This window comes from Bacillus sp. FJAT-42315 (assembly GCF_002797375.1).
GTDB lineage: Bacteria > Bacillota > Bacilli > Bacillales > Domibacillaceae > Bacillus_CE.
In genome coordinates this window covers 1,531,002-1,575,906 of record NZ_KZ454941.1, presented here as the reverse complement: position 1 = coordinate 1,575,906, position 44,905 = coordinate 1,531,002, and the positions used below count along the sequence as shown (strand labels likewise).

Annotated in this window: 52 protein-coding genes, 3 pseudogenes and 2 riboswitches (1 of these 57 running past the window's edge); of the genes and pseudogenes, 9 read left to right on the top strand and 46 right to left on the bottom strand. The window is 40.3% G+C overall.

The window, feature by feature from the left end:
• From CEF22_RS07600 to CEF22_RS07520, 17 genes are all read right to left on the bottom strand, one after another.
• The coding region (locus tag CEF22_RS07600) for a transcription antitermination factor NusB (RefSeq protein ID WP_332849164.1) at positions 1-209 on the bottom strand (209 nt) is incomplete at its 3' end.
• Positions 210-348: 139 nt separating this feature from the next.
• The gene (locus CEF22_RS07595) at positions 349-1,407 is read right to left on the bottom strand and encodes a YdcF family protein (RefSeq protein ID WP_100402377.1); all 1,059 of its coding nucleotides are present in this window, start codon (positions 1,405-1,407) and stop codon (positions 349-351) included.
• Between the two features lie 105 nt (positions 1,408-1,512).
• A complete protein-coding gene (locus CEF22_RS07590) occupies positions 1,513-1,932 on the bottom strand; it encodes an Asp23/Gls24 family envelope stress response protein (protein WP_095478277.1) in 420 nt (139 codons plus the stop codon).
• 26 nt (positions 1,933-1,958) lie between these two features.
• Positions 1,959-3,311, bottom strand: a complete 1,353-nt coding sequence (accC, locus tag CEF22_RS07585; protein WP_100402376.1) for an acetyl-CoA carboxylase biotin carboxylase subunit — start codon at positions 3,309-3,311, stop codon at positions 1,959-1,961.
• A 12-nt stretch (positions 3,312-3,323) separates the two neighbouring features.
• A complete protein-coding gene (gene accB / locus CEF22_RS07580) occupies positions 3,324-3,821 on the bottom strand; it encodes an acetyl-CoA carboxylase biotin carboxyl carrier protein (protein WP_100402375.1) in 498 nt (165 codons plus the stop codon).
• A gap of 328 nt (positions 3,822-4,149) precedes the next feature.
• Entirely contained in the window at positions 4,150-4,716 is a 567-nt protein-coding gene (locus CEF22_RS07575) for a SpoIIIAH-like family protein (RefSeq protein WP_100402374.1), read from the bottom strand.
• Position 4,717: 1 nt separating this feature from the next.
• Positions 4,718-5,368: a stage III sporulation protein AG gene (gene spoIIIAG / locus CEF22_RS07570; protein WP_232726081.1), complete on the bottom strand. Its 651-nt coding sequence runs from the start codon at positions 5,366-5,368 to the stop codon at positions 4,718-4,720.
• The gene (gene spoIIIAF / locus CEF22_RS07565; RefSeq protein ID WP_100402373.1) at positions 5,361-5,972 is read right to left on the bottom strand and encodes a stage III sporulation protein AF; all 612 of its coding nucleotides are present in this window, start codon (positions 5,970-5,972) and stop codon (positions 5,361-5,363) included. The genes spoIIIAG and spoIIIAF overlap by 8 nt, the downstream gene beginning before the upstream one ends.
• Positions 5,973-5,989: 17 nt before the next feature.
• Entirely contained in the window at positions 5,990-7,174 is a 1,185-nt protein-coding gene (gene spoIIIAE, locus CEF22_RS07560) for a stage III sporulation protein AE (RefSeq protein ID WP_100402372.1), read from the bottom strand.
• 30 nt (positions 7,175-7,204) lie between these two features.
• Positions 7,205-7,585: a stage III sporulation protein AD gene (gene spoIIIAD / locus CEF22_RS07555; protein ID WP_232726186.1), complete on the bottom strand. Its 381-nt coding sequence runs from the start codon at positions 7,583-7,585 to the stop codon at positions 7,205-7,207.
• A 24-nt stretch (positions 7,586-7,609) separates the two neighbouring features.
• The gene (gene spoIIIAC / locus CEF22_RS07550; protein WP_100402371.1) at positions 7,610-7,813 is read right to left on the bottom strand and encodes a stage III sporulation protein AC; all 204 of its coding nucleotides are present in this window, start codon (positions 7,811-7,813) and stop codon (positions 7,610-7,612) included.
• Between the two features lie 19 nt (positions 7,814-7,832).
• On the bottom strand, positions 7,833-8,345 hold the full coding sequence (gene spoIIIAB / locus CEF22_RS07545; RefSeq protein WP_100402370.1) for a stage III sporulation protein SpoIIIAB: 513 nt from the start codon (positions 8,343-8,345) through the stop codon (positions 7,833-7,835).
• Positions 8,342-9,262 (bottom strand): stage III sporulation protein AA, encoded by a 921-nt coding sequence (gene spoIIIAA, locus CEF22_RS07540; protein WP_100403942.1) that lies wholly within the window; start codon positions 9,260-9,262, stop codon positions 8,342-8,344. The genes spoIIIAB and spoIIIAA overlap by 4 nt, the downstream gene beginning before the upstream one ends.
• Positions 9,263-9,477: 215 nt before the next feature.
• Entirely contained in the window at positions 9,478-10,035 is a 558-nt protein-coding gene (gene efp / locus CEF22_RS07535) for an elongation factor P (RefSeq protein ID WP_095478293.1), read from the bottom strand.
• Positions 10,036-10,056: 21 nt separating this feature from the next.
• Positions 10,057-11,118 (bottom strand): M24 family metallopeptidase, encoded by a 1,062-nt coding sequence (locus CEF22_RS07530; RefSeq protein ID WP_100402369.1) that lies wholly within the window; start codon positions 11,116-11,118, stop codon positions 10,057-10,059.
• The gene (gene aroQ, locus CEF22_RS07525; protein WP_100402368.1) at positions 11,115-11,564 is read right to left on the bottom strand and encodes a type II 3-dehydroquinate dehydratase; all 450 of its coding nucleotides are present in this window, start codon (positions 11,562-11,564) and stop codon (positions 11,115-11,117) included. Before aroQ ends, CEF22_RS07530 begins: the two co-directional genes overlap by 4 nt.
• A gap of 65 nt (positions 11,565-11,629) precedes the next feature.
• The gene (locus tag CEF22_RS07520; RefSeq protein WP_100402367.1) at positions 11,630-12,130 is read right to left on the bottom strand and encodes a YqhR family membrane protein; all 501 of its coding nucleotides are present in this window, start codon (positions 12,128-12,130) and stop codon (positions 11,630-11,632) included.
• 132 nt (positions 12,131-12,262) lie between these two features.
• Between CEF22_RS07520 and CEF22_RS07515 the strand changes: the two genes are divergently transcribed.
• Both CEF22_RS07515 and CEF22_RS07510 read left to right on the top strand, forming a co-directional pair.
• The gene (locus tag CEF22_RS07515; protein ID WP_100402366.1) at positions 12,263-13,204 is read left to right on the top strand and encodes a DUF1385 domain-containing protein; all 942 of its coding nucleotides are present in this window, start codon (positions 12,263-12,265) and stop codon (positions 13,202-13,204) included.
• 34 nt (positions 13,205-13,238) lie between these two features.
• Positions 13,239-13,598 carry an SA1362 family protein gene (locus CEF22_RS07510; protein ID WP_100402365.1) on the top strand — a complete coding sequence of 120 codons (360 nt, stop codon included), beginning with the start codon at positions 13,239-13,241 and terminating at the stop codon, positions 13,596-13,598.
• Positions 13,599-13,608: 10 nt separating this feature from the next.
• Here CEF22_RS07510 and CEF22_RS07505 read toward each other — a convergent pair whose 3' ends face one another.
• The 5 genes and pseudogenes from CEF22_RS07505 to CEF22_RS07485 all read right to left on the bottom strand — a co-directional run bounded on the left by CEF22_RS07505 (position 13,609) and on the right by CEF22_RS07485 (position 19,237).
• Positions 13,609-14,475: a patatin-like phospholipase family protein gene (locus CEF22_RS07505; RefSeq protein ID WP_100402364.1), complete on the bottom strand. Its 867-nt coding sequence runs from the start codon at positions 14,473-14,475 to the stop codon at positions 13,609-13,611.
• Between the two features lie 297 nt (positions 14,476-14,772).
• A pseudogene (locus CEF22_RS07500) lies at positions 14,773-15,891 on the bottom strand (ribonucleoside-diphosphate reductase); the annotation flags it as partial.
• A 351-nt stretch (positions 15,892-16,242) separates the two neighbouring features.
• A pseudogene (locus CEF22_RS07495) lies at positions 16,243-16,866 on the bottom strand (ribonucleoside-diphosphate reductase); the annotation flags it as partial.
• Between the two features lie 419 nt (positions 16,867-17,285).
• Positions 17,286-18,104, bottom strand: a pseudogene (locus CEF22_RS07490) (ribonucleotide reductase N-terminal alpha domain-containing protein); the annotation flags it as partial.
• A 296-nt stretch (positions 18,105-18,400) separates the two neighbouring features.
• Entirely contained in the window at positions 18,401-19,237 is an 837-nt protein-coding gene (locus tag CEF22_RS07485; RefSeq protein WP_100402361.1) for a lipoate--protein ligase family protein, read from the bottom strand.
• Positions 19,238-19,463: 226 nt separating this feature from the next.
• On the opposite strand from CEF22_RS07485, the gene CEF22_RS07480 reads away from it, so the two are divergent.
• The gene (locus CEF22_RS07480) at positions 19,464-19,787 is read left to right on the top strand and encodes a rhodanese-like domain-containing protein (protein ID WP_442857399.1); all 324 of its coding nucleotides are present in this window, start codon (positions 19,464-19,466) and stop codon (positions 19,785-19,787) included.
• 34 nt (positions 19,788-19,821) lie between these two features.
• On the opposite strand, the gene gcvPB is transcribed toward CEF22_RS07480, so the two are convergent.
• From gcvPB to gcvT, 3 genes are read right to left on the bottom strand one after another with little or no spacing between them, the layout of a single operon-like run.
• A complete protein-coding gene (gene gcvPB, locus CEF22_RS07475; RefSeq protein ID WP_100402360.1) occupies positions 19,822-21,294 on the bottom strand; it encodes an aminomethyl-transferring glycine dehydrogenase subunit GcvPB in 1,473 nt (490 codons plus the stop codon).
• Positions 21,287-22,633 carry an aminomethyl-transferring glycine dehydrogenase subunit GcvPA gene (gcvPA, locus tag CEF22_RS07470; protein WP_100403940.1) on the bottom strand — a complete coding sequence of 449 codons (1,347 nt, stop codon included), beginning with the start codon at positions 22,631-22,633 and terminating at the stop codon, positions 21,287-21,289. The genes gcvPB and gcvPA overlap by 8 nt, the downstream gene beginning before the upstream one ends.
• Before the next feature lie 24 nt (positions 22,634-22,657).
• Positions 22,658-23,761, bottom strand: a complete 1,104-nt coding sequence (gene gcvT, locus CEF22_RS07465) for a glycine cleavage system aminomethyltransferase GcvT (protein ID WP_100402359.1) — start codon at positions 23,759-23,761, stop codon at positions 22,658-22,660.
• A 108-nt stretch (positions 23,762-23,869) separates the two neighbouring features.
• Positions 23,870-23,951: riboswitch (glycine riboswitch) on the bottom strand.
• A 3-nt stretch (positions 23,952-23,954) separates the two neighbouring features.
• Positions 23,955-24,045: riboswitch (glycine riboswitch) on the bottom strand.
• Between the two features lie 157 nt (positions 24,046-24,202).
• Here gcvT and CEF22_RS07460 point away from each other — a divergent pair.
• On the top strand, positions 24,203-25,903 hold the full coding sequence (locus CEF22_RS07460) for a DEAD/DEAH box helicase (RefSeq protein ID WP_100402358.1): 1,701 nt from the start codon (positions 24,203-24,205) through the stop codon (positions 25,901-25,903).
• Complete coding sequence (locus CEF22_RS07455; protein WP_100402357.1) at positions 25,872-26,660, top strand: YqhG family protein; 789 nt, start codon at positions 25,872-25,874, stop codon at positions 26,658-26,660. The genes CEF22_RS07460 and CEF22_RS07455 overlap by 32 nt, the downstream gene beginning before the upstream one ends.
• Here CEF22_RS07455 and CEF22_RS07450 read toward each other — a convergent pair whose 3' ends face one another.
• The 10 genes from CEF22_RS07450 to CEF22_RS07405 form a co-directional block, all read right to left on the bottom strand.
• Positions 26,661-26,840 (bottom strand): YqzE family protein, encoded by a 180-nt coding sequence (locus CEF22_RS07450; protein WP_095479524.1) that lies wholly within the window; start codon positions 26,838-26,840, stop codon positions 26,661-26,663. It lies immediately after the preceding gene.
• Between the two features lie 17 nt (positions 26,841-26,857).
• Complete coding sequence (locus tag CEF22_RS07445; protein ID WP_100402356.1) at positions 26,858-27,388, bottom strand: shikimate kinase; 531 nt, start codon at positions 27,386-27,388, stop codon at positions 26,858-26,860.
• Positions 27,389-27,436: 48 nt separating this feature from the next.
• Positions 27,437-27,817 carry a hypothetical protein gene (locus CEF22_RS07440; protein ID WP_100402355.1) on the bottom strand — a complete coding sequence of 127 codons (381 nt, stop codon included), beginning with the start codon at positions 27,815-27,817 and terminating at the stop codon, positions 27,437-27,439.
• A complete protein-coding gene (gene comGF / locus CEF22_RS07435) occupies positions 27,814-28,272 on the bottom strand; it encodes a competence type IV pilus minor pilin ComGF (RefSeq protein WP_198508040.1) in 459 nt (152 codons plus the stop codon). Before comGF ends, CEF22_RS07440 begins: the two co-directional genes overlap by 4 nt.
• Positions 28,232-28,534, bottom strand: a complete 303-nt coding sequence (locus tag CEF22_RS07430; RefSeq protein ID WP_100402353.1) for a hypothetical protein — start codon at positions 28,532-28,534, stop codon at positions 28,232-28,234. The genes comGF and CEF22_RS07430 overlap by 41 nt, the downstream gene beginning before the upstream one ends.
• On the bottom strand, positions 28,518-28,979 hold the full coding sequence (comGD, locus tag CEF22_RS07425; RefSeq protein ID WP_100402352.1) for a competence type IV pilus minor pilin ComGD: 462 nt from the start codon (positions 28,977-28,979) through the stop codon (positions 28,518-28,520). Before comGD ends, CEF22_RS07430 begins: the two co-directional genes overlap by 17 nt.
• Positions 28,969-29,286: a competence type IV pilus major pilin ComGC gene (comGC, locus tag CEF22_RS07420; RefSeq protein WP_100402351.1), complete on the bottom strand. Its 318-nt coding sequence runs from the start codon at positions 29,284-29,286 to the stop codon at positions 28,969-28,971. The genes comGD and comGC overlap by 11 nt, the downstream gene beginning before the upstream one ends.
• A gap of 15 nt (positions 29,287-29,301) precedes the next feature.
• A complete protein-coding gene (comGB, locus tag CEF22_RS07415) occupies positions 29,302-30,369 on the bottom strand; it encodes a competence type IV pilus assembly protein ComGB (protein WP_100402350.1) in 1,068 nt (355 codons plus the stop codon).
• Positions 30,308-31,381 carry a competence type IV pilus ATPase ComGA gene (gene comGA / locus CEF22_RS07410; protein WP_100402349.1) on the bottom strand — a complete coding sequence of 358 codons (1,074 nt, stop codon included), beginning with the start codon at positions 31,379-31,381 and terminating at the stop codon, positions 30,308-30,310. Before comGA ends, comGB begins: the two co-directional genes overlap by 62 nt.
• A gap of 123 nt (positions 31,382-31,504) precedes the next feature.
• Positions 31,505-31,888 carry a Spx/MgsR family RNA polymerase-binding regulatory protein gene (locus tag CEF22_RS07405; protein WP_095479516.1) on the bottom strand — a complete coding sequence of 128 codons (384 nt, stop codon included), beginning with the start codon at positions 31,886-31,888 and terminating at the stop codon, positions 31,505-31,507.
• A 206-nt stretch (positions 31,889-32,094) separates the two neighbouring features.
• Here CEF22_RS07405 and CEF22_RS07400 point away from each other — a divergent pair, with 206 nt between their 5' ends.
• A complete protein-coding gene (locus CEF22_RS07400; RefSeq protein ID WP_100402348.1) occupies positions 32,095-32,784 on the top strand; it encodes a helix-turn-helix transcriptional regulator in 690 nt (229 codons plus the stop codon).
• Between the two features lie 82 nt (positions 32,785-32,866).
• Complete coding sequence (locus CEF22_RS07395; protein ID WP_094834092.1) at positions 32,867-33,109, top strand: DUF2626 domain-containing protein; 243 nt, start codon at positions 32,867-32,869, stop codon at positions 33,107-33,109.
• 46 nt (positions 33,110-33,155) lie between these two features.
• On the opposite strand, the gene CEF22_RS07390 is transcribed toward CEF22_RS07395, so the two are convergent.
• Positions 33,156-33,788: an MBL fold metallo-hydrolase gene (locus CEF22_RS07390; RefSeq protein ID WP_100402347.1), complete on the bottom strand. Its 633-nt coding sequence runs from the start codon at positions 33,786-33,788 to the stop codon at positions 33,156-33,158.
• Positions 33,789-33,976: 188 nt separating this feature from the next.
• Here CEF22_RS07390 and CEF22_RS07385 point away from each other — a divergent pair, with 188 nt between their 5' ends.
• A complete protein-coding gene (locus CEF22_RS07385; RefSeq protein ID WP_095479513.1) occupies positions 33,977-34,153 on the top strand; it encodes a DUF2759 domain-containing protein in 177 nt (58 codons plus the stop codon).
• Between the two features lie 105 nt (positions 34,154-34,258).
• Here CEF22_RS07385 and CEF22_RS07380 read toward each other — a convergent pair whose 3' ends face one another.
• The 10 genes from CEF22_RS07380 to CEF22_RS07335 all read right to left on the bottom strand — a co-directional run bounded on the left by CEF22_RS07380 (position 34,259) and on the right by CEF22_RS07335 (position 44,533).
• Positions 34,259-35,143: a M14 family metallopeptidase gene (locus tag CEF22_RS07380; protein ID WP_100402346.1), complete on the bottom strand. Its 885-nt coding sequence runs from the start codon at positions 35,141-35,143 to the stop codon at positions 34,259-34,261.
• A gap of 113 nt (positions 35,144-35,256) precedes the next feature.
• Positions 35,257-37,131, bottom strand: coding sequence for an LTA synthase family protein (locus CEF22_RS07375; protein ID WP_100402345.1), 1,875 nt, complete (start codon positions 37,129-37,131; stop codon positions 35,257-35,259).
• 221 nt (positions 37,132-37,352) lie between these two features.
• A complete protein-coding gene (locus tag CEF22_RS07370; RefSeq protein WP_100402344.1) occupies positions 37,353-38,315 on the bottom strand; it encodes an ROK family glucokinase in 963 nt (320 codons plus the stop codon).
• A gap of 5 nt (positions 38,316-38,320) precedes the next feature.
• Positions 38,321-38,530: a YqgQ family protein gene (locus tag CEF22_RS07365; RefSeq protein WP_094834086.1), complete on the bottom strand. Its 210-nt coding sequence runs from the start codon at positions 38,528-38,530 to the stop codon at positions 38,321-38,323.
• Positions 38,531-38,566: 36 nt separating this feature from the next.
• Positions 38,567-39,664 (bottom strand): rhomboid family intramembrane serine protease, encoded by a 1,098-nt coding sequence (locus CEF22_RS07360; RefSeq protein ID WP_157843193.1) that lies wholly within the window; start codon positions 39,662-39,664, stop codon positions 38,567-38,569.
• Between the two features lie 162 nt (positions 39,665-39,826).
• A complete protein-coding gene (locus CEF22_RS07355) occupies positions 39,827-40,396 on the bottom strand; it encodes a 5-formyltetrahydrofolate cyclo-ligase (RefSeq protein WP_198508039.1) in 570 nt (189 codons plus the stop codon).
• 60 nt (positions 40,397-40,456) lie between these two features.
• A complete protein-coding gene (gene rpmG, locus CEF22_RS07350; RefSeq protein ID WP_094834085.1) occupies positions 40,457-40,606 on the bottom strand; it encodes a 50S ribosomal protein L33 in 150 nt (49 codons plus the stop codon).
• Between the two features lie 93 nt (positions 40,607-40,699).
• Complete coding sequence (locus CEF22_RS07345; protein ID WP_100402342.1) at positions 40,700-41,557, bottom strand: nucleotidyltransferase family protein; 858 nt, start codon at positions 41,555-41,557, stop codon at positions 40,700-40,702.
• Positions 41,554-43,866 carry a glycosyltransferase gene (locus tag CEF22_RS07340; RefSeq protein ID WP_198508038.1) on the bottom strand — a complete coding sequence of 771 codons (2,313 nt, stop codon included), beginning with the start codon at positions 43,864-43,866 and terminating at the stop codon, positions 41,554-41,556. Before CEF22_RS07340 ends, CEF22_RS07345 begins: the two co-directional genes overlap by 4 nt.
• Positions 43,859-44,533 carry a DUF4912 domain-containing protein gene (locus tag CEF22_RS07335; protein ID WP_157843192.1) on the bottom strand — a complete coding sequence of 225 codons (675 nt, stop codon included), beginning with the start codon at positions 44,531-44,533 and terminating at the stop codon, positions 43,859-43,861. Before CEF22_RS07335 ends, CEF22_RS07340 begins: the two co-directional genes overlap by 8 nt.
• Positions 44,534-44,686: 153 nt before the next feature.
• Here CEF22_RS07335 and CEF22_RS07330 point away from each other — a divergent pair, with 153 nt between their 5' ends.
• Positions 44,687-44,905 carry the 5' portion of a hypothetical protein gene (locus CEF22_RS07330; RefSeq protein WP_100402339.1) on the top strand. It continues 147 nt past the right edge of the window, so the window shows 219 of its 366 coding nt (coding positions 1-219); it begins with the start codon at positions 44,687-44,689; the stop codon falls past the right edge of the window.

Below are 44,905 nucleotides of genomic sequence, written 5' to 3'. Positions count from 1 at the left end.
CGATCAAATGACCAATTCTCAAGATTATCCTTAACGACTTGGTCAATCTCTTCTAAGTGAGAAGTCGTACCCATCACACTGTTTTGTAAATATTCATCAACTGGAGCGCCCTCTAATACATTTTGGATCGCTTCTTCTGGGGTTGCTCCACTCATATCGATTTGATAAAGTGCCTGCAGGCTTTTTTCACGTGCTGTACGTCTTTTCATTCATTTAAACTCCTTTTGCTTTTTCATCATAAAATGATAATAGCATAAAATAAAAAAAATACACACGCTCTTGCGAAAAAGGATGTGTTTTATTTAAAAAGCTTTGCCGAAATCAACGCACCGCTTTAACATAATCTATTTAAAACGAAAATATCCCATTGTTGTCCAAGTGCTGACTAAACCAAAATAGCCCAGTCATCATCAGAAAGACAAACATAATAAACAAAATATGTTTCCACTTGTGCATAACTAATATGCCAATATATTCACGTATGAGTGCATTGATCCAAAAATATCCTATCGTTTTCGAGCCTAATCCAATTGAACGAAGCCCGACCTTACGCGCCCACATTCCCGCGCGCAGCACATGATAATTATTCGTGACAAAAATGGCCGAATAACCTGCTGGTGAGCATTCATCCATTATCTGTTTAGAAAACAACATATTTTCGTATGTATTGACTGATTCACGTTCAACAAGCGTATCCTCTGGTCTTACACCTTTCGACAGCGCGTATTGCTGCATTGCTTCCCCCTCTGGCAACAACTCGTCAGCACCTTGTCCACCCGAAAAGATTAGCTTAGCTTGTTTTCCGCTTTTTTCAAATTGTTTTTGTTGAAATTCAATTCCTTTTTCAATTCGGCTTGCGAGTAAAGGAGACACTTTATATCCATCGATCAATCCACTTCCAAGCACAATGATATAGTCCTGCTTTTTCCTCGGCGGAATTAGACGATACGTCCAGTTTGATACTAGAAGTACCATAAATCCAATAAGAAAATAAAACAAACCAAAATAGAGCATCGATAGTATGAGCGATAACCAGTCTGGAAGCTGTTCTATATTACTAACAAACGGTAAGATGACCGCCCCAATTAAGACAAGCCCTAATAAAGCTGACAGATAATTGGCGAACTTCCTCCCCTCACGACGCCATAATTTTCGCGCCGACCGAAACAATAACAGTGACGCGATCAGCAAATGTAGTGGTAACAGCAAGACAAGAACCACGATGAGAATGGCTAAAACCACTAATGTCACCTGTTCATTTTGTTTAAACAGTAATTGCGCCAGTCCCACTGCTGAAAAAAAAGCCAAACCCAAAAACCACAAGCCATTCCAAATAGAGCTCCTGTTCCACCAGTACGAAGCCACCCACAATAATCCAAAAAACATAATAATTGCAACTATAATCATGATGTCACAACCTTATAAATAGTTATCTCCAAACAATAAAAAAAGCTAACCCGTTAGGTAAGGCTTCATACGCCTTACCCGTTTTGCTTAGGTCAGCCTTTCATTTTACGCTTCCGGCACTAAATCGCCTTCAGTGTTTTTTGTTTCAAATTGAATACCGACAACATGAATATTCACTTCATCCACTTGAAGTGCCGTCATATTTAATAACGCTTGTCGAATATTATCTTGAATCTTTTGAGCGACAGCAGGAATCGATACCCCAAATGCGATCACACAATACACATCAACTTTAATACCGTCTTCTGTCAAGTCGACACGAACGCCTTTGCCGTGGTTTTTCTTACCGAGGCGCTCAACGACACCTGATGCAAAGCTACCGCGCATTTTTTCAACGCCATCGACTTCAGATGCAGCGATTCCTGCAATGACTTCAATTACTTCAGGAGCAATTTCAATCCGGCCCATACCGTTATCTCCATTGCTCATTTCTAAAACTTGATTTCCTTGGCTATTTTCTGCCATCAATCAACACCCCCGTGTTAAATTGTTTATGACTTCATCACTTCGTACATTTCAAGGAATTTCGTGTTGAATTCTCCTTCAACGAACTTTTCATGATCAAGCAACTGTAAATGGAAAGGAATAGTTGTGTGAACTCCTTCGATGACAAACTCGCTTAATGCACGCTTCATTCGAGCAATCGCTTCTTCACGAGTCGATCCAAACGTGATAAGTTTAGCGATCATGGAATCATAAAATGGTGGAATCATATAGCCTGGATAAGCGGCAGAATCTACCCGAACCCCAAAACCACCAGGTGGCATATAGACTGTAATGCGACCAGGAGACGGCATAAAGTTCTTTTCTGGGTTCTCTGCATTAATTCGGCATTCAATCGACCAACCATTGAACTCTACCTCTTGTTGTGTAAGAGTCAATTCCTCACCAGATGCTACGCGAATCTGCTCTTTAATCAAATCCACACCTGTTACCATTTCTGTTACAGGATGTTCTACTTGAATTCTTGTGTTCATTTCCATGAAATAAAACTGTTTATGATTATAATCATAAATAAATTCTACCGTTCCTGCACCTGTATAATCAACCGCTTTCGCTGCTTTCACTGCTGCATTTCCCATTTCTTCACGAATTTTGGCATCAAGAGCCGGTGAAGGGGTTTCTTCAAGCAATTTTTGCATGCGTCGTTGAATGGTACAATCACGCTCACCTAAGTGAATCACATTTCCATGCGTATCTGCAAGTACTTGAATTTCAACATGGCGAAAATCTTCAATAAATTTTTCCAAATAGACACCTGGATTACCAAATGCTGTAGCTGCTTCTTGCTGGGTCATGTTAATGCCTTTGACTAACTCTTCTTCATCGCGAGCTACACGAATCCCTTTTCCGCCACCGCCAGCTGTAGCTTTAATAATGACCGGATATCCAATTCCCTCGGCAATCGACATTCCTTCTTCGATCGATGGAATAATGCCATCAGAGCCCGGTACGATTGGCACACCCGCTTTTTCCATCGTATCACGTGCTACATCTTTCGTTCCCATTTGAGTAATGGCTTCTGGAGATGGACCGACAAAGATAATATTGCACTCGCGACAAAGCTCCGCGAAGTCTGCATTTTCTGCTAAAAATCCATAACCCGGATGGATCGCATCACAATTCGTCAATTTAGCCACACTAATAATATTCGTGAAATTTAAATAACTGTCTTTAGAAGCAGTAGGTCCAATACAGAAAGCTTCATCTGCTAATTGTACATGGAGAGCTTCTTTATCTGCTTCGGAATAGACAGCCACCGTTTCCACATCTAGCTCTTTGCAGGCACGAATAATACGCACAGCAATTTCCCCACGATTGGCGATCAATAACTTTTTAATCATTCCGATCTCTCCTTATAAAGGCTTTACTGAAAATAACGGTTGACCGTACTCAACTAATTGCCCATCTTTCACAAGAATCTCGACAATCTCGCCTTCCACTTCCGCTTCGATTTCATTAAACAATTTCATTGCTTCCACGATACAAACAACGGTTTCACTAGACACTTTTGATCCCGGCTTCACGTATGCCTCCGCATCTGGAGATGGGGATTGATAGAACGTTCCCACCATCGGAGACGTGATTTTATGTAAATTTTCCGTGCTTTCCACTGCTTTTGGCGCTTCTGGCGCTGGTACTTCTTGAACAGCAGGCTTTACTTCCGGTTGTTGTGCTTGTACCGGAGCAGCTTCTACTTTCGGCGCTTCCTGTGGTACGTCTTTCACTACAGAGTATGTCACGCCTGCGTTCTTTTTCATTTTGACTTTACTACCATCTGATTCAAATACAAACTCTTCAATATTGGATTGATCGACAAGTTTAATCAATTCTCTTATTTCCTGTACTTTCATCTCTGACACCCCTTGAAAAATTATGACTAGATAATAACATCTTACGATAACATCTAGTAAGAATTCAACTTTTAATTAAGAAAGAGAATTCTTACTAGATATTTTATCGTTTTTCCATTAAATATGATATGATAAATGAAAATTTTTAAAATATTTTTTCAATTATATCTATCAGTCTATAAATAAAAAAAAGAGCGACCTTAAACATAAAAGGAACCCTCTTACAGAAACCACCTCTAGCTCTTAATCAACTAAATATACCTAGATGTTGTAGTCCCTATATAAAATGCGCCTTTTTTAAGATAGCTCCCAACTTTTCATTTTTATGTTATTTCACTGTTTGAAATTCCACTGCAACCGGTTGCTTTCCTAGCTCGTCCCGTGCCAGGCGAATGATTTCATTAGCTGCGGCAGCGGAATGTTTTTCGGCTTTGACGGTGATTTTAATATTCGTTCCATCTGCACGAACGAGAGCATCTTTATATCCTTTTGATTTAATGAGTGTCTCTAACACACTTTCTTTCGTTGCCAGCTCTGTTAATTTTTCCATTTCTTCATAGGCTTGATTTTTATCTTCAACGGAAAGGTCCGATGAAGCTACTTTCGTTGTCAAATCCTCTTTCATCTTATTTCTTTGGTCCTCCATTTCTAATCGAAGAAGGTCAAACGCCTCATCTCCTGCCGCTTCTGTCACAACTTCGACTTGTTGGTCATTCGCTACTCCATTTGTTTCTTGAGGCATTTGTTCAGCTGACTCATTGATCTCTTCTGCTTGATTTTTCGTTGAGGCGACGTCAGGTGAAAGCTGCTCTGGAGAAGTAATGTAGTAGACAGATAATACGACAACTAGACTAATCATTGTTAACAACCAAACGGTTTGTTTTTTCAATAACATTTTAAGCTTCCTCCTTTGGTTTTTTCGGCATGACGGCTACGCGATGGCTCGGCACATGCAGCACCCTTGTGACCGATTCAATTACCCATTTTTTCACTTGAATATTTTCTACTCCCTCCGCTACGACTAGCACTCCACGTATTTCCGGCTTCTTCATTTCTAATATGACCGGAGCATCTCCATGTTCTTCTTTCATCATCACTAATTCCTCTTCTCTCGTTTGATCAATGACCGTCCGCTCTCCACCCTTCTTATCAATTTCTTTCGTTTCTTGTGATTTGACAGCTGTGTTTTTTTCTAGCACTTTTTGTTCACTGGCTTCTATATTGACTACAACTGTCACATTACTGACACCAGCCATTTCCTCAAGCGCAGATTGTAGTTTTTTTTCATATTCTTGCTCGTAGTCGCTTGTTGAGGGTTGAATCGGCGAATTCTTTTGTCCGGATGCTTCTTCACTATTAGCTTGATGATCTTGATTGATCACAGGTATGTCTCCTCTTTCCTTCAAATCACTGAACAGCATCATGCCCATGCCTAGGATAGCTACAATCACCATCCATTTTGCCTTATTTGCCGTTTTCTCCTCTCCGCTTTTTTTAGATGGAATTAAGGACTGTAGCCGTTCTAGCAAATTTTTTCGATCACTCAAGGCTGTCCCCCTCCTCTACCATATGAATATTCAATTGCTCGGTCGGAATATTCCACTTTTTCGAGAGAAAATCGATGAGTGATTGGTCTTCCTTCCGATCCATTTGTAGTGTAGAAGACGAATCAATCACAACTTCATCTACTGTCGTGGTAGATCCCTTCTCATCTACAGGGGCGATATACACATCTACTTGTGCAATGTCTTCAGGGGCATATTCTCCCCAGTCGTGAACCTCAATATTTAAATCTATTATTTTCCTTTGAAATTGATTCTTTAATTCGTGTTCCACTTGAGTACGTAATTGCTGTTCCGCATTTTTCAATATATAAAGTTGCTTTGTAGACTCTAAACGATCTTGTTTGACCGTCAGTTCCTGTTCTAACTTTTCGTCTTTTGTTTGCTGGGCAACCCAGTCATACAGCTCTTGCTCCATATCGATAGAAAACAACGTCCACATCGGACGCAACATCACTAACAATAACAGTAAGCCCATCACAACCCTCGCGTACTTCTGAAATGAAGAAGTCGGTAATAGCATGTCCACCACAGCAGCAAGGAGAATAAAAGCTAATACTTTACTTAACCAGTCTGTTATATAAGCCATTCTTCTCGGTCCCTTCCTTAACGAATCATCATGGATAAATTGCTTGCAGATACGAGAATGACAATCGATAAAAAGAACATGAAGGAGACAATTACGAGAGCGGCTAGTACATAGGTCATGTTTTTGCTAATGATGTCGAGACAATCGACGACCATTTTGTCTCCAAGTGGCTGTAGCATCGCCGCTGAGATTTTATAGATCATAATTAGTACAAAGATCTTTATAGCTGGAAAAACAATAATTAGCAACAGCATCCCTGCTCCCGCAAGACCGAGCGTGTTTTTCAATAATAAGGAGGCACTCATCACCGTATCCGCTGCTTCTGTAAACATCCTGCCCACGACAGGAATAAAGTTGCCAGCAAGAAATTTTGCGGCTCGAATCGCTAGTCCATCAGACACAGCGGCTGCCGTTCCCTGAATGGAAACAACCGCTAAATAAATCGCCATAAACACGCTGAGCAACCCAATACTAAAGCGGCGAAGTAGATCAGCAAGCTTAGTCGCTTGATAATATTCAGAAAAAAGACTCACTAAGCTAATAAGCGTGGCAAAAAACAGCAGAGGTAAAACGACTTTTTGAATCAATATCGCGCTAATATTCATTAAAAAAAGTAAAAACGGGTGAAACAGCGTAGCTGAAACCACTCCCCCAGTTGTCGCTAATAAAGCGAGCAAAATCGGGACAAGCGCGAGTAAAAATTGAATCATTCCATCGACCGCTTCGATGGCATAATCCATCGTTAAACGAAAACTATTTAAAGCGATAATCATTAGCACCATTAACACGATGCCATAAGCCGTCTTACTGACCACTCCTTGTTCAAAGGCATTTTGGAGAATTTGCAGAAAGACAGAAAACACCGTTAACAAAATCAATGTACCGAGCAATTTACCATTCGCTGTTAATTCATGAAAGATAAAAGCTACTAATCCCTTTGCCCACTCACTTAACGAAACAGATTGTCCATTTTCTAACAAGCTCGGTAGTGGTCCTCGTTTCGCTTCTGGCAAATACTGTCCGTACGTTCTTACAATGTGATCCCATTGAGCGGACAGATCTTCTAGTCCTAAATGCTGCAACTGCTCTTTCGCCATTCCACCTAAATCAAGTGGCTCCTCCTCACTCGCTGCTTGTACACTATAAGAGGCTGATGCAATCAAAATGAATAACAAAAGAGCGAACTTTAATCGTTGCTTCATACACATCCACCACCATTACCTATGCTTTTGTTAATTCGGTAGCATCGACAAAATCGTTTCAATTAACAGGGTTAAAATCGGAACAGCCATCGATAAAATAATGACTTTACCTGCGAGCTCCATTTTGGTTGCTAGTGCTTCTTGCCCAGCATCCTTTGTCATTTGAGCGGCGAATTCAGCAATATAAGCAACGCCAATAATTTTCAACATCGTTTCGACATACACAAGCTCCACTTCCGCACGAGCAGCTAGCTTCTTAATCATTAAAATCACCTCGGCAATTTGATCCGCTAAAAACAAAAATAGGCTACTGCCGACAAATAGCACGAGCAAAAAAGTAAAAGCTGGCTGATGCTCTTCAAGTAATAAAGCAAAAAATACAGCAACAAGAACAATTGCAGCTACTTGGATAATTTCAATCGTATTCCTCTCCCGTCATTGAAATAAAAAGACATCTTTAATTTTGTCAAACAAATCCTCCACGACCGTCGCAACCAAAAACAAGACGTAAATAAACCCAAATAAAGTGACCCACTGAGCGTACTCTTTTTTTCCTACCTGTTCTAAAATCGTATGGAGGAAGGCCACGATCAAACCGACGCCGGCGATTTTGAATATCACTTCCACTTCAATGCCCAATTGTTCTCCTCCTTCTCTGCTATAAAAGTAGCAGAACGATAAATAAGCCACCGATAATACTTAAATTTCGATACAGCGTTCCATAGCGCTTATACTTTTCAGCTGCCTCTTGCTCTTGACGTTCTAAATGAGTAAGCGTCAGTAAGATGTGCTTTTGCTCGGTTAGTCGATCGTGCCGCCCCACCGTCTCTCCAAACTCCAATAAAATCGATCGTTCTTCCTCCTTTAATTCCGTCTGTGACCAAATATCCTGTAAGCTTTTTCTCCAAGCAGCTTGCGCATCCATTTCAGTTGTTGTCAACAACTGAGCAAAAGAAGAAAAGAGAGCGGCGATTGGCTGTGGTAGACGCTCAGATAATTTTCTCGCAGATTCATGTAAAGGCGTATGTCCATACACGATTTCTGCTTCTAACGATTGCAAAGCCGATTTTAACAACCGAATCTGTCGCGGTCGTTCGCTTAGCTTCCGCCCTTGCTCCATCCCTAGCCAAAAACAACCTAGTAGAATGAAGAGTGCTCCGATCCATTTCACTGGGCCTCCCCTACTTTCACCGCTAACTTTTTCCCCTGTTGATCGAGAATGTGAAACACTCGCTCCCCATCGTGAAATGCTAGCTCAATAAATCGTTCAAAAACGCCCATCTGAATGATTTTTTCGATCATTGGTCTTTGAGAAGCCTCTTTTAAGCTCGTACCGTGAACCGTCGCCATTAAGGTAATACCGGCATTTACCGCTTCTGCAACGGCTTGTCCATCTTCTTCTCTCCCAATTTCGTCAGCAATCAATACATCCGGACTCAGCGAGCGAATCATCATCATCATTCCCTCTGCTTTCGGACAAGCATCCAAAACGTCTGTACGAGTCCCTACATCCAGCTGAGGAATACCTTTGACGCAGCCAGCGATTTCTGAACGTTCGTCCACGATTCCTACTTTCACTGGAGATAAGTTCATTGCTGAATCACCACTAGCGGCGACTCTTGCGATATCTCGTAGTAACGTTGTTTTCCCTGATTGCGGTGCACCAATGATCAATGTACTTTTCCACCGCTCCTTATAAAGAGCCGAAATAAACGGCTTAGCTACTCCAATTTTTTGGCGAGCGATCCGCAAATTGAAAGATGAGAGATGACGAATCGCTTTCACTTTCCCTTGTTCTAAAATGACCTTTCCTGCAAGCCCCACTCGGTGACCACCTTCGATTGTTAAATATCCGCATCTTAACTCTTCATCTAAAGCATAAAAAGAGTGCTGACTCAGCTTATTCATTAATACTTGTCCTTCCTCGGGTGTAACAATATGAGGCAAAAAGAACACTTGTCGAGCAATGATTTCTAACGGCTGATTCATCCGAATTCTGATCTCTTCCATTTCATCTTTTACTTGGGACGGCAAGCATTGAATAACTTCCTTTAATGTCGGCGGCAAATAAGAGAGAATCGTATCGATCATGACTTCCTCCTTCCCCTCCCTTTTTATTCAATGTATGTTTTTCCGCTCAAGTTATGCCGTTCATTCTAGGTAAAAAGACAAAAAAAGACCGGCCAAAGCCCGTCTCCTTCATTCATGCTTATCCACTTGTTTAACACCTTTTCCGCTCATGTGACTCCCTATTTACACTACAAAAAAGCTGTCCCTACATAGAGGGACAGCTTTTTTGAAACTTATGCACGTGAAACGTAGCTTCCGTCATCCGTATTAACGATTAATACGTCTCCTTCATTCACAAAGAAAGGAACTTGAACAACTAAGCCTGTTTCTACAGTTGCCGGTTTTGTACCACCTGAAGCAGTATCGCCTTTAATGCCTGGCTCTGTTTCAGTTACTTTTAGCTCAACTGTATTCGGTAATTCCACACCAAGTGTTTCTGTGTGATACATCATGATGGAAACTTCCATATTCTCTTTCAAGAATTTTAATTCGTATTCGATTTGATCCGCTGGTAGCTCAATTTGCTCATATGATTCATTGTCCATGAATACATGTTGGTCACCGTTTGCATATAAGTACTGCATTCTGCGATTGTCAATTTGAGCTTTCGCTACTTTTTCACCTGCACGGAATGTTTTTTCTTGAATGGCACCGTTACGAAGGTTACGAAGCTTAGAGCGAACAAACGCTGCTCCTTTTCCTGGTTTTACATGTTGGAAGTCAACGACGCGCCAAATGCTGCCATCCACTTCAATTGTTAATCCTGTGCGAAAATCATTTACTGAAATCATTTTGTAAATCCTCCATTATCATTAAAGAATGATTAAGTCTTTAGTAGAATGTGTGAGCGTTTCATTTCCATTTTCTGTGATGATCGTATCATCTTCAATGCGCACACCGCCTACTCCCGGCAAATAAATTCCCGGCTCGACTGTCACAGCCATGCCCGGGGTTAATACCATTTCTGAACGGGAAGAAAGATTAGGTCCTTCGTGCACTTCAAGGCCGATCCCATGACCAGTGGAGTGACCAAAATATTGGCCATATCCAGCTTTCGTTATATGATCACGCGTAATCGCATCCGCTGCTTTCCCCGTCATGCCCGCCTTGATTTCATTCATACCTTTCAACTGTGCTTCTAACACAATATGATAAATATCTTTCATCTGATCAGATGGTTCACCCACTGCAATGGTGCGAGTAATATCTGAAACATAGCCTTGATAATAGGCACCATAGTCAAGCGTGACCATATCGCCTTTTTCAATTACCTTGTCGCTCGCTACTCCATGAGGTAGAGCGGAACGTTTACCTGAGGCTACTATTGTATCAAAAGATGAAGATGTCGCGCCACACTTTCTCATAAAGAACTCGAGTTCATTGGAAACCTCAAGCTCTGTCTTCCCTGGTTGAATAAATTCAAGAATATGCTTGAATGCCGCATCGGCAATAGCGGCAGCTTCCTTTAATATCTTAATCTCTGATTCGCTCTTAATCAAGCGCAACTTTTCAACTAATTGACTAGCAGGAACAATCTCTGTTTTGACGAGCCCTTGAAGGAGTTCATAAGATTGAAACGTCATGTACGCTTTTTCAAAACCAAGTCGATTGACCCCTAATTCTTTCACTTGATTGGCGATCTCTTCGTAAATGGTTCCTTCATGCTTCACAATATGAAAGCCGTCTGCCTGTTTTTGCGCTTGTTCCACATAGCGGAAATCGGTAATAAACACCGCTTTGTCCATTGTGACTAACGCCGCTCCAGAAGAACCAGTAAAGTTCGTTAAATAACGGCGATTGTATAGGCTCATCACGAGTAAGCCATCAATCCCCTCTGCTTGCATCATAGTACGAAGCTGATTTAATTTGATCATTTTTCACTCTCTCCCGTTCTATGTATTAACGCTTGTAAAGCCAGTTCATACCCGATCAGTCCTAAACCTGCAATTTGCCCACTAGCGACTGGAGCAATGACCGATTGATGACGGAATGACTCTCTTGCATGAATGTTACTAATATGCACTTCAATGGTTGGAATCGAAATGGACGCTACCGCATCTCGCAGTGCATAGCTATAGTGCGTGAATGCTCCCGGGTTAAAAATAATCCCATCCATTTCTTCATCCGCAGCCAAGTGAAGACGATCGATCAGCTCTCCTTCATGGTTCGATTGAAAAGTGGAAAGCGTCACACCCGCCTCCTTCGCTTTAGAAGTCAAATGACTTTCAAGTTCTTCTAAAGTAACGGCCCCATAAATGTCCGGCTCTCTCTTTCCAAGTCGGTTTAAATTCGGCCCGTTTAATAATAGAATGTTCTTCATACCTTCTCCTGCCCCCGAATATAGTTACAAGAACATTCTAACATATTTTTTTTACTAATAACTACTTACTCGGTCTCTTCTGCTTGAACATTCATCCGTTTATGATGTTCATAGCCATAGGAGATGGAATAACCGATAAACAAACCATATAAAAGAAGAAGGCAAATCGTCGTGACTAATGTATCGTTATTCATCGTTCTCCACCAAGGAATTGCAGGATAAATCGAACGAAGAACGATAAAGAAGACGACCCATAAACTAGCACCGTACATTACTCCGACCCACATCGACTTCTTTTTTCGGAATAAGGCGTAATAAATGAAAGCTAGGATGAGCGAGCAAATGATATAAAATAAAATGCTCATCGCCACGTTTAAATACGTCTTTTTAAATTCTGTTACATGCATATATTTCAATACGGCGTTCGGATTGAAACTAATAAAATCAAAATAGGCAACAAATTGAGCGAGTCCTCCCCAAAATAACCCTCCATAGAAACCAATTAGAGCAACATTTTTCAGCGGAAAATGAATTTCTTTTTCTTGTTTCATGTCTTTTTTCATCATGCACCTCCACCTTCACGAATAACAAACTTTCAGAAAGCATTTTTGTTAAGTGATTCAGCTTTTATTTTTCCTGAATAACGGCTAAAATATGTATATAAGCTTTATCTTTAATTCAATGAAAGAGGGTATTCCATGAGTGAACAAAAGCCAGTTTATGGCGGTCAGGCAGTTGTAGAAGGCGTCATGTTCGGCGGAAAGCACCATACCGTCACCGCTGTTCGTAAAAAAGACCAATCAATCGCCTATTACCATTTACCAAGAAAAACAAACCCATCGCTTCAAATATTCAAAAAAATCCCGTTCATTCGAGGAATCTTTGCGATTTTAGATGCGGCAGCGAACGGATCGAAGCATTTAAATTTCGCTCAAGAGCAATATGATTTAGACGGAGATGAAGTAGAAACTAAGAAAAATACAGAGCCATCTAAACTGGCGATGGTTCTAGGAGTCGCCGCCATCGGAATCCTCTCTTTTTTATTCGGGAAATTCATCTTCACTTTAGTCCCTGTCTTTTTAGCGGAATCTACTCGGTCAATCTTTTCGAGTGATATGGAACAAATTGTAATAGAAAGTGTGTTCAAGCTTATTCTGCTGTTAATTTACATCTATTTAATCTCTTTAACGCCGATGATTAAAAGAGTATTTCAGTATCACGGGGCTGAGCATAAAGTGATTAATGCGTATGAGAACAATCAACCATTAACAGTCGAAAATGTGCAAGCGGCTTCCCGTCTCCATTACCGTTGTGGTTCAAGTTTTATTTTATTTACAGTCATTGTCGGTATGTTTGTGTATACGCTAGTGCCAACTGAACCATTATATGTGAGAGTGTTAAATCGAATTGCTCTCATTCCTGTCGTTCTCGGCATCTCTTTTGAAGTACTTCAGTTTACGAATAAACTGCGTGACGTCCCGGTATTACGTTTTCTCGGCTATCCTGGTTTGTGGCTACAACTATTAACAACGAAAGAACCGACAGATGATCAAGTCGAAGTAGCCATCGCCTCATTTGAAAAATTAATAAATTTTGAGGAAAACACACAAAAAGGATTAAACGCTGAGGAAATTGTCTAATATGTAATTAACAGCTTGTTAGGAGGTGGCTTTATTGACAACTCGTACAGTCATTACTTTTTCATTAATTGCACTCGCTGCTATTGGGCTTGTTTCCATGTTGTTTAATGCCCCTGGAGCTTTAGCTCGGCAGCTGATTATTGCAGCAGTAACTGTAGCTGTTATTGTTTTAATCTATCGCCTCATCATGAGAAAGCGGTTAGGTGGCAATAGTGAAGATCGAGCGTTTGCAAAAGCTGCTAAACAATCGAAAAGACGATTGAAAAGCCGTCAAAAACCAACTCAGCCCTCCACTCCAGCTACTAAAAAGAAACCTTTAAGAAGAAAATCATCTGCTCATTTAAGGGTGATCGAAGGAAAAAAAGGCAAAAAAAATAACCGGGCTTCTTCGTAAAACCCGGCTATTAATAACTCCAGCGCTTAAAAAACGCCTTAGCATGATCACGTCCTGTTTGAATAAGGGCGTATTTTTTTTCGTCTGTTAAGTTAAAATCGGTAAGCGCTGTTTCCTGCACCGGAATAAAGAGAACATTGCTTTCATGTCTTCTCGAAATATGGCGAGCATCGTGAGCATCTTTCATCGTATGAAACAAAGCACTAAATAAATCGATCCCTGTTTTCACTTGCCGCGAGACGGCTGTTGTTTTCGTTATCAATTTCACGCCAAGGACAGGTCGCATCAACTTTTTGTCTGCCTCATCAAACAGCCAGATGGGGAAGTTACTCAACACGCCGCCATCGACCGTTAACGCTCGACCATTCAGTTTCACTGGCTGAAAAAAATATGGGATCGTACAGCTCATTCGGACGGCTCGTGCCACTGAAAAGGCAAGCGGATCTTTATTGTAAGCAGGCAAATCATCCGGAATAACGAGCAAACGACCGTTAGTAATATCCGACGCCACGACACGTAATGCTTCTGGCGGAAGATCCCCAAATGTTCGTATTCCCTTTTGTTCGAGCCTCGTTTCTAACCATTGTTCAAGTTTCTTCCCTTTATATAAACCGAGCTGAAAATAAAGCTTCATCCATTTCAAAAAGGGGAAGTCAAACATGATATCATCTAACAACTGCTTTTCGTTTACTTCCATTACCATTCGCTTCAGCTCTTCACTAGAATACCCAGCGGCGATAAAAGCGGCAATAATCGCTCCTGCACTCGTACCGGCTAAGCGGACAAAGGTTAAGCCTCTTTGCTCGATCTCTTCAAATGCACCGACTAGCGCAAACCCTTTAATTCCCCCACCCGAAAACACCCCATCGATTTTCATCACTACTTCACCTCTCCCACTTACGCCTGATTGTTATATGTGTAAGCAAGGAAAAGTTGTCCTAGAAGTGGAAATTTGAGCGGATCAATCATTACGCAAAAAGCGGCTATCAATCTAAAGATTGATAGCCGCTTTCTGATCTATTTTACCCCGCATTAACGGGCTGTAAGATCCCCCACCTCAACATGGTAGAAAGAAGCACAGGCATAGAGGTGGGGGATCAACAGCTCGTAAACGCCCGATCAGTTCAACTAACAATCAGCGGGGATGAAGCCCCCTACTGATTGAAGTTTCACTTTACAAACCACATTTCAGCTGAGCGCCGCAATTTGTACACGTATTACAGCCACCCATTTCTTCTACTGTTCCTTTGCGACAAACGGGACAAGTGTTACCCACTTCACTACCGATCGTCACATTCGTTGAACGAATTTCTTGGATTGTGTCAACGAGAACCACATGATTTTCATGTTCTTTTGTTTTCGTTTCTATTTCCTCGAAACCATTTTCTTCTGCTTTTAGTGTAAGCACTTGGGAATCACGGCTTCCATCAACATATACCGTACCACCTTTTGCTCCGCCTTTATAAAGACGCTCGTACACTTGCTCGACTTGTTCTACCGTGTAGCCGCGTGGTGCGTTCACTGTTTTCGAGATCGAACTATCGATCCAACGTTGAATCACACATTGTACATCCGCATGTGCTTCTGTAGACAAACTCATCGCCGTCACAAACCATTCTGGCAACTGATTAGGGTCTGCCTCTGGGTGACGATCTAAATATTCTTTAACAATATCCGCTTTCACTTCAATAAACTTCCCTAAGCGACCGCTTCGGTAGTAAGTGAAAGAGAAGTATGGTTCTAAGCCTGTGGAAACGCCCACCATTGTTCCAGTACTGCCCGTTGGAGCAACAGTCAGTAAGTGCGAGTTGCGAATTCCGTGTTCACGGATCGCTGCACGCACATCTTGAGGCATTTTTTTCATATAGCCTGTTTCAATAAAAGCTTGTCGTAAACGATTCGTTTCTTCTTCTGTTTCCCCTTGAAGGAATGGGAAACTTCCTTTTTCTTTCGCTAATTCAACGGATTCTTTATAAGCAGTAACCGCAATCGCTTCGAATACTTGATCCACTAATTCATTACCTTCTGGTGAACCGTATTCTTTTTCACAGTAGATTAATAAATCGGCAAGCCCCATAACTCCTAGGCCGACACGACGTTCACCTAATGCTTGCTTTTTATTCTCATCAAGGAAGTATGGTGTCGCATCAATAACATTATCCTGCATGCGCACGCCTACAGCTACCGTTTGTTTTAGCTTTTCAAAGTTCACCGTTTTTGTTTCCTTATCTGCCATTTCCGCTAAGTTCACAGCAGCTAAATTACAGACAGAAAACGGTGCAAGTGGTTGTTCCAGTAGTTTGTTATCCTAAAGGCTTTTTATCCTCTAGTTCTTACAGTTCATCTTCCTGTAAGCTCAGCATACATTTTCATTACACTTGATTTTGTGTAATGTTGCGGTCTCGTGGGCACTTAAAAACTTTTAAGTGGTCAGATTCTTTCTGACAGCATTATATTCTTCAACAATAACCCCTGTATCTTTTTACATTTCTTTCGCTTCTATTCAACAGCGTGGCTATTTCTTGTATTGAAGTTTCAGCTCCTATGCGTTGCCCCTGACTAAAATTTTACCTTTAGCCTTCGGTTCGGATCAGCTTCTCAGCCTTCCCGCTTTATCCCGCAATGTTTTACGTGAGGCAAACTATTCACCACACGGATTTGTCGCAACAACTTGTTGCCCATACGCTTTCGCATTCGTCATTTCGTTCGCATTATCGATGAAGAAAATGCCTGGTTCAGCCGAGTATGTGGCACAAATGTTGATCAAGTTCCAAAGCTCACGCGCTTTGATCTTTCGGTAAGTTCGAACCGCATGCCCTTGTTTTTTCCACTCGCGCACATCGCCGACTTTATGCCAGTTTTCGTTATAATATTGCATTTCCTCTTTACTGTACGCTTCTACAGCTGGGAAGCGCAATTCGTATTCTGCATCTTGTTCCACTGCCTCCATAAAGTCATTCGTTAAGCAGATGGAGATGTTCGCGCCTGTTAAAAACTCTGGGTGGTGTACCGTATATGTCCCACCTGTACGTAATTTCTCCTCAGCATCTGAAATGATTTCAGGGCTGAAACCGCCATAACCAGGAATATTTTTGTAATTGACCACTCCTTGGTACATCGCTGATTCACGCTCAGACAACGGCTTAAAGTTCAGCTTTTCTTGCGCTGCTTTTTTAATTTGTTCGTCTTCTGTATTTTCAATTAAGAAGCGTAAAATACGCGGATTTTGCATTTTTGAAATAATGAATTCAACAATATCAGGGTGCCACAATTGTACCGTCCTTTTCAGGATACTTTAACTCTGCTTATGCAGACGGAATAGACTATATCATCACCCTCAGCTTGATCTGTTAGGGGCCGGGCGCTTCGGAAAAATTTTTTCCCTACTCTACTTCCATTCCATTCGAATGTTTTCGATAGTCGTTGAACCTTCACCTATACGGCGCTTGGCTGCAGATTGTCCAATGCAATTAATTTTTTAGCATTCACGCTCACCGTTTCCAGTCACGTTGTAGCTTAATTGCCTCTCAGGATTTCCCTGCAATTCACCCGGTTTTCTAATCGTTCATTCTCTGAACGACGCGGACTAGCATTTGGATAAATTGTTCTTCTTTTCCTTATGCCCCAAAAAGAACATTTGTTCTTAATTAGAGGATAACGGAAAAACAAACAACTTTCAACTTTTTAATCCGCCAACATAATCATCTGTGCTCCGCGGCGCGACCCGCCTTGCTCCACAAGATGTGTAAGCTTAGCGATATCATCTAGCCAAGAGACTGATCCGGAAGATTTTCCGTTAACTCCTTTAGCTAGTGTGTTGCGTGGACGTAGTGTTGAACCGTTTGTTCCTACTCCACCGCCGCGGCTCATGATTTCCATCACTTGCTTACGATGTTCGGAAATGCCTTCGCGTGAATCTTGAACGAATGGCATGACATAACAGTTGAAATAGGTTACATCTGTCGCCGCACCCGCTCCATATAGCACTCGTCCCGCTGGAATGAAGTTCAAATGAACCAATTCATGGTAAAACTTCTCAAACCATTCTTTGCGCTTTTCTTCTGTTTTTTCAACGGAAGCAAGACCCGTCGCATTACGTTTAGCAATTTGCTCGTAGAAAATTTCCAACGGTTTTTCGATCACATCGAGGGAACGGCGGACAATACCTGTTTCTTGTTCTTGTGGATCATCAAGTGCGCTACGGAATTCCTCATCAACTAGCACTTCCGCTTTCTTTTCTTCCCAGTCAATGCTTACGATGAAGCCAACGCCTCTAGCGGGAAATTTCGGGTCTGCCTTAACCGTTAACACAACAAAATCGCCTTCTGTTAAAGTGACCTTTTCTGTATCTTTAAACGAATAGCGGTCAATCATCACGAGGCGTGAAACCCCTTTATGTGTAATGTTCATGTCAGAAGTTACAGGATGAACCTGCGGAAAAACGCTAATGTCTTTGTTTAATCTGTCAATGTTGATAGACATATTCTTTACAGACGTAACTGACATATCTACAACTCCTTTTCTATACTTTTTTCTTGGTAGTTCCTAGTAGTTCTTAATTGTATACCCATATATTTTGATAAAAAACTAGAACAAACACAATATATTGTGTTTGTTCTGTTGTTTTCATTACTACATATTGATTTAAAAACATTTTTTTGTCAAGCGACAAAACGGCTGTATTCGCTGAAAAAAATGAGAGATCATCAGAAAAACAAGCGATAATCGGATGAAAAGAATAATTTTAAAGGTTGCACAAAAACAAAACCTTTGTTCGCATTCAAAAAATGCGACATCGTTACTTATCGCCTAAAATTCCACTCATCTGACTCATAACGCTCTTTCGCAATTTTTTCGATAGAAGCGGACTGTTCATCTGTCAATTCAAGCGGCTCCAACTCAATACCTAACCCGTCTTCAAAGCCCTGTTTAAATGCGACACGAGCCATATCCAATGTAATGCTTTTTGGACTAATGCTGTTAATCGCCACCGCTTTATTTTTAAATGCTGTTTGCATTCTTTCCTTGACGCGTTCATTCGGGTAGTTAAACAGACTAAACAGCTTATCTTCATCAAGGTCTAACAAGATCGAGCCATGCTGTAAAATGACACCCTTTTGCCTCGTTTGAGCGCTTCCAGCAATCTTCCGTCCTTCTACTACAAGCTCATACCAACTCGGTGCATCAAAACAAACAGAAGATCGTGGGTTTTTCAAACCGTTTTTCTCCTCTTCCGTTTTGGGCACAGAAAAATAAGCTTCCAACCCAAGATGGTGGAACCCTTTTAATATTCCTTCAGAAATGACACGATAGGCCTCTGTCACACCCGTAGGCATGTTAGGATGCTCTTCAGATACGATTACACTATATGTTAATTCGTGCTCGTGAAGAACGCCTCTACCGCCTGTTGGACGGCGCACAAATCCAAGACCATGTGCCTTGACTGCTTCCATATTGATTTCTTTCTCCGCTTTTTGGAAATAACCAATCGATAATGCAGCTGGCTCCCAACCGTAAAAGCGGATCACTGGTGGGATCTTTCCTTGACTATGCCAATCTAATAATGCTTCATCCATCGCCATATTATAACTAGCAGAGCGACGGCCAGAATCAATAAACTTCCACACTTCTTTTTTCATTATTCATGCACGCCTTTTTCGTTTGTAAATTCCCTCATACAGTCTATCAAATACCGAGCAAAAAACAAAGACCTATTCAAAAATGAAATCGTTGTTTAATTTCTTTTGATTCTTAATGAAGGCAAGTTTATAATAGATGATGGTGCAATTTTACTTGAAAGGAGTGTATACGTTGCTGTATACCATTGCTGCCATTTTAGGCGCCATTATTTTGTACACTTTATATATGTATTTTTCCCAGAAAAAAGCGGTCACACCACTTTCACAGGAAGAGTTCATCAAAGGCTACCGTAAAGCTCAGTTGATTGATGTCCGTGAGCCGAACGAGTTTGAAGCCGGCCATATTTTAGGCGCTCGTAATATTCCAATGAGCCAATTAAAGACGCGCATGGAGAATGAAATTCGTTCTGACAAACCAGTGTATCTTTATTGCCAAAGCGGAATGAGAAGTGGACGCGCGGCCATGACATTACACAAAAAAGGATACAAAAATATTAGCCATCTTGAAGGCGGCTTCAAGAAATGGACGGGAAAAGTAAAGAGCAAATAAAAAACTGCCTACCCGAGGCAGTTTTTTATTATAATTAAACATTTTGCAACGGTTTTTCATAGCGAAGAATCGGTTTGCGTGCCGCCATTGTTTCATCTAAGCGACCAACAACAGTCGTATGAGGCGCTTCTTGAACAATTTCCGGATTTTCTTCCGCTTCTTTCGCAATTTGAATCATCGCATCAATAAAGGCATCTAACGTTTCCTTCGATTCTGTTTCCGTTGGCTCGATCATGATACATTCTTCTACATTTAATGGGAAATAGATCGTTGGCGGATGATAGCCAAAATCAAGCAAGCGCTTCGCAATATCAAGCGTTCTTACACCGAGTTTTTTCTGGCGTTTTCCGCTTAATACAAACTCATGCTTACAATGACGATCAAATGGCAGGTCAAAATGTGGAGCTAAACGACGCATCATATAGTTCGCATTTAACACCGCATATTCTGTTACTGCTTTTAATCCATCTGGACCCATTGAACGAATATACGTATACGCCCGAACATTAATACCAAAGTTTCCATAATAAGGTTTCACGCGACCAATGGCTTGCGGACGATCGTAATCGAACTTAAATGTCTCGCCTTCTTTCACAAGCACAGGCTTTGGCAAGAATGGAATTAAATCTGCCTTCACCCCAACAGGACCTGAACCTGGGCCACCGCCACCATGAGGGCCAGTGAATGTTTTATGAAGGTTTAAATGGACGACATCAAAGCCCATATCTCCAGGACGCGCTTTCGATAAAACGGCATTTAAATTGGCTCCATCATAATAAACTTTCCCGCCTACACTATGAATAATTTCAGCCATTTCTACAATATTCTCTTCAAATAATCCGAGCGTATTTGGATTTGTTAACATTAATGCAGCTGTTGTTTCATCGACGACACGTTTTAAATCTTCAATATCCACTAAACCGTCGTCGCCAGATTTTACGGTTACCGTTTCATAACCAGCTACGGTCGCAGATGCCGGGTTCGTTCCATGAGCCGAATCCGGAACAATTACCTTCGTCCGCTGGAAGTCACCATTTGCTTCGTGGAACGCGCGAATAAGCATCAGCCCCGTCCATTCCCCTTGTGCTCCTGCCGCTGGTTGTAACGTCACTTCATCCATTCCCGTAATTTCTTTCAAATGCTCTTGAAGATCGTACATTAATTCAAGCGCACCTTGCACCGTCTCTTCTGCCTGAAGCGGGTGAATATGCGCAAAACCATCAAAACGAGCAACATCTTCATTAATTTTCGGATTGTATTTCATCGTACAAGAACCAAGTGGATAAAATCCAGAATCCACTCCATGGTTTCTTTTCGATAGCGCTGTGTAATGACGCATAATATCAAGCTCAGACACTTCAGGAAGCTCCGGCTCTTCCTCACGCACATATCCAGCAGGTAAAAGATGGGATAGATCTTGTTCAGGTACATCTAATTCAGGCAAACTGTATCCGATTCGGCCCGGTTGAGACATTTCAAAAATAAGCAATTGATCGTTGTTATTCATGGCTATCCCCCAATTCTTTCGCAAGTAATTCAATTTCTTCTCTCGTCCGCAACTCTGTAACCGCAATTAGCATACAGTTTTCAAGACCTGGATACGTTAAACCAAGGTCATATCCACCAATGATGCCTTTTTCAAATAATCGCTGATTCACTTCTTTGATCGGTTGAGGCAAACGAACAACAAACTCGTTAAAAATTGGTGCAGAAAACACCATCTCTACTCCATGCTGCTTTAATGTGTCTTTTGCAAAATTGGCTTTTTGTAAATTTTGGATCGCAATTTCTTTGATTCCCTTTTTCCCTAAAGCGGTCATCGCCACGCTTGCTGCTAGCGCATTTAATGCCTGATTCGAACAAATATTAGAAGTTGCTTTATCGCGACGAATATGCTGTTCGCGCGCCTGTAACGTCAATACGAATCCACGGCGTCCTTCGTCATCCTGTGTTTGCCCGACAAGACGGCCCGGTACTTTACGCATCAGTTTTTTTGTTACAGCAAAATAACCACAGTGCGGTCCACCAAAGCTTGCAGGGATACCGAATGGTTGCGCATCACCGATGACAATATCAGCCCCAAACTTCCCTGGAGGTGTTAATGCACCGAGTGAAAGCGGATTAGCTGAAACGACAAACAATGCTTTATGTTCATGAGTCACTTTCTCTACGTCAGGTAATGATTCAATCGCCCCGAAAAAGTTCGGATATTGAACGATCACAGCTGCGGTTTCATCATCAACAAGAGCTTGTAATTGATCTAAGTCTGTCACTCCATCTTTATGGGGAATTTCTACCACTTCAATGTTCTGCCCTTTCGCATATGCTCTCAACACGTCGCGAGATTCTGGATGAACGGTTTCCGATACAAGGACTTTCTTCCGTTTCGTCTGTCCAGCACTAAGCATCGCCGCTTCTGCTAACGCAGTGCCACCATCGTACATCGAAGAATTGGCCACATCCATACCTGTTAGTTCACAAATCATCGTTTGAAATTCAAAAATCGCCTGTAACTCCCCTTGAGAAATTTCCGGCTGATATGGTGTATAGGCTGTGTAAAACTCTGAACGTGAAATGACATGATCAACAATTGACGGTGCATAGTGATCATACACGCCTGCTCCTAAAAAGGAAGTGTATTGTTTCGCGTGAGCATTTTTTGCAGCGAGTGTGCTCAGCTCTTTTTTCAACGCAGGTTCAGCTTTCGCCTCTTTAATCTTGTATAATCCTTGAAAGCGCACCTTCTCTGGAATATCCTCAAATAATTCATCAATCGCATCAATGCCAATCGTTGAAAGCATTTCCTTTTGATCGGCCTCTGTCATTGGTAAGTAACGATGCTTCATCATTTCATCCCCTCTCCTATCCTGTTAGTTCGAACGTTTATAAAATGGTGTCTTCACTGTTTTGGCCGCTAGCTTTTTGCCGCGAATCTCCACAAACACTTCTGTATCAATAGACGTATACTCTGCTTTTAATAAAGCGAGTCCGATATTTTTCTTTAATGTTGGTGATTGTGTACCTGTTGTGACAAAGCCCAGTTCTTCGCCACTAGCGGAGTACACAGCATAACCATGGCGTGGAATCCCACGATCAATCATTTCAAGTCCGACAAGCTTACGTGCAGGACCATTTTCTTTTTGAACCGTTAACGCTTCGATTCCGATAAAAAAGTCTTTATTGGTTTTTACCGCAAAGCCTAGATTCGCTTCAATCGGTGAAATGTCTTTCGATAACTCCTGCCCGTATAAAGCAAGGTTTGCTTCAAAACGGAGTGTGTCACGAGCACCTAACCCACAAGGGACAACGCCATCTTCTTTCCCTACTTCAAGAATGTCCTGCCATAGTTTAACCGCATGATCACTTTCGCAATAAATTTCAAAACCGTCTTCTCCTGTATAGCCTGTGCGAGAAATGAGGGCTGATACCTCTGAAATATTGACTGCTTGACGGAATTTGAAAAATTTAATTTCACTTAAATCGGTTTCTTTTACAAGCTTTTGAAGCACTTTTTCTGCTAAAAGCCCTTGCAGAGCAAGCTGCGCCCAATCATTAGACACGTTTTTAAGCTCCACTTCTCCTTCTTCGTGCTGCTTCAGCCATTCAAAATCTTTTTCTGTATTCGCGGCGTTCACAACAAGTAAATAATCCTCTTCATCTAACATATAAACTAGCAAGTCATCTACCGTTCCGCCGTTCTCATAGCACATCGCTGTATACATCGCACCATTAGGCTTCAATTTGGAAAGGTCGTTCGTCATCATTTTTTGAAGATAGGTGAGGGCATCTTTTCCTTTGACTGTGATCTCACCCATGTGTGACACATCAAATAACCCCGCTTTTGTTCGGACAGCTTCATGCTCTTCCTTAATACTTGAAAACTGAACCGGAAGCTCCCATCCACCAAAATCGATCGTTTTACCACCGTATTGCTTGTATGCTTCAAACAGTGGCGTACGTTTTAAGTCTCCCATTAACCTTCCTCCTTGATTATTGATTTTCGTGTGACACCTAACGCTGTTTCCATCTTCATTTAGGGATTTCCATAAAAAAAAGACAGAGAACAGCTTATAAAAGTTGTTCTCTGTCCTTGAACCTGAAAGTTTACCCTGAATGAACAGGCTGTCTTCTTTGGTGGTTTCGTTAACGAAACACTCTCCAGAGGTGCGTCCAGCAAGAGTTCTTTTGCCTGAGAGATTCACAAATAACTTGTTTGCTCCTTCGGCGCCGCATACACAGTCTCTCCCCTTGCTTTCATTCGCAATATTAAATTTAAAAATGGGCATACTATGAACACTCGCATATAAAAATCGACTATCGTTCGTCTTTTGCGAAATGACATAATATTTTGTTCCCTTACATCCTACCATTAACAATAAGGTTTTCGCAATCATTTTTATAAAGGAGTTTTGCAGATGAGTGTAGATATATTGTTTAATGAAGCTTGGGGAGAGGAGATTGAGAAAAGGTTCAATCAAGATGGACCATGGGGTAGCTGGCCACTCTTTCAATCAGCAACCAAAATGGAAACACGAATGTTAATCGACGATTTCGAAGGATTGTTAGCCCCTGACTTTTTACCAGACCTCACTCCCTTGCCTCATCAGCTAGAAACGGCTAGAAAGGTGATTGAGGAAATGAATGGGAAAGCCATTTTAGCAGATGAGGTCGGTCTGGGAAAAACGATTGAAGCTGGACTAATCCTTAAAGAATATTTAATTCGCGGATTAGTAAAGAAAGTATTGATCTTAACCCCCGCTTCCCTCGTCTCTCAATGGGCAAATGAAATGAATTATAAGTTTTACATCCCGGCCATCGCTCAAAAGAAATCCTATGCTTGGGATCAATGCGATATTGTCATTTCCTCGATTGATATGGCTAAAAGAAGCCCTCACCAAGAAAAAATTTATGAGCAAGAATATGATTTAGTCATTATCGATGAAGCCCATAAACTAAAAAATCATAAAACGAAAAACTATCAATTTGTGCGGCATTTAAAAAAGAAGTTTTGTTTACTATTAACGGCTACGCCGATTCAAAACCGTCTAGATGAAATGTTTCATCTTGTGTCGCTATTAAAGCCTGGCCATTTAGGGAGTGAAATACAATTTAGTGAACAATTTAAAAAAGGCGATCGCCAAGTGCAGAATCATCAACAGTTAATGAAGTTGATGGATAAAGTGATGGTTCGTCATCGGCGGCAAGATACAGGAGTCGAATGGACAGCAAGAAAAGTCGAGAACATTCAAGTGGAATTTACTCAACAGGAACGTGCTCTTTATGAATCCCTTGAGCATTTTATCCGTGAACATCCAGAACAGATAGGAAACGCATTCTCCTTGCTCACTTTGCAGCGGGAAGCTTGTAGCAGTAAAGAAGCCGTATTCTATACATTGAAAAATATGGCTAAGCATTGGGGCGAACATGCTAAACAACTACCTGAAAGCTTTCACAAAATACTATCGGCTATTGAAGCTGTTTCTCAAAACTCCAAGGCAACAAAAGCATTGGAACTGGTTCAATCGATCAATGATAAAGTAATTATTTTCACCGAGTACCGAGCGACCCAACTGTATTTACAGTGGTTCTTTAAACAGCATGGCATTAGTTCAGTCCCTTTTCGTGGCGGGTTTAAACGTGGGAAAAAAGATTGGATGAAGGAGTTATTCAAAGAACACGCCCAAGTATTAATTGCAACAGAGGCCGGTGGCGAAGGGCTCAATCTTCAGTTTTGCCATCACTTAATTAATTTTGATCTTCCATGGAATCCTATGAGACTGGAACAACGAATTGGACGTATCCATCGCTTCGGTCAAACAAAAGATGTTCATATATATAATTTTTCTATTAAAGATACGATTGAAGATCGCATTATGCAGTTATTGTATGAGAAGATCCATTTATTTGAGCAAGCGATCGGGGAACTAGATGATATTTTAACAAAAATGGAGATCCCTAATATGCAAGAGCATTTGACAGATATTTTTCAACATTCGAAAACAGAAGGCGAGTTACAAATTAAAATGAGAAATTTTGAGGCGGCCTTTGAACTTGCTAACGAGTGGAAAAAGGAGGAAGAAAACTTTGCAGACAAACGAAATTCATCAATTTCTTGAACAATATTTCACAGTAGGAGAATGTTCAATTTTGGAGAAAACTTCTTGTTCACTAACGGTCAAGTTGACACCTGAAATGGATAAGGAGCTAATGAATCGTCCTTTTTATTGGCATTATATCGAAAAAATGGGCTTGGTCGGCGAGCCACTTTCCTTAACACTCATTACCAATCAAAAGGAGGTTCAAAACGAATTAAAAGGAGAAGTCGTTCATTTCGGAGCACCACGCCTGCAGCAAATTTTCCAATCGGCTAAACAACGTGCTGGATTTGTCCGTCTTTACGAACAACAAACAATCAATCGCCACCAAGCCCTTCACCCTTGGTTATTAACAAATGTGAAAGTATGTTATGAGGCGGATCGAAAGAAAGAACAGTTCCATTCATTCGGACTCAATTTAATCAATGGGCAAATTCAAGAGCAGTTCATGAACATACTGGAACGAAAATCTCTCTCAGGGAAGATTCCCGATTTCTCCTTTACCATTGCTCCTTTAATCAAACCGTTAAGCGGGGTTCGACGAATTCATCAGTTTCTAGACGATCGCTTAAAAAATGAGGATCAGCAATGGGCAAAGGAAGCGATCAATAGATGGGAAGAAGATCTTTCCTTGTTGAATTCGTTTTATGAGGAAGAAGAGGAAAAGCCAGAAGCTTTCTTCCTTGAGAAAGCCGCCTTAAAAAAGCGCTATGAGCCGAAAATTAAAGTAGACATTGTAAATGGCGGAATCATTTATTTGACCCCGCCACTTGGTTGATTATGAACTTTTCCGAAACAATTGACGCACCGCCCAAGGCAAAACACCGAACCATCTAGATGAAAAGGCTGGCCGCTCCGTTTTCCTACGCTGCCGCTTTTGTTTTCTCTCTTGTTTTGGTTCATTTAAGTAAGATAGCGTGCTTTGCGTACAATAACGAATAACTTCATAGATAGACAAACGAACAACACCTCCTATTAGACGGTGTTAGTTTCTCCGTTTTCTTCGAGTTTTAAACGTTGAATCACTTCTTCCGCTACTTGCTCGGCTGTTTGATCAGTCGTATGAATAATCAAGTTTGCCGCTTCCCTATACAGCGGCAATCGGCTTTCATATAACTCTTGAATGCGGGCTTGTTCTTGATTTTGAATGAGCGGTCGACTCGTATCGCCTTTCAACCGATCGAATATGACGGCTAAATCTACTTCTAAAAAAATGACAACCCCATGTTTTTTCATGAGCTGACGGTTTTGTTCTTTCATAATAATACCGCCGCCAGTTGTAACGATTTTCTGCTCATTTGTACAGAACTGTTGAAGAGCCGCTGTTTCCGCTTCTCGAAAATACGCTTCTCCTTTATCGCCAAAAATCTCAGAAATAGCTGCTCCTTCTCGTTGTTCAATATAAACATCTGTATCAATGACGGGAATTTGTAACTGATTGGCTAATAATTGACCAATGGTTGTTTTACCAGCTCCCATGAATCCCGTAATAAAAATCGTCGTCATCTCGTATCTCCCCCTACTAATATTTTTATTATATCGACTGTGTGGTCGTTAATCTATACGTTTAACAATTTGTTTGGTCGTTTGATCATAAATCACCTTTGAATAAAAATGAGAACCCTCTTTCTTCGTTCTCAAATGAATCACATATTGATCTTGACCTACTTCTGGAGAAGCCGAATAACTGACCTCTCCCTTATTCGTGACAAACACCCCTGACATCGCCACTCCTTCATCAAGCTGGGGACCCAAATACTGCAGAGTCAACAGTTCCACTACTTTTGTTTCATAGTATTCTGTTAAATTCATTGCTGTTTTTTGCTTACTTACGAAAATCTCCACACCTAAAACTGCCGTTGATGAAACAACGATAAAAAGTACTAACACATAAGGAAACAACACACCACGTTCATTGAAAATCAATCTTTTCATAACGGCTCCTCAAGCAACGAGTAAAATTGCGCCTGTTCCTCTTCTCCATTAGTAAAGACCACTTTAGCACACAGCGTTTCGTTCGCCCAATAAAATTGGATCGATTCAACCTCTTTCAGCATTATTTCATGCCCCATGCCATTGATCCGCCTCCTTACACTTTGTTGATATTGTTCAATGGAGATCTTCTGTCCTGCCTGATGATAAAAAAGCTTATCATTAGCTGGCGTCCATGATTGAGCATTATACATTTCTTTTCGTAGCTGAATAACAAATAGTTCCCACTCTGACTTTCTCCCAGGTTCTAGTTGCTCATTGACATGGTATACTGTTCCATAAATCATCGGAAACAGGGCTGCGAGCATCATAAATACCATAAGGATCAGCAAGGATTCCACTAGAGTAAAGCCTTTATTACTGCTGAATACAAAATCTCTTCCCAGACACTTCCACACACGCAGCCGCTTTAACTTCCCATGATATGTGATATTCTTCACCCTCTTCTATATAAACATGAGTAAAACTCGTCCCCTCATGAAGGCGTTTTTCTCCCTCTTCAAATAGCACTCTCATCGCTTTTTCTCTTTCCCACAACGCTTTTGACTGACCAATCATTTGCAAAAGCAAAGGCAAAATCAACATCGTCAAGATCAGCACAGCCGAAAGTGACAGCAAGCTCTCGGCTAAAGAAAAACCTTTTTCATTGTTCCTCCACATAAAATCTCCCCTTGCCAATTTGAAACACAACTTTTATATATCGATCTTTATATTTAAAAAGCATCGTACCAAAACGATTCGTATGACCATTGGGCAAAAACCAAATCTCTTGTAAAGACCCTTCCATATGTTGAATAGAATCGGGCAACTCTCTTTGAGCCAACATCTCAGAAGGAACGTTCACTGTTTTTATCCGGTAGGAATCTATTGTCATCAAAAATTGAATATTTACAATCTCTTGTTTTGATATCGCATAAGATTGAGCAAGATAAAGGTCCGCCTGCAGTTGATCCATAAATTTCTCTTTCTCCATATTGTCTAACATTTTCGGAAAGGGAATCATCGCCGCTGACAAAATGATAAGAAAGACGGATAGAACTATCAACATCTCTAACATAGAAACACCTTGTTGATTACGAATATGCTCCATCCTCTTAATTAGCAACGGTTACTTCTCCATCCGCACTAATCGTTAACTCTTTTCCATTTGGACATTTAGTTTCATTCTCTTTTAAATATCCCTTATCCACCATATCTTGAACCGTGGAAGGATATGTACTTTCCTCGATCCGAAACGCCTGCACTTGTCCTTCTACCATACGTTTAAAAGCACTACAGCCTTTATCATTAATATTTTTACTTTGCTTAGCGACGTTAGGAATAGCGATAAACAACAGCACAGAAATCACTAACAATACAATCATCATTTCAATTAGTGTGAAGCCTTGATTATTCTTGAGAATTTTTCTCATTGTGTTCCCTCCCATTTATACAGATCCGACCATTTGAAACATTGGCAACATGACGGATAAATAGATTGCGACAACGACGATACCCACAAATAGAAAAATAGATGGTTGCAAGATGGCTAGCATTTTCTTTACTCTTTTTTCAATTACGACTTCACAAAACTCACTAAAAATAAATAGCTCTTCCGCTAGTCGACCGTTCGCTTCTCCATGACGAAGAAGCTTCGCTAATTGTTTTTCAAAACAAGCAATTTGTTCAGCTGCTTCTGAAAATGAATGACCGAGTAATAAAGTGGCATTCATCTCAGCAGCAATATACTTTAAGATCGGATGCATCGTTTGCTGTTGTAAAATGAGCAACACTTCATTCACAGCAAAACCGCTTTTCAACAAATAAGATACTTCCTTGGAAAACAAACGGGTAAAAAACAATGAAAAATAAGAAGAAACAACGGGGACTTTCATTAAAAGAGAGATTCTGTTTTGTGGAGTTTGTTTTTGGTAATAGAGAAAGAGCATCGTAAAAGTGATAAAAAATAGGAAGGTAATCGTCATAATCAACGGGGGAGCCACTTGCAAAAATGCAATTAACGCAAATGTTCCTCCTTGTGGGGTAAAGCCAAGCGCAGCATAAAGCTCTTCAAAGTGAGGCATTAAAAAATGATTTAATAGAAACAACAACATAAATAACAGAAAAAGTAGAAACAATGGATATTGAAGTAATTTTGTCAATTTTTCTTTCGCTTCCTCTGTTTTTTTCCATTGGTCTCCGGCATACTTTAATGTAGCGGGAAGATGTCCGTGTTTTTCAGCAAAAAATACTTGTAGGCAAATCGTTGAGGGAAATTGAAGCAGTTGAAGAATTTCATTCAATGGGGTGCCGGCATTTAATTCTGATCGAATTAAACGGATGGATTCATGATGATTTCGATCGAAGTTCAATAATAAAAATTCCAAGGCACTACCGATGGTAAAGCCTTGCTGAAGCATTTCCCCGAGACGAAAAATAAACTCACCTTGGTACTTAGTCGCCTTCCTCTTCTTCAAATACCCAACGATGATATTCTTTTTGAGAGAGATATCCAAGGGCAATCCCCTTTCTTAATACATCTTTTAATAGCGGATATTGGTAATCTCCACCTTCTCCTTTCGCTTCCTTTAACACCTCTTGTAAATTGGTGCCACTTAAAATTTCATAAACTGTCGCTTGCTTGCGTCTATTTCCTGAACGACAATCTGGTGAGCAAACCGCACCGCATTGAGGACACGTTAAATTCACTAGTCGCTGAGCGGTCACCGCAACGAGCGTTTGCTGAATTTCATGCCACTTTAATCCAAACTCCAACAGACGAAACACGGCTCCTTTCGCATCCTTTGTATGCAACGTTGTCAAAACTAAATGACCCGTTAATGCCGCTCGTATCGCAATTCTAGCGGTTTCCTCATCGCGAATCTCCCCCACCATAATCACATCTGGGTCGTGACGCAAAATCGCTTTCAACCCTGTCGAATACGTGACGCCAGCTTTTTCATTCACTTGCACTTGAAGCCAGCGATCATTTTGCTTTTCCACAGGATCTTCTAACGTAATCACATTACGCTGATGCTGATTAGCACTATGTTGAATGAGCGAATAAAGAGTTGTCGTTTTGCCGCTCCCGGTCGGCCCAGTAAAAATGATTAAGCCGTGAGAATGAGATAACAACGCGAGTAATTTTTGAGCTGAGTTAGGAAATAGAGATAATTGAAACATATCAAGGACAGCTTGCTGAGGCAACAATCGAATGACGAGGCTTTCTTTCGAGAGGGCTGTAGGAAGAGTAGAAATGCGTAAAGAGACAACAAAGCCAGACAATTCTAACTGAAAAGAACCACTTTGAGGCTTTCGTTTCTCGCCAATGTCCATTGATGCCATAAACTTCACATGTGAAATTAATCGCTCTCCTTCTCGCAAGGAAAATTCGGTATGAGGAACTAACTGACCTGAGGAACGGAACTGAACGGCATAGCCGTGTTGACGAGGGATAAAGTGGATATCAGTAGAATCGAGGACTAAAGCTTCACTCAATATCTCTTCGACCACCTTTTCAACTATCATGCACAAATTTCACCACCTTTCACTTTGACTCACCAACTCATTTCGACAGCAATCTTTCAACTCCTTCTTTTTTCCCAAAAATTTTTTCACAAAAAAGAAAAGGAAGCATCGCGCCTTCCTTTTTTAACATAGCATCATCTTCATCTGTTGCTTGTTATTTGTTAAGCCTCTTAATACTTCAGGGTGATAACCCACAACAAGCTGATTGCCATCTGTTAATATCGGTCGTCTAAGCAGTTTCGGTTCTTTGATTAATAGTTTGACCACCCCTGATAACGGTAGCTCATTCACATCCACATTTAAATCTTTATAAGTTTGACTTCTCGTAGCCAATAATTCGTCTAATCCATCGGTCGTTAAGGAAAGTAAATGAATGAGCTCATCATACGTCGGAGTTTCTCTAAATAAATGTCTTTCTTGAAAAGTCACAGAGTGAGCGTTCAACCACTTTTTCGTTTTCCGGCATGAAGTGCAGCTGGGATACGTATAAAAAATAATGTCGGACATATTTATCCTCTCCTTTTGTATTCACTTTACTAATTAGATTATACAAATAATTTAAATCAATTATACAACAATTATACAAAAGTTGTACATATAATGAATAAAATTTTTACCAACTTTTTTTGATCACTAATGTATGACTTTTATCATTTCGTCTTGATTGATTGATGACTATAATGGAGATAATAAACAATATAGAGGTGTTTGAAATGGAACAAACATTAAAAATGACCGCCACGCTAGCCGATTCCACCAGATTTTCAATTTATCAGTACATGATCAAACATCAAAAAGAAGTGTCTGTGCAAGATATTGCTGAGCAATTTGATATTCATCCGAATGTCGCACGGTTGCATCTGTCTAAATTGGAGGACATCGAAATAGTCGATTCTTATTTGCATAAATCCGGAAAAGGCGGCAGACCAGGGAAGTTGTACAAGCCTTCCGACAAATCGGTCCAACTCTCTTTTCCACACAGAGATTTTCAACTGCTTGCGAATATTGCCTTATCGACCCTTGCCTCCATTGGTGAGCTAGGTATGACAGAAGCCAAAAAAGTCGCTTATTCCTTCGGTGAAAAAACGATTAGACAAAAGTTAAACGCACAAAAAGTATTATCAAATGAGGAAAAATTACAGCTGTTGCAGGAAATTTCCGCAATGACTGGATACATTCCGGAAGTGAAGGAAAAGGAGGATGGTCTGCATATTCATTTCACACTATACAACTGTCCTTTTAAAGAGGCTATAGAACAACAAAGTGAACTTACCTGTCAAATACATATTGCCTTTTTAGAGGGCGCCTTTGACAGTTTATTTGAACAATTATCATTCCAACAAACAGCCAGCATGACAGAAGGGTGTAAAGATTGCACTTACCATGTAATCGTTACAAAGTAACTGAAAGAAACGTTTACAACTGCATGATTGTTCCATTATAATAAGATATTGATGGAGAGTTGTATAAAGGAGGGGATACATAGTGGATCGGATGTTTCGTGTTTTAGCATTTTGGACAGGAATCTTTTCAGTAATGTTTTATCTTGGCCATATGAATATCACTGCTCTAATCTTCTTAGGTCAAACGGGGTTTTTCTTATTATTGAGCTATTTAAAATTAACTGAAAGAATGTATATTTATGTGTTTGCAGGATACTTAACTGTATTCTTCGCAGGGTTCACGTACTGGACTACGTTTATGGTAACTCCAGGAGCCGGGCATTAATTGATCAAAAAAACCAGCCTACTTCTCAGCGGCTGGTTTTTTTCTGTTAGAAGCCATTTAGAAAAGGATTGCTTTCCATTTCTTCTACAATGCTTGTTGCTGGTCCATGTCCAGGTAGAACAATCGTTTCTTCAGGAAGAGATAGAAGATGACGATGAATGCTAGCAATTAATTGATCATGATTTCCTTTAGGGAGATCTGTTCGTCCAATGCTCCCCCGAAAAAGAACGTCCCCTGAAAAAACCGCACGACCTTGTTCATAATAATAAGAAACACTTCCCGGAGAATGACCCGGCGTGTGAAATAATTTAAAATGAAAATTTCCAATCTTAATTTCCTCTTCATTCGTCAAAATTCGATCGGCACGGTTAGCATGAACGATTCCCATGCGGAAGAATTCCGAACCATTTAACGTAGGGTTCGTTAACCAATCTTTTTCCTCAGCGTGGAGATAGACCGGAATATTAAATGCATTTCGAACATCATCCACAGCCCCAATATGATCAAAATGAGCATGAGTTAATAAAATAGCTAACGGTGAGAGTTCATTGGCGTTTAACCATTCCACCAACCGATCTCCCTCTGCTCCTGGATCAAAAATAATACATTCATTTTCGCTATTTGAAAGTACATAGCAATTCGTCTTCAATGTCCCTAACGGCAATTGTGCCCAATTCATATTTTCAGCACACCTTTCTACTGGAATACTTTTATCGTACCAGTCATTCATGTCTATTTAAAGAACTATCATATTGCACCTCGACAAACGTTGAAAAAAAATATAAAATAATGGTGTGTATGTACTTGTTTTACATAGTTATTATAAACTCTGTAGATATTAAGTAGAACGAGAAAGGGGTTTGGGCAATGAACGGCTTAATTATTATTTTCGGTCTTGTTGCAATTCTTGCCGTATTCAGTTCATTGGGCGCTTTAAAAAACAAAAATTTGCTAGGTGTTATTTTTGGCCTTGGAACTGTTGGTGTGTTCGGATGGTTTACAATCATGACCTTCATTCATTCCGGCTATCCTGGAGGGCACTAAAACCCTAAAAAGGATGATTGGATCGCCAAAGAGCTGTCTTAATAAAGCGCTTGCTTTTTCTGATACAGGAATAGCTGACCGCTTTAGAGACAGCTCTTTTCTCGTTTATCCTAATAAAGCTGCTACACAAATACTTCTTGTTGCCTCATAAATAGTGGCTAATTGCGTGAGCGGCAACGGATTACAGCCCTTTCCGAGCTCGATTGTAAACCCCGGTTGTTCATACTCTTGAATAAACCAATCTTTAAACCCCGCATGACTATCGATGAAACGAACTGCTTCATAGCCACTAACTCTCTCAAACCGCTTAGCTAGCCGTTTCGACTCTTCTGGCTCTTTATCGTTATATCCCCAATAAAACTCTGCCCCTTGTGTATGAAAGGCAAGAAGACGGTCAAATTGCTCTCTTATTTGCAGTTCAGCCATGACAATAGCTTCTGGTTCACTTAGCGGGCGATCTCCTGGATAATCGCGTGGGGCGGGCGATTTAGGTAATTTTCTTTCTTTTTCAATTTCCCAACCGACGGGATACTGATTATTTAAATCTACTCCACGAATATTCGCTTTCCATCCTGAAAATTGTGTAGACCCACTATTGATCGCTAACACCTGTTTTTCATTTCTTGTTGAAGGCCCGTTAATCACCAACTCCACTCCATCAGGGTTAACCATAGGAACAATTGACAAACTATTTTCACTAAATAAAAACGGAGACGAGACCCCTTCTATATCATCGCCTTTTGCAATCGCTGCTGCATATTCTTTAACAAAGGAAAGTAATGCAGAAGAAGTAATCCATTCATTGGCATGAAATGACCCGTTAAAATGAACTTTTCTCTTTCCCTCTCCAATCTTGATTTCCCATATTGGTCGTCGCTCTACACTCTTTCCAATCTCATATACACGAATAAATGAATAATCCCCCTTTAATTTACTGATATCTGTTAATAGCTGCTGAAAATCATAAGGCCGAAAGCATAAAAAAGACATAAAATCCCCCCTTATAAAAAACCTAATCTTCTTAATATATGCAGCATAACCTGTCCACTTTTTCAAACACAAAAAAAGAAAAGCTCACCATAATAGGCAAGCTTTCCTTCGCATTATTGAGCAGGTTTCTTAGCAGAATTCGGATCATAGAAACGAAGCAAATCGCCATAAATAATCCGATCTGAATAATTCAGTTCCGTTGAAGCCTTATCCATAGCTGGTTCGCAATATTTTTTCTCTGTTGGTTGTTCCGTCGTTTTATCCCAACATTTATTATCTGCATACACGTAATCTTTCGTAACAAAGCGTCCATCACGGAAGACGGCTAAATTTTCATGATCAGGAGACAACAAATCTTGTCCAAGTTGCAAATCATCTTTTGTATTAATGCCAAGTAAATGAAGCAATGTCGGTCGAACATCAACTTGACCTCCAACGCTGTCAATCACTCTTCCTTTAACACCTGGTACATGAATCATAAATGGAACTTTTTGCAACTGAGTAGAAACAAATGGTGTCACTTCTTTACCTAAGTATTCACTCATCGCTTCATCATGGTTCTCGGAAATACCGTAGTGATCTCCATAAAGGACAATCACTGAGTTTTCGTACAATCCTGATGCTTTCAGTTGCTCAACAAAACGTTTTAACGATTCATCTGTATAACGAACCGTCACAAAATAACGATTCACTGTTCCATCTTTAGATGTAAATTCATCAATGAACTTATCTTCCTCATCATAATAAAACGGATGATGATTCGTTAACGTAATCATTTTCGAATAGAAAGGTTGTGACATTTCTTTCATATGCTCAACCGATTGTTCAAAGAACGGAATATCCTTCATACCCCAGTTTACGCTGTTGTCTTCATTGACATCATAATCTCCTAATTCATAAAAGCGCTCATAACCTAGAGATTTGTACATGATATCCCGATTCCAGAAACTTTTATTATTGGCATGCATCGCGTTTGTGTAATATCCATTTTCACTTAACTTTTGAGCCATCGAGTTGTATTTGTTTCCTGAATGAGTGAAGAACACCGCACCACGGCTCAATGGGTACAAGGAGTTTTCCACTAGAAATTCACCATCAGATGTTTTTCCTTGTCCAGTTTGGTGATAGAAATTATTAAAATATAAGCTTTCTTTAGCAAACTGGTTCATGAACGGAGTAATTTCTTGACCATTCACTGTATTATTCATGACAAACTCTTGCGTGGATTCTACCGATACAAGAATCACATTCTTTCCTTTAGCCACACCAAACAAGTCATCATTCGGCTTAGCATAATTCGCATCGGAATAGTTTTCAATATCCGCTAGTTCACTACCATCAGCAAGCGCACGCTGAGCCGATGATTTTGACTGCAACATCACATCGTAAATATGATAATTAAATGTCCCGATATTTTTAACAAGCATTTCTCTATCAAATGTTCTTGTTAAAAGCTGTGGACGTTCAATTTCAGACAAACCTAAGTTTAAAAATAACATCGCTAACGCCGTTAAAAAGAAGGCGCGTCGATTCGTCTTTGTCATCGAACGAAATGCAATAAATTTCGGTTTCACTTTTAAAATGACCGCTAACACAATTAAGTCTGCAAAGTAGAAAATATCGTACCATTTAAACTCTTCCGTTACACTGTTGCCAAGGTCAGCAAAGTTGCTCGTTTGGAACAATAACGGCAACGTAATAAAGTCATTAAAAAAGCGATAGAATACTACATTCGCATAAAGTAAGATTGTTAAGAACAAGCTCGTAATCATTACATAACGATTTCTCGCCTTATCGCTTTTAAACAATAAACTTACTCCAAGCGCGAGCATAATAAAGCTCAATGGGTTAATAAATAAAATAATCTCTTGTAAAGTGTTTTCAATATCCATATGGAAGCTTGTTTTATAAGTAAAATACGTCTTCAACCACAAGAACAAAACAGCAACAGCAATTAACGTGACATTGTTGCGTAAGGTTCCTTTCATTAAATACCCTCCTTAGTACAGCCCTCACAGCTTACACTACTTGCTTTATTTAGCAATTGTAAAAACATCATAGATAATCTTAATACTTTTTTTACAAAAAAGCAAACAAGATAAAACAGAGATTTTGTAGAATAGTAGTTTACGCTATAAAAAACAAAGATAAAAAAACTCTATTCACAGGAAAATAGAGTTTTTTATCTTTAAGTTTTTCGTGCCAATCTTCAAACAAGATCGTTATTTTGTTTAATTAACCAAGCCGCTCCAATAACACCTGCTTCATTCCCAAGAGTAGCCAAGTCAATACGGGTTGAATTCCGAACAGGGGTAAACGCAAACTCGTTAAATTTTCTTCTGACCGCTTGTAACAATGGCTCTCCTGCTTTGGATACTCCACCCCCGATTACAATAACATCAGGGTTTAATGTGTTACCAAGATGAGACAACGCTAATCCAAGATAGGAACTACATCGATCAACTGCAAACGTAGCAATTTCATCTCCCATCTTTGCGGCCTCAAACACATCCTTTGCGCTAAAACTTTGTTTCGTTCTTAAAAGAGACGCTTTAGATGTCGCCTCTAGCTGCTGTGAAGCTAATCGAACAACACCCGTTGCAGAAGCCACCGTTTCTAAACAGCCGCTTTTTTCACAGTTACATATAAACCCATTCTCTGTCATCACCGTCATATGACCAATTTCTCCGGCAGCTCCGTATGCTCCACGAACAATTTGGCCGTTTGCGATCACTCCACCACCGACACCTGTTCCTAGCGTGACACACACCAAGTTTTTCGCTCCACCACCAGCACCTTTCCACATTTCTCCGAGTGCTGCACAGTTGGCATCATTTTCTACCCTAACAGGAAGGCCAAGCTCTTGTTCAAGAAGGGCCTTTAAAGGATAGTCGTTTTCCCAACCTAAATTAACGGCTGTATACATTACTCCTGTTTCGGAAAAAGGGCCCGGTGCACCTACGCCTACGCCGAGAAGTTGGTCCTTTGATATCGACAACTCTAATAGTTTCTTCTTTATTTCCTGGGCAATGTTGGTGATGATTCGTTTCCCATGATCCGAAACGTCTGTCGGTACTTGCCAACTAACTACAATGTCTCCGTGCATGTTAATAAACGCTATTTTCGTCATCGTTCCGCCAAGATCAACAGCAGCAATTAATGAAGTCCTCACATCGTTCACCTGTTCTTTACTTTATCTTTTTCTTTTTGAATCTCATGTCGCAACAACAGTAACGCCATCTGAAATTCTCTTGGTTCAACGAGTTGCGACTGATTTAACTCCTTTAACTCCGCTTCCATTAACTCTAAATCAGCCACCCGATCTCCTACATAAACAAACACACCAAATCTTTTTAATAACTGTTGAACATCCCAGATTGTATTCATTGACACCAACCCTTTAAACTAAATTTTCAACATCCATTAGTTAAAACCTATATATAGGGCACTAGCCGTTAGGATGATCGTCCCTACTAGAAAACCCAGTTGTCTACCGATCCGATTCTTTTTCGGTAGCTGAAGGATACCTGTTGCTAAAAATCCGCCAATTAAACCACCGATATGACCAGCATTATCAATTCCAGGCATCGTAAATCCAAACACTAAGTTAATCAGGATGATAAAGATAATATTCATCCCCATCGTACGAACAAACTGTCTAGGATACACCGTACCAAAGTATAACAACGCGCCGAAACAACCAAATATCGCGCCGCTTGCACCAGCTGATAAAGAATCATTCATTAAAAAACTCGCCAATGTTCCCGTAAAACCCGCAAACAAATAAATCAATAAAAAGCGAAGCCGACCAAAAATCTTTTCTACCGCTGTCCCTAATAAATAAAGAGCCGCTGTATTCATCAATAAATGTAAAAAGCCTATATGTAAAAACATCGGTGTAAAAAAGCGCCACCATTCTCCTTCGAGAATCAGTGGATTAAACTTCGCACCAAAACGAATGAGATTAGCTGAATTGGTACTCCCTCCACTTAACTCCATCAAAATGAAAACAAGGACTTGTACACCAATAAATAAAAAAGAAAAAAACGGAGTAGCATAATTAAACAACTTTTGGTCTTCTTCCGTTTTCTTCACAGAATAACTCAAAACCGCTCTTTGATACGCATATCCTTCCTCATCGGAGCAGCTATCAAAAAAAGAAGGAACGATTGCCTCTTGAAACAGCCCATTCAGTTGATCTACTGTTTCCTTATGACGCTCTCGACTGAATAAAATCGATGTCACTTTTGTTTTCTGTCCTTTTGGATAATAAAACGGTTCGTTCGTATAGCGTTCGTAATCATCGATCGGGGAATGAGAAGATATGTAAATATTAACCATATTTAACTGACGCTTTCCCAATTGCTTACGAATTCCTTCACCTATCGCAGACACACGTTCAATATCTTTACGAAGACGATTCGACCAATCGACATCTGCACGGACTAATCGAATCACTTGAGCAGATTTATTCGTTATGTGCTCAAGTAGCATCTCCTGTCGATTGTCAACCATAGTCATGATTTGGTAATCTCTTTCCACAACAAAGAAATAAGCAAGTTTCCAAAAAAGATTATTTTCATTAGATCCCATCTCATCACTGCCTTTGGTTCATTTTGTTACTCTCTTACTATAACGAAAGAGAAAAGCCGCTGTAAAGCTTAGGCTATCTAGTCCCTTATTTTATTTAGAAAAACAAGTATAGATCTCTTTTTCTGTAATAAGCTGTTGGACCGGTAAATCGTATGTTTCTGTCGGAACTTCTGTTAACAATTGCTGCGAAAATAAGAGAGCGACTGTTTTACCTTCAAAATGTTCGAGAAATCGGTCAAAATATCCTCCGCCAAAGCCAAGACGATACCCTTTTTTATCAAAAGCAAGGCCGGGAACAATTAATAGATCGATCGTCTTCGCATCTACCTGATTCGTCTGAGTGGGATCAGGCTCATATAAGCCCGAATACACCATTTCAAGCTCACAAAATGAAGTCAAGTGATAGTACATCATACTCCTATCAATTGGATCGCATTTCGGAACAACGATGTTTTTCCCCTCTTCCCAACCTCTAGTAATCAAAGCCCAAGTATCCACTTCAGGCACCCGAGAAACAGTAATCGCAATTGTCTCGGCGCTTTGCCATAACGGTAATGAGCCCAATTGTCGAGCAATTTGAAAAGAGTATTGCTCATACTCAAGCTTACTCATATTTGCTAGTACTTCTTTCATGCTTTTCCGTAACAGCTGCTTATTCACCTGTAACACTCTCCCTGACTTTTTTATATAAAAAAAACAGCAGGAAAAGGATCCTGCTGCTTACTTTGTTTCACGATGGGCAGTAACACGCTTTTCTCTTGAACAATATTTTTTCAGTTCAAGACGATCAGGGTTGTTACGTTTGTTTTTCTTAGAAATATAGTTACGATCACCGCACTCAGTGCAAGCTAAAGTGATATTTACGCGCATCTTTTTCCCTCCAAACTTTACAATACATCATTTGTATCTTCTTTACGACTTTTCTATAATATCACTTTTTTTTTGTAAATGCTAGTCTGATTTTTATTGTTCTCTCGTTTTAATAGCCCATTGTCTATTATTTTTATTTGTCCAGCTAGCTGAAAGAGTATTCCTGAAATGAAAACGCTTTAAAAACTGTGTGGAATAATGAGTAATTTGAGCAACTGATGGTGTTGGAGTGGAGACTATTCCCGAAATTCCACTTTTCAATCTTTTTTCGGCTAACCAATGCTGATAAACATTTCCAATATCTTGCCAATAGGCTTCTGAGCGATACACAAAAACTCTCTCACAGTCTTTTAAAATCACAGGGAAAAGATCTTTCGCAAAATCCACTTTCCCACTAAAATGATAGCGCTCCAAAACCTCTGGTTCAATAATGTAAATGCCTGTATTCACGACATGACTAAACACTTGTTCTTTCTCCGGCTTTTCGAGGAAGGACAATAATCGCCCTTCCTCATTAGTTAAACAAATCCCGAACTCTTCCGGCCTTTCTACTTCCACAGCGACTAAAGTGAGAAGCGCTTGTTTCGACCGATGGAATCGGATCGCTTCTTCCAGTGAGATATTCGTCAATGCATCTCCACTCAAAACAACAAACGTTTCCTTAAAACGGTCTGCATGTTGAAAAAGGCTCCCTGCTGTTCCAAGCGGATCTTTCTCTTCAATATAAGTAACGTTCACACCAAAACGAGAGCCATCTCCAATATGCTGCTTAATACTTTCCTTTTTGTAACAGACGGTGAGGGTCAAATCGGTAATCCCCTGCTTTTTGAAAAGTTCTAAGTTGTATTCTAACAGAGGCTTATTTAGTAGTGGCACCATCGGCTTTGGTGACCAATCCGTTAAAGGCTTTAGCCTTTCTCCTCTACCTCCTGCTAAAATAACTCCTTTCATGCGCGCACACCTTCCATCTTTAAATTTACTATGGCCTGGTCATACACTTGCTTCGTCTGTACACTAACCTTTTCCCAATTATAAACCGTTTTCGCTAAATCATAGCCATTGATTCTCATACGTTCCGCTAACTCTCGATCCTGTAAAAGCCGTTCTAATTGTAGCTGGAGACTTTGTTGATCTCCAGGAGTAAATAGCAATCCCGTCTCTTCATGTCGTACAAACGATTTTAATCCACCTGTACTCGAAGCTATCACTGGCTTTTGAGCTGCCATCGCTTCTAAAGCAACAATACCAAACGGTTCATAAAGACTTGGAAAAACGGCTAACTCACATCCTGTAAATAGCTGCCATCTTTCTTCATCCGTCACAAACCCAATGAATTGAACAACATTCGCTAAATTCCGTTCTTCCACTTCTTTTCGAAAATGGTTCAATAATGGTCCCTTACCTGCAATGATAAACTGAATATTGCGCTTTTTCAATATCTTATCAGCTACTTCAATTAATAAATGAAAGCCTTTTTCCTTTACCATTCGCCCAATGGAAAAAACGTAAGGAGATTGGCTTGCCCTCATCACCATGCCTTTTGGCTCACTTACAAACACGCCATTAGGGATGATGAATATTGGTTTAGACATCTCTAAATAATATGTTTGAACCTCTTCTTTCATCGGCTGACTACAAACAATTAAACAATCAGATTGATTAAATAACTGCTTTTCTATTCCACTAATTTCCAATTGCATATTAGTAAAGTCTCCTTGATTACGACCATATTCTGTCGCGTGAACGGTCGTCACTAAAGGGAGCCGAAAATAATCTTTACAAGCAAGAGCCGCGTGGCTGACAAGCCAATCGTGAGCATGAAGTAGTTGGATTCTTTTTTCTCCAATTAACTCCACTGCCTTCCGAAACATGCACGCATTTAAGTCAGCTACCCATTTTAAAAAATCGGATTCACCACCATGCAATGGCCCAGTACGAAAAACATGAACCCCTTCGTGACATTCATAATGAGGCGCATCTGGAGTGGCAGCCGTAATCACATAAATATCAAGGCCTTGTTTCACAAGCGAAACCGACAAGTCATGTACATGTCGAGATAAGCCTCCAACTATTCTAGGGGGATACTCCCAAGTAAATAAGAGTACTCCCTTTTTCTCTACTGTTAAATGATGACTTTCATCTATTTTTGTTTGAAAAGGCTCGCTTGTTTCCAACAACAAGCGCTCATATCGCTGTTGGATAAAATCATAATCACAAAGATCCTGACAAATTCCTTCATATATATAGTCAAATGCATGATAGTAGTTGGTAAGTTCCTCCTCACAAGCCTCGTGAGCAATTGCATATAAATAATACACCCACTCTTGTATAAGCGCTTGTAGCAAAAATTTTTCATCTTGAGGCAAACGTTTCTCTACTCTAGCAATCTTTCGTTCCATTTCAGAAGCTAGCATGAAACGCTCGATTGCATGATCATTCAACAAAGGGCGTTGATTAACATGTAAATAGCTAAATGGAACATGAACGAGTTTTTCTTCAGCTACACTCTCTTCTAAACATCCTGGTTGTGTATGTTTCAATAACTTGCGAAGGAAAGCAAGGGGAGACTGTGGCAATGAAAGGTAGACCGGTATTTTCCCTATTTCCCATGGGCTCTCACAGTCAATAGCACGAATCGGTTGAACTTCAACTCCGTAGGCAGTCGTATACATATATTTCTCCGCTCCCTCCATTTGAGGAAGGGCTTCATCATCAAGAAATATGTACGTGATCCCAAATTGTTTTAACAACAAATCCATTCCTGAAGTATATGCACATTGAGGTAGCCATAGACCATTGGGTGTGCATTGAAAACAGGCTTGCCAAATTTGAATAGTTTGCTGTAACTGATAGCGGATCGCCTCTGGAGTTTGCAAAAACGTTAAAGGAAAATTACTCATCGTTGTCGGATAGACTGTTAAACGGCCACATTTCATATAATAGTTAAATGCTTCTAACAATTCGCCACGCCACTCTATCCAATGCTCAAATAATAATGAGGCCTCTTCATCATCCACACGAGAAAAATAATGCTCTACAGCTGATTTAAAGCTAGATGTTTGAAACCATTTGATCATTAGCGGATTAAAAACAACGCTAATATGTGCATCGACAGGTAGCTTTTTCAATAAATCTACTAATCCTAAATACTCTTCAAGCACTTCTTGAAGATAGAGCAACGTTCCTTCTTGATTGAATAAAAGGAACGGACGAAAAGGGACGGACGGCTGTAAAATAACAAGAGGTCTTTGTTCACTCATGCTCTTCCTCCAATGAACGTTCATAATAGGAATACGTGCTTATATGCTCTACCCAAAGCGGTTGTGCCAATTCATCATTTCGGTAGCTTTCTAGTGTTGAGTACAGCGTCCATTGCTGATTAGCCTGTTCATAAGGGGTGTGGATCGGATTTGAGCGAAGAAGCGGAAAGAAATCTTGGTGTTGGGTCAACCATCCAATCTCACATACATAGGAACGATTTCTTTGCAGACCTTTCACAAACCAATAATTGCTGTTTGTCGGCACTTTAAAGCTATACATATGGTGAGCATTGTTTCCATTGAACATAATGTCTGATACATCGTACAGTCTTAAGTCATAAGCTGATTGATTCATAGATAGTTGAAAAATATTCTGGATCGCTTGGATATACCACTCCTCCAAGGTCCATTGACAAACGAATCGGTTAGGTGAAGTAAGCATAAGAGCGAGGCTCCCAGCTGTAAAACCTTCTATCTTTTCATCTTTAGATGAGAACAGAAAAGGCTCTTCCTCTAACGGAGCTTTTTGTTTTTGGAACTTTTCCCATTGATAACGAACCTTGCCAACAGAAATCCCTAATATATCAGCAATACTTTGTATCGATTTCCCTTCATTTTTTAACCTAATAATTTCCGCTTGCAACATTCTCACCCTATTCAGCATCATTTTCATTCTTCTTCTCATCGTAACATTGTCCGATAGGATCGACAATGTACACTATTGTCGCAATATGACTATTTTTACCTAATGAAGCTAGTAGAAACTAACTAAATATGATATAAATAACATGAGCAATCAAACATTGAGGTGACGATATAAATGGACGGATTAATAATCGGTCTTGCTGCTGCTGCAATCGGCTTTTTCCTTCTCTCCCTTTTTCAAAAAGATCGCTATAAACAGCTTTCTAAAGAGATGGAAGAGCTTTCTATGCAGCAATTGCAAGAAAACTATCAACTAAAACAAAAAATAAAAATATTAGAAGAGGAGCTTTTTTTAGATGACTCTCTCAAATTAAATCCAGACATGTATACTGAA

Bases quoted from the DNA above. Each gene is read 5' to 3' on its own strand.
- CEF22_RS07595 (WP_100402377.1), bottom strand. From the start codon at position 1,407: ATGATTATAGTTGCAATTATTATGTTTTTTGGATTATTGTGGGTGGCT.
- CEF22_RS07590 (WP_095478277.1), bottom strand. From the start codon at position 1,932: ATGGCAGAAAATAGCCAAGGAAATCAAGTTTTAGAAATGAGCAATGGA.
- accC (WP_100402376.1), bottom strand. From the start codon at position 3,311: ATGATTAAAAAGTTATTGATCGCCAATCGTGGGGAAATTGCTGTGCGT.
- accB (WP_100402375.1), bottom strand. From the start codon at position 3,821: ATGAAAGTACAGGAAATAAGAGAATTGATTAAACTTGTCGATCAATCC.
- CEF22_RS07575 (WP_100402374.1), bottom strand. From the start codon at position 4,716: ATGTTATTGAAAAAACAAACCGTTTGGTTGTTAACAATGATTAGTCTA.
- spoIIIAF (WP_100402373.1), bottom strand. From the start codon at position 5,972: ATGGCTTATATAACAGACTGGTTAAGTAAAGTATTAGCTTTTATTCTC.
- spoIIIAE (WP_100402372.1), bottom strand. From the start codon at position 7,174: ATGAAGCAACGATTAAAGTTCGCTCTTTTGTTATTCATTTTGATTGCA.
- efp (WP_095478293.1), bottom strand. From the start codon at position 10,035: ATGATTTCAGTAAATGATTTTCGCACAGGATTAACAATTGAAGTGGAT.
- CEF22_RS07530 (WP_100402369.1), bottom strand. From the start codon at position 11,118: ATGATCAAATTAAATCAGCTTCGTACTATGATGCAAGCAGAGGGGATT.
- aroQ (WP_100402368.1), bottom strand. From the start codon at position 11,564: ATGAAGAACATTCTATTATTAAACGGGCCGAATTTAAACCGACTTGGA.
- CEF22_RS07520 (WP_100402367.1), bottom strand. From the start codon at position 12,130: ATGATGAAAAAAGACATGAAACAAGAAAAAGAAATTCATTTTCCGCTG.
- CEF22_RS07515 (WP_100402366.1), top strand. From the start codon at position 12,263: ATGAGTGAACAAAAGCCAGTTTATGGCGGTCAGGCAGTTGTAGAAGGC.
- CEF22_RS07505 (WP_100402364.1), bottom strand. From the start codon at position 14,475: ATGAAAATCGATGGGGTGTTTTCGGGTGGGGGAATTAAAGGGTTTGCG.
- CEF22_RS07485 (WP_100402361.1), bottom strand. From the start codon at position 19,237: ATGAAAAAAGAAGTGTGGAAGTTTATTGATTCTGGCCGTCGCTCTGCT.
- CEF22_RS07480 (WP_442857399.1), top strand. From the start codon at position 19,464: ATGTATTTTTCCCAGAAAAAAGCGGTCACACCACTTTCACAGGAAGAG.
- gcvPB (WP_100402360.1), bottom strand. From the start codon at position 21,294: ATGAATAACAACGATCAATTGCTTATTTTTGAAATGTCTCAACCGGGC.
- gcvPA (WP_100403940.1), bottom strand. From the start codon at position 22,633: ATGAAGCATCGTTACTTACCAATGACAGAGGCCGATCAAAAGGAAATG.
- gcvT (WP_100402359.1), bottom strand. From the start codon at position 23,761: ATGGGAGACTTAAAACGTACGCCACTGTTTGAAGCATACAAGCAATAC.
- CEF22_RS07460 (WP_100402358.1), top strand. From the start codon at position 24,203: ATGAGTGTAGATATATTGTTTAATGAAGCTTGGGGAGAGGAGATTGAG.
- CEF22_RS07445 (WP_100402356.1), bottom strand. From the start codon at position 27,388: ATGACGACGATTTTTATTACGGGATTCATGGGAGCTGGTAAAACAACC.
- CEF22_RS07440 (WP_100402355.1), bottom strand. From the start codon at position 27,817: ATGAAAAGATTGATTTTCAATGAACGTGGTGTGTTGTTTCCTTATGTG.
- CEF22_RS07430 (WP_100402353.1), bottom strand. From the start codon at position 28,534: ATGTGGAGGAACAATGAAAAAGGTTTTTCTTTAGCCGAGAGCTTGCTG.
- comGC (WP_100402351.1), bottom strand. From the start codon at position 29,286: ATGAGAAAAATTCTCAAGAATAATCAAGGCTTCACACTAATTGAAATG.
- comGA (WP_100402349.1), bottom strand. From the start codon at position 31,381: ATGATAGTTGAAAAGGTGGTCGAAGAGATATTGAGTGAAGCTTTAGTC.
- CEF22_RS07405 (WP_095479516.1), bottom strand. From the start codon at position 31,888: ATGTCCGACATTATTTTTTATACGTATCCCAGCTGCACTTCATGCCGG.
- CEF22_RS07400 (WP_100402348.1), top strand. From the start codon at position 32,095: ATGGAACAAACATTAAAAATGACCGCCACGCTAGCCGATTCCACCAGA.
- CEF22_RS07390 (WP_100402347.1), bottom strand. From the start codon at position 33,788: ATGAATTGGGCACAATTGCCGTTAGGGACATTGAAGACGAATTGCTAT.
- CEF22_RS07385 (WP_095479513.1), top strand. From the start codon at position 33,977: ATGAACGGCTTAATTATTATTTTCGGTCTTGTTGCAATTCTTGCCGTA.
- CEF22_RS07380 (WP_100402346.1), bottom strand. From the start codon at position 35,143: ATGTCTTTTTTATGCTTTCGGCCTTATGATTTTCAGCAGCTATTAACA.
- CEF22_RS07375 (WP_100402345.1), bottom strand. From the start codon at position 37,131: ATGAAAGGAACCTTACGCAACAATGTCACGTTAATTGCTGTTGCTGTT.
- CEF22_RS07365 (WP_094834086.1), bottom strand. From the start codon at position 38,530: ATGAATACAATCTGGGATGTTCAACAGTTATTAAAAAGATTTGGTGTG.
- CEF22_RS07360 (WP_157843193.1), bottom strand. From the start codon at position 39,664: ATGACTATGGTTGACAATCGACAGGAGATGCTACTTGAGCACATAACG.
- rpmG (WP_094834085.1), bottom strand. From the start codon at position 40,606: ATGCGCGTAAATATCACTTTAGCTTGCACTGAGTGCGGTGATCGTAAC.
- CEF22_RS07345 (WP_100402342.1), bottom strand. From the start codon at position 41,557: ATGAAAGGAGTTATTTTAGCAGGAGGTAGAGGAGAAAGGCTAAAGCCT.
- CEF22_RS07340 (WP_198508038.1), bottom strand. From the start codon at position 43,866: ATGAGTGAACAAAGACCTCTTGTTATTTTACAGCCGTCCGTCCCTTTT.
- CEF22_RS07335 (WP_157843192.1), bottom strand. From the start codon at position 44,533: ATGATGCTGAATAGGGTGAGAATGTTGCAAGCGGAAATTATTAGGTTA.